General features: G+C 69.1%; 63 protein-coding genes (1 of these 63 running past the window's edge). 31 read left to right on the top strand and 32 right to left on the bottom strand.

Features of this window, described 5'->3' with window-relative positions:
• On the top strand, positions 1-354 hold the final stretch of the coding sequence (locus tag ACTIGJ_RS07840) for a DJ-1/PfpI family protein (protein ID WP_439639738.1). Its footprint begins 486 nt before the window's first position; 354 of the gene's 840 nt are visible here — the last part of the coding sequence; the start codon falls outside the window, past its left edge; it ends in the stop codon at positions 352-354.
• Between the two features lie 32 nt (positions 355-386).
• A complete protein-coding gene (locus ACTIGJ_RS07835; RefSeq protein WP_439639737.1) occupies positions 387-1,013 on the top strand; it encodes a YceI family protein in 627 nt (208 codons plus the stop codon).
• Positions 1,014-1,096: 83 nt separating this feature from the next.
• On the opposite strand, the gene ACTIGJ_RS07830 is transcribed toward ACTIGJ_RS07835, so the two are convergent.
• Positions 1,097-1,591: a hypothetical protein gene (locus ACTIGJ_RS07830; RefSeq protein ID WP_439639736.1), complete on the bottom strand. Its 495-nt coding sequence runs from the start codon at positions 1,589-1,591 to the stop codon at positions 1,097-1,099.
• A 146-nt stretch (positions 1,592-1,737) separates the two neighbouring features.
• On the opposite strand from ACTIGJ_RS07830, the gene ACTIGJ_RS07825 reads away from it, so the two are divergent.
• Genes ACTIGJ_RS07825 through ACTIGJ_RS07815 form a run of 3 tightly spaced genes read left to right on the top strand, consistent with a single transcriptional unit; the run spans position 1,738 to position 2,808 of the window.
• Positions 1,738-2,247, top strand: coding sequence for a hypothetical protein (locus ACTIGJ_RS07825; RefSeq protein WP_439639735.1), 510 nt, complete (start codon positions 1,738-1,740; stop codon positions 2,245-2,247).
• Between the two features lie 40 nt (positions 2,248-2,287).
• Positions 2,288-2,422 (top strand): hypothetical protein, encoded by a 135-nt coding sequence (locus tag ACTIGJ_RS07820; protein WP_439639734.1) that lies wholly within the window; start codon positions 2,288-2,290, stop codon positions 2,420-2,422.
• Positions 2,419-2,808 carry a hypothetical protein gene (locus ACTIGJ_RS07815; RefSeq protein WP_439639733.1) on the top strand — a complete coding sequence of 130 codons (390 nt, stop codon included), beginning with the start codon at positions 2,419-2,421 and terminating at the stop codon, positions 2,806-2,808. The genes ACTIGJ_RS07820 and ACTIGJ_RS07815 overlap by 4 nt, the downstream gene beginning before the upstream one ends.
• On the opposite strand, the gene ACTIGJ_RS07810 is transcribed toward ACTIGJ_RS07815, so the two are convergent.
• Positions 2,742-3,173, bottom strand: coding sequence for a hypothetical protein (locus ACTIGJ_RS07810; protein WP_439639732.1), 432 nt, complete (start codon positions 3,171-3,173; stop codon positions 2,742-2,744). The genes ACTIGJ_RS07815 and ACTIGJ_RS07810 overlap by 67 nt on opposite strands.
• A 93-nt stretch (positions 3,174-3,266) precedes the next feature.
• On the opposite strand from ACTIGJ_RS07810, the gene ACTIGJ_RS07805 reads away from it, so the two are divergent.
• Positions 3,267-4,343, top strand: coding sequence for a CobW family GTP-binding protein (locus ACTIGJ_RS07805; RefSeq protein WP_439639731.1), 1,077 nt, complete (start codon positions 3,267-3,269; stop codon positions 4,341-4,343).
• A 75-nt stretch (positions 4,344-4,418) separates the two neighbouring features.
• The gene (locus tag ACTIGJ_RS07800) at positions 4,419-4,928 is read left to right on the top strand and encodes a copper chaperone PCu(A)C (RefSeq protein WP_439639730.1); all 510 of its coding nucleotides are present in this window, start codon (positions 4,419-4,421) and stop codon (positions 4,926-4,928) included.
• Positions 4,929-4,962: 34 nt separating this feature from the next.
• On the opposite strand, the gene ACTIGJ_RS07795 is transcribed toward ACTIGJ_RS07800, so the two are convergent.
• From ACTIGJ_RS07795 to ACTIGJ_RS07770, 6 genes are all read right to left on the bottom strand, one after another.
• The gene (locus tag ACTIGJ_RS07795; protein WP_439639729.1) at positions 4,963-6,693 is read right to left on the bottom strand and encodes a hypothetical protein; all 1,731 of its coding nucleotides are present in this window, start codon (positions 6,691-6,693) and stop codon (positions 4,963-4,965) included.
• A gap of 40 nt (positions 6,694-6,733) precedes the next feature.
• Positions 6,734-7,573: an FAD:protein FMN transferase gene (locus ACTIGJ_RS07790; RefSeq protein WP_439639728.1), complete on the bottom strand. Its 840-nt coding sequence runs from the start codon at positions 7,571-7,573 to the stop codon at positions 6,734-6,736.
• Complete coding sequence (locus tag ACTIGJ_RS07785; RefSeq protein WP_439639727.1) at positions 7,570-8,136, bottom strand: DUF4405 domain-containing protein; 567 nt, start codon at positions 8,134-8,136, stop codon at positions 7,570-7,572. Before ACTIGJ_RS07785 ends, ACTIGJ_RS07790 begins: the two co-directional genes overlap by 4 nt.
• Positions 8,137-8,143: 7 nt before the next feature.
• The gene (locus ACTIGJ_RS07780) at positions 8,144-8,677 is read right to left on the bottom strand and encodes an FMN-binding protein (protein WP_439639726.1); all 534 of its coding nucleotides are present in this window, start codon (positions 8,675-8,677) and stop codon (positions 8,144-8,146) included.
• A gap of 10 nt (positions 8,678-8,687) precedes the next feature.
• Complete coding sequence (locus tag ACTIGJ_RS07775; RefSeq protein WP_439639725.1) at positions 8,688-10,046, bottom strand: porin; 1,359 nt, start codon at positions 10,044-10,046, stop codon at positions 8,688-8,690.
• 163 nt (positions 10,047-10,209) lie between these two features.
• The gene (locus ACTIGJ_RS07770) at positions 10,210-10,617 is read right to left on the bottom strand and encodes a GFA family protein (RefSeq protein WP_439639724.1); all 408 of its coding nucleotides are present in this window, start codon (positions 10,615-10,617) and stop codon (positions 10,210-10,212) included.
• 116 nt (positions 10,618-10,733) lie between these two features.
• Here ACTIGJ_RS07770 and dapF point away from each other — a divergent pair, with 116 nt between their 5' ends.
• The 3 genes from dapF (at position 10,734) to ACTIGJ_RS07755 (ending at position 13,424) form a co-directional block, all read left to right on the top strand.
• Positions 10,734-11,576, top strand: a complete 843-nt coding sequence (dapF, locus tag ACTIGJ_RS07765) for a diaminopimelate epimerase (RefSeq protein ID WP_439639723.1) — start codon at positions 10,734-10,736, stop codon at positions 11,574-11,576.
• A complete protein-coding gene (locus ACTIGJ_RS07760) occupies positions 11,564-12,289 on the top strand; it encodes a DUF484 family protein (RefSeq protein ID WP_439639722.1) in 726 nt (241 codons plus the stop codon). The genes dapF and ACTIGJ_RS07760 overlap by 13 nt, the downstream gene beginning before the upstream one ends.
• 97 nt (positions 12,290-12,386) lie before the next feature.
• Entirely contained in the window at positions 12,387-13,424 is a 1,038-nt protein-coding gene (locus tag ACTIGJ_RS07755) for an isocitrate/isopropylmalate dehydrogenase family protein (protein WP_439639721.1), read from the top strand.
• A gap of 13 nt (positions 13,425-13,437) precedes the next feature.
• Here the strand turns inward: ACTIGJ_RS07755 and ACTIGJ_RS07750 are convergent, their stop codons facing one another.
• Positions 13,438-14,280 (bottom strand): oxidoreductase, encoded by an 843-nt coding sequence (locus ACTIGJ_RS07750; protein WP_439639720.1) that lies wholly within the window; start codon positions 14,278-14,280, stop codon positions 13,438-13,440.
• A gap of 118 nt (positions 14,281-14,398) precedes the next feature.
• Between ACTIGJ_RS07750 and ACTIGJ_RS07745 the strand changes: the two genes are divergently transcribed.
• Positions 14,399-15,307 (top strand): LysR family transcriptional regulator, encoded by a 909-nt coding sequence (locus tag ACTIGJ_RS07745; protein ID WP_439639719.1) that lies wholly within the window; start codon positions 14,399-14,401, stop codon positions 15,305-15,307.
• A gap of 266 nt (positions 15,308-15,573) precedes the next feature.
• Here ACTIGJ_RS07745 and ACTIGJ_RS07740 read toward each other — a convergent pair whose 3' ends face one another.
• A complete protein-coding gene (locus tag ACTIGJ_RS07740; protein ID WP_439639718.1) occupies positions 15,574-16,950 on the bottom strand; it encodes an OmpP1/FadL family transporter in 1,377 nt (458 codons plus the stop codon).
• 292 nt (positions 16,951-17,242) lie between these two features.
• On the opposite strand from ACTIGJ_RS07740, the gene ACTIGJ_RS07735 reads away from it, so the two are divergent.
• Entirely contained in the window at positions 17,243-17,827 is a 585-nt protein-coding gene (locus tag ACTIGJ_RS07735) for a DUF3228 family protein (protein ID WP_439639717.1), read from the top strand.
• 102 nt (positions 17,828-17,929) lie between these two features.
• Positions 17,930-18,811, top strand: a complete 882-nt coding sequence (locus ACTIGJ_RS07730; protein WP_439639716.1) for an acyl-CoA thioesterase — start codon at positions 17,930-17,932, stop codon at positions 18,809-18,811.
• Positions 18,812-18,844: 33 nt separating this feature from the next.
• Here the strand turns inward: ACTIGJ_RS07730 and ACTIGJ_RS07725 are convergent, their stop codons facing one another.
• Together ACTIGJ_RS07725 and ACTIGJ_RS07720 are read right to left on the bottom strand one after the other, a co-directional pair.
• On the bottom strand, positions 18,845-20,242 hold the full coding sequence (locus tag ACTIGJ_RS07725; RefSeq protein ID WP_439639715.1) for an SDR family NAD(P)-dependent oxidoreductase: 1,398 nt from the start codon (positions 20,240-20,242) through the stop codon (positions 18,845-18,847).
• Positions 20,243-20,337: 95 nt separating this feature from the next.
• Positions 20,338-22,053, bottom strand: a complete 1,716-nt coding sequence (locus tag ACTIGJ_RS07720) for a sigma 54-interacting transcriptional regulator (RefSeq protein ID WP_439639714.1) — start codon at positions 22,051-22,053, stop codon at positions 20,338-20,340.
• Here ACTIGJ_RS07720 and ACTIGJ_RS07715 point away from each other — a divergent pair.
• The 14 genes from ACTIGJ_RS07715 to ACTIGJ_RS07650 all read left to right on the top strand — a co-directional run bounded on the left by ACTIGJ_RS07715 (position 22,052) and on the right by ACTIGJ_RS07650 (position 33,423).
• Entirely contained in the window at positions 22,052-22,315 is a 264-nt protein-coding gene (locus ACTIGJ_RS07715; RefSeq protein ID WP_439639713.1) for a hypothetical protein, read from the top strand. The genes ACTIGJ_RS07720 and ACTIGJ_RS07715 overlap by 2 nt on opposite strands.
• Positions 22,316-22,361: 46 nt before the next feature.
• Positions 22,362-22,631, top strand: coding sequence for a phenol hydroxylase subunit (locus ACTIGJ_RS07710; protein ID WP_439639712.1), 270 nt, complete (start codon positions 22,362-22,364; stop codon positions 22,629-22,631).
• Positions 22,632-22,655: 24 nt separating this feature from the next.
• Entirely contained in the window at positions 22,656-23,651 is a 996-nt protein-coding gene (locus tag ACTIGJ_RS07705; protein WP_439639711.1) for an aromatic/alkene monooxygenase hydroxylase subunit beta, read from the top strand.
• A gap of 20 nt (positions 23,652-23,671) precedes the next feature.
• On the top strand, positions 23,672-23,959 hold the full coding sequence (locus tag ACTIGJ_RS07700) for an MmoB/DmpM family protein (RefSeq protein ID WP_439639710.1): 288 nt from the start codon (positions 23,672-23,674) through the stop codon (positions 23,957-23,959).
• 91 nt (positions 23,960-24,050) lie between these two features.
• Positions 24,051-25,682, top strand: coding sequence for a YHS domain-containing protein (locus ACTIGJ_RS07695; RefSeq protein WP_439639709.1), 1,632 nt, complete (start codon positions 24,051-24,053; stop codon positions 25,680-25,682).
• Positions 25,683-25,696: 14 nt separating this feature from the next.
• Positions 25,697-26,131, top strand: a complete 435-nt coding sequence (locus ACTIGJ_RS07690; RefSeq protein WP_439639708.1) for a tautomerase family protein — start codon at positions 25,697-25,699, stop codon at positions 26,129-26,131.
• Between the two features lie 25 nt (positions 26,132-26,156).
• A complete protein-coding gene (locus ACTIGJ_RS07685; protein WP_439639707.1) occupies positions 26,157-26,522 on the top strand; it encodes a phenol hydroxylase subunit P4 in 366 nt (121 codons plus the stop codon).
• A gap of 93 nt (positions 26,523-26,615) precedes the next feature.
• Positions 26,616-27,671, top strand: coding sequence for an NADH:ubiquinone reductase (Na(+)-transporting) subunit F (locus ACTIGJ_RS07680; RefSeq protein WP_439639706.1), 1,056 nt, complete (start codon positions 26,616-26,618; stop codon positions 27,669-27,671).
• A gap of 58 nt (positions 27,672-27,729) precedes the next feature.
• A complete protein-coding gene (locus ACTIGJ_RS07675; protein ID WP_439639705.1) occupies positions 27,730-29,409 on the top strand; it encodes a sigma 54-interacting transcriptional regulator in 1,680 nt (559 codons plus the stop codon).
• Positions 29,410-29,624: 215 nt separating this feature from the next.
• A complete protein-coding gene (locus ACTIGJ_RS07670; RefSeq protein WP_439639704.1) occupies positions 29,625-29,876 on the top strand; it encodes a phenol hydroxylase subunit in 252 nt (83 codons plus the stop codon).
• The gene (locus ACTIGJ_RS07665; protein ID WP_439639703.1) at positions 29,866-30,867 is read left to right on the top strand and encodes a phenol hydroxylase; all 1,002 of its coding nucleotides are present in this window, start codon (positions 29,866-29,868) and stop codon (positions 30,865-30,867) included. Before ACTIGJ_RS07670 ends, ACTIGJ_RS07665 begins: the two co-directional genes overlap by 11 nt.
• 70 nt (positions 30,868-30,937) lie before the next feature.
• Positions 30,938-32,464: a YHS domain-containing protein gene (locus ACTIGJ_RS07660; protein WP_439639702.1), complete on the top strand. Its 1,527-nt coding sequence runs from the start codon at positions 30,938-30,940 to the stop codon at positions 32,462-32,464.
• 12 nt (positions 32,465-32,476) lie between these two features.
• On the top strand, positions 32,477-32,839 hold the full coding sequence (locus tag ACTIGJ_RS07655; protein WP_439639701.1) for a phenol hydroxylase subunit P4: 363 nt from the start codon (positions 32,477-32,479) through the stop codon (positions 32,837-32,839).
• Between the two features lie 104 nt (positions 32,840-32,943).
• Complete coding sequence (locus tag ACTIGJ_RS07650; protein ID WP_439639700.1) at positions 32,944-33,423, top strand: nuclear transport factor 2 family protein; 480 nt, start codon at positions 32,944-32,946, stop codon at positions 33,421-33,423.
• On the opposite strand, the gene ACTIGJ_RS07645 is transcribed toward ACTIGJ_RS07650, so the two are convergent.
• Both ACTIGJ_RS07645 and ACTIGJ_RS07640 read right to left on the bottom strand, forming a co-directional pair.
• Positions 33,381-34,031 carry a response regulator gene (locus tag ACTIGJ_RS07645; protein ID WP_439639699.1) on the bottom strand — a complete coding sequence of 217 codons (651 nt, stop codon included), beginning with the start codon at positions 34,029-34,031 and terminating at the stop codon, positions 33,381-33,383. The two genes, ACTIGJ_RS07650 and ACTIGJ_RS07645, sit on opposite strands and share 43 nt — an antisense overlap.
• Complete coding sequence (locus ACTIGJ_RS07640) at positions 34,028-35,428, bottom strand: HAMP domain-containing sensor histidine kinase (RefSeq protein ID WP_439639698.1); 1,401 nt, start codon at positions 35,426-35,428, stop codon at positions 34,028-34,030. The genes ACTIGJ_RS07645 and ACTIGJ_RS07640 overlap by 4 nt, the downstream gene beginning before the upstream one ends.
• 194 nt (positions 35,429-35,622) lie before the next feature.
• Here ACTIGJ_RS07640 and ACTIGJ_RS07635 point away from each other — a divergent pair, with 194 nt between their 5' ends.
• Complete coding sequence (locus ACTIGJ_RS07635; RefSeq protein ID WP_439639697.1) at positions 35,623-36,018, top strand: hypothetical protein; 396 nt, start codon at positions 35,623-35,625, stop codon at positions 36,016-36,018.
• Here ACTIGJ_RS07635 and ACTIGJ_RS07630 read toward each other — a convergent pair.
• From ACTIGJ_RS07630 to ACTIGJ_RS07565, 14 genes are all read right to left on the bottom strand, one after another.
• Entirely contained in the window at positions 36,015-36,443 is a 429-nt protein-coding gene (locus tag ACTIGJ_RS07630) for a tautomerase family protein (RefSeq protein ID WP_439639696.1), read from the bottom strand. The two genes, ACTIGJ_RS07635 and ACTIGJ_RS07630, sit on opposite strands and share 4 nt — an antisense overlap.
• 22 nt (positions 36,444-36,465) lie before the next feature.
• A complete protein-coding gene (locus ACTIGJ_RS07625; protein ID WP_439639695.1) occupies positions 36,466-37,218 on the bottom strand; it encodes an SDR family oxidoreductase in 753 nt (250 codons plus the stop codon).
• A 63-nt stretch (positions 37,219-37,281) separates the two neighbouring features.
• Positions 37,282-37,611, bottom strand: a complete 330-nt coding sequence (locus ACTIGJ_RS07620) for a helix-turn-helix domain-containing protein (protein WP_439639694.1) — start codon at positions 37,609-37,611, stop codon at positions 37,282-37,284.
• Between the two features lie 10 nt (positions 37,612-37,621).
• Positions 37,622-38,554, bottom strand: coding sequence for a catechol 2,3-dioxygenase (locus ACTIGJ_RS07615; RefSeq protein WP_439639693.1), 933 nt, complete (start codon positions 38,552-38,554; stop codon positions 37,622-37,624).
• Positions 38,555-38,626: 72 nt separating this feature from the next.
• Positions 38,627-39,697, bottom strand: coding sequence for a 4-hydroxy-2-oxovalerate aldolase (gene dmpG / locus ACTIGJ_RS07610; protein ID WP_439639692.1), 1,071 nt, complete (start codon positions 39,695-39,697; stop codon positions 38,627-38,629).
• Positions 39,698-39,700: 3 nt separating this feature from the next.
• A complete protein-coding gene (locus tag ACTIGJ_RS07605) occupies positions 39,701-40,618 on the bottom strand; it encodes an acetaldehyde dehydrogenase (acetylating) (RefSeq protein WP_439639691.1) in 918 nt (305 codons plus the stop codon).
• The gene (locus ACTIGJ_RS07600) at positions 40,615-40,863 is read right to left on the bottom strand and encodes a 2-hydroxymuconate tautomerase (RefSeq protein ID WP_439639690.1); all 249 of its coding nucleotides are present in this window, start codon (positions 40,861-40,863) and stop codon (positions 40,615-40,617) included. The genes ACTIGJ_RS07605 and ACTIGJ_RS07600 overlap by 4 nt, the downstream gene beginning before the upstream one ends.
• A gap of 26 nt (positions 40,864-40,889) precedes the next feature.
• Positions 40,890-41,996: a Rieske 2Fe-2S domain-containing protein gene (locus ACTIGJ_RS07595; protein WP_439639689.1), complete on the bottom strand. Its 1,107-nt coding sequence runs from the start codon at positions 41,994-41,996 to the stop codon at positions 40,890-40,892.
• Positions 41,997-42,048: 52 nt separating this feature from the next.
• Positions 42,049-43,161, bottom strand: a complete 1,113-nt coding sequence (locus ACTIGJ_RS07590; protein ID WP_439639688.1) for a Rieske 2Fe-2S domain-containing protein — start codon at positions 43,159-43,161, stop codon at positions 42,049-42,051.
• Between the two features lie 61 nt (positions 43,162-43,222).
• Positions 43,223-44,005 carry a 2-oxo-3-hexenedioate decarboxylase gene (gene dmpH, locus ACTIGJ_RS07585; RefSeq protein ID WP_439639687.1) on the bottom strand — a complete coding sequence of 261 codons (783 nt, stop codon included), beginning with the start codon at positions 44,003-44,005 and terminating at the stop codon, positions 43,223-43,225.
• Positions 44,006-44,033: 28 nt separating this feature from the next.
• Complete coding sequence (gene dmpE, locus ACTIGJ_RS07580; protein ID WP_439639871.1) at positions 44,034-44,837, bottom strand: 2-oxopent-4-enoate hydratase; 804 nt, start codon at positions 44,835-44,837, stop codon at positions 44,034-44,036.
• Between the two features lie 16 nt (positions 44,838-44,853).
• Positions 44,854-46,365 carry a 2-hydroxymuconic semialdehyde dehydrogenase gene (locus ACTIGJ_RS07575; RefSeq protein ID WP_439639686.1) on the bottom strand — a complete coding sequence of 504 codons (1,512 nt, stop codon included), beginning with the start codon at positions 46,363-46,365 and terminating at the stop codon, positions 44,854-44,856.
• A 35-nt stretch (positions 46,366-46,400) separates the two neighbouring features.
• Positions 46,401-46,835: a GlcG/HbpS family heme-binding protein gene (locus ACTIGJ_RS07570; RefSeq protein WP_439639685.1), complete on the bottom strand. Its 435-nt coding sequence runs from the start codon at positions 46,833-46,835 to the stop codon at positions 46,401-46,403.
• 5 nt (positions 46,836-46,840) lie between these two features.
• On the bottom strand, positions 46,841-47,221 hold the full coding sequence (locus ACTIGJ_RS07565; RefSeq protein WP_439639684.1) for a 2Fe-2S iron-sulfur cluster binding domain-containing protein: 381 nt from the start codon (positions 47,219-47,221) through the stop codon (positions 46,841-46,843).
• Positions 47,222-47,381: 160 nt separating this feature from the next.
• On the opposite strand from ACTIGJ_RS07565, the gene ACTIGJ_RS07560 reads away from it, so the two are divergent.
• Entirely contained in the window at positions 47,382-48,302 is a 921-nt protein-coding gene (locus ACTIGJ_RS07560; protein ID WP_439639683.1) for a LysR substrate-binding domain-containing protein, read from the top strand.
• Between the two features lie 21 nt (positions 48,303-48,323).
• On the opposite strand, the gene ACTIGJ_RS07555 is transcribed toward ACTIGJ_RS07560, so the two are convergent.
• A complete protein-coding gene (locus tag ACTIGJ_RS07555; RefSeq protein WP_439639682.1) occupies positions 48,324-49,097 on the bottom strand; it encodes an alpha/beta fold hydrolase in 774 nt (257 codons plus the stop codon).
• Positions 49,094-50,227 carry a M14 family zinc carboxypeptidase gene (locus tag ACTIGJ_RS07550; RefSeq protein ID WP_439639681.1) on the bottom strand — a complete coding sequence of 378 codons (1,134 nt, stop codon included), beginning with the start codon at positions 50,225-50,227 and terminating at the stop codon, positions 49,094-49,096. Before ACTIGJ_RS07550 ends, ACTIGJ_RS07555 begins: the two co-directional genes overlap by 4 nt.
• Before the next feature lie 99 nt (positions 50,228-50,326).
• On the opposite strand from ACTIGJ_RS07550, the gene ACTIGJ_RS07545 reads away from it, so the two are divergent.
• A complete protein-coding gene (locus ACTIGJ_RS07545; protein WP_439639680.1) occupies positions 50,327-50,476 on the top strand; it encodes a hypothetical protein in 150 nt (49 codons plus the stop codon).
• A gap of 69 nt (positions 50,477-50,545) precedes the next feature.
• Positions 50,546-51,697 carry an enoyl-CoA hydratase/isomerase family protein gene (locus ACTIGJ_RS07540; RefSeq protein ID WP_439639679.1) on the top strand — a complete coding sequence of 384 codons (1,152 nt, stop codon included), beginning with the start codon at positions 50,546-50,548 and terminating at the stop codon, positions 51,695-51,697.
• A gap of 73 nt (positions 51,698-51,770) precedes the next feature.
• Here ACTIGJ_RS07540 and ACTIGJ_RS07535 read toward each other — a convergent pair whose 3' ends face one another.
• Positions 51,771-52,121, bottom strand: coding sequence for a hypothetical protein (locus ACTIGJ_RS07535; RefSeq protein WP_439639678.1), 351 nt, complete (start codon positions 52,119-52,121; stop codon positions 51,771-51,773).
• Positions 52,122-52,251: 130 nt separating this feature from the next.
• A complete protein-coding gene (locus ACTIGJ_RS07530) occupies positions 52,252-52,983 on the bottom strand; it encodes a class II aldolase/adducin family protein (protein WP_439639677.1) in 732 nt (243 codons plus the stop codon).
• Between the last annotated feature and the right edge of the window lie 287 nt (positions 52,984-53,270).

The raw sequence follows: 53,270 nt of genomic DNA, 5'->3' as shown, positions 1-53,270 counted from the left end.
CTCGGCGCCGCCGGCCTGCTGAAGGGCCGGCGCGCGACCTCGCACTGGCTGGTGCGCGACGCACTGGCCGGCTTCGGGGCCACGCCGGTCGACGAGCGCGTGGTGGTCGACGGCAACCTGTACACCGGCGCCGGGGTTTCGGCCGGGCTCGACCTCGGCCTGACCCTGCTCGGCCAGCTGCGCGGCGCGGCCTATGCCGAAGCGATGCAGCTGCAGGCCGAGTACGCGCCGAAGCCGCCGTACGACGCCGGCACGCCGGACAAGTCGCGGCCGGAACTGCTTGAAGCGCTGCGCGTGATGTACGACAACTTCGTGCAGGAAACGCGGAGCATTGCCGCGACTTCCGCGGTCTGAGCCGCACCCACCCCGAATCCCAGGAGTTGCCGATGAACCGTTTCCGCCGTTCCCGCCTGATGCTGCTCAGCGCCGGCCTTGCCTCCGCCGTTGCCGTCCACGCCGCCGACCGTGCGCCGAAAGCGGCCACCGGCGGCTGGACGCTGGCCAACGCCGATTCGCGGCTGGCCTTCGTGTCGATCAAGAACGACGCGGTCGGCGAGGTGCATCGCTTCCCGGCGCTGGCCGGCAAGGTCGATGCCGGCGGCAAGCTGGCGCTGGAGATCACGCTGGACGCCGTGGAAACCGGCATCCCGATCCGCAACGAGCGGCTGCGGACGATGCTGTTCGATACCGCTGCGCATCCGACCGCGAAGGTCAGCGCGCAGGTCGACGCGGCGGCGGTGCGGGCCCTGCCGGTCGGCGCCAGCCTGAATGTCAGCACGCCGGTGACGCTGGACCTGCACGGCCTCAGCGGCGAACTGCCAGGCGAGTTCCGGATCACCCATGTCAGCGCCCGTCAGTGGCGGGTCAGCACCGAGGCGCCGCTGATCGTCAACGCAGCGAGCTTCGGCCTTGGTGACGGCGTGGAAGCCCTGCGCAATGTCGCCAAGCTGCAGGCGATCTCGGCGGCGGTGCCGGTCACCGCCTCGCTGCTGTTCGACACCGCGCCGAACTGACGCCGATGCGGCGGCCGGCCGGTCCGTTGACGCTGTCCGCCGCGCGCGCCGCAGGGCCGGCGGCGGCGCGACGGCGGCTGGCTTCAGATGGCCTTGGCGGCGCTGATGGTCTTGCCGCAGGCATCAAAGCAGGCCTTGCAGATCGCGTGGTGCTCGACGTGCGGCTTGCAGGCGGCGGCGCAGGCTTCCATCACTGCGATCGAGGCCTTGGCGAAGCCGGCGGTGAATTCCGAATCCAGCCGCGCCAGCCGGGCCACGGCCACGCAGCTGGTGTCGCAGGCGAGCGCGGTCTTCAGGCATTCGCCGAGGCTCTTGTCGCCGGTGGCGAGCACCGACTGGCAATGGGCGATGCAGTCTTCGGCGGCCGCGGCGCAGTCGCTGAAGGTGGCCGCCAGCGCGGCATAGCGGCCGGACGCCGCCTGATGGGCGCTGTGATCCATGCCGGCATGGGCCGAATGATCGACCGCCGGCTTGGCCTTGTCGGCCTTGGCGACCATGCGAGGGTCGTCGGCGCTGGCCACCAGGCTGCCGAAGGTGGCCAGGCCGATTGCGCCACGGGCGAATTCACGTCGGTTCATCGATGCACTCCAAGGGTTGAGGCCGCAGCGCCGGCAGTGGCGGGCGGCAATTCGTCGGCCGGGCATCACAGCCCGGACGCGCGGCATTGTCCGGGCTCGCGTCGCCAGCAGCCAATACCGATCAGCGTCGCCAAGGCCGGCCCGTCATGCCGTTTCGACGGCGGGCGGCGATCGCGGTGATGAGTCGCCACCGGCCCGTCGCGCGCTGGCAGCGCGCCCTGCTGGCGCTGGCGCTGCTGATGCAGCTGTGCGCGCCGCTGCTGCATGCCCAGGCGCCGTTCCCGTTGCCCGGCCGTGCGGCGGCGGCGTTCTGCGGCGGCAATGCCGCGCCCGCGTCGATTCGGCAGCTGCAGGCGGCGCTGCCGCCGGAGTTGCGTGCCGCATTTGCCCGCCAGCCGGGTGATGCCTCGGCGGCAGCTCGCCATGCGGCGGCTGCCTGCGACCACTGCGTCTGCGCCAGTCCGGCGCCGCTGCCGATGCCGGTGGCCGGCGGCCTGCCGGTGCAGCGGCAGCACGCTGATGCCCCGGCTCCGGCGCCGCCACCGCTGGTGCTGCCGCCGGCCACCCGCCTGCCGCCCGCCACCGGGCCGCCGGCCGTGATCGCGGCACTGCTGCACGACGCGGACGGGTCCGTGCGCGTCGATTCCCACCTGTAAGCGGCCGGCGCGCTGTCGTCGGCCGACGAGGCCGATGACCATGAAAACCTTTCTGCTGCCGGCTGCCTTGCGCGGCCTTGGCGATCACCTGCTGTGGATCGCCGGCTGGATCAACCTGCTGCTCGCTGCGTTGCTGATCGCCGCCATCTCGACGGTACCCGGGGTGCTGCCATGAGCCGCACGCTGTACGAGTTCCAGTTGCCGGCGCTGGTCGATGCCGCCGCGCTGCGCCGCCTGCGTGGCGAACTGGACATGCGTACCGCGCTGTCGATCCGCTTCCACGACCTGCGCCAGCGGATCGTCCGGGTGGCGGCGCGCAGCGGTTGCGAGGAGGCGTTACGCCGGCTGTTCGCCGACCTGGGCTTTCCACCGCTGGCCGACGATCCCGGCCAGGACTGCCAGCACCGGCCGCTGCGCAATCGCCGCCGGCGGGAGCCTTCCGGGCGCGGTCCCGGTCGGCCGCCCAGCCGAAGTGCGGCGGCAGTGACCGGCGTTCAGGCGGCGCGGGTTGCGGCGATGGCCTTGCCGCAGGCGTCGAAGCAGGCCCGGCAGGCCGGATGAGCGGCGCGATGCGGCCGGCAGGCTTCGACGCAGGCGTCGAGGATCGACAGCGATTGCTTGGCCAGCACGGCGGCCCAGGCCGAGCGATTGCGCGCCAGCCGGCCGATCGCCACGGCCACCGCGTCGGCGTCGAGCGCGGTGCGCAGGCAGTCGGCCAGCGCGGCGTCGCCGGTCGCCAGCTGCTGCTGGCAGTGGTGGATGCAGGTTTCCGCCGCCGCCGCGCAGCCGTCGTAGGCCCGCGCCAGGGCCGCCTGCCGCTGTTCGGCCGGCGCGGCGTCGGCGGTGGCCGGATCGACGAACGGCGCGTCGACCGGCGAAGCCGTGCCGGGGGTGTCGGAAGGGGAAGCAGCAGCGGTGGCGTTCATCGGCAGGTCCGTTCGGGCAGCACGGCGATCATGCCTGCCGGCGGCAGCGGCGATAATCCGCAACTGGCCGTTCCCCTGTTCCCGGAGCCTGCGTTGTCCACCGATACCCGCATCCCGATGGTGCTGCTGACCGGCTTTCTCGGCGCCGGCAAGACCACCCTGCTGAACTTCCTGCTGCGCCATCCGTCGATGACCGGCACCGCCGTGGTGATCAACGAGTACGGCGAGGTCGGTCTCGACCATCATCTGGTCGAGCAGGCCGAGCCGGACGACATCGAACTGATCGAAGGCGGCTGCATGTGCTGCACCACGCGCGGCCGGCTCGCGGAATCGCTGATGAGCCTGTTCACCAAGGCGCAGCGCAAGCAGATTCCCAGCCTCAAGCGGATCATCATCGAGACCACCGGCCTGGCCGAACCCGGCCCGATCCTGAATCAGCTGTTCAACGCGCCGCAGCTGCACGAGCGCTTCGTGCTCGATTCGGTGGTGACCCTGGTCGACGCCGTCAACGGCGCGCAGACCGCCGAGCAGATCGACATCGCCCAGAAGCAGATCGCCGGTGCCGATGCGCTGCTGATCACCAAGACCGACCTGGTCGATGCCGAGGCGCTGGACGCGCTCAAGGCCCGGCTGGGGGTGATGAACCCGGACGCCGAGTTGTATCTGCCGAAGAAGGGCGCGGCGCAGCCGGACTGGCTGTTCACCGGCGGCCGTCGCCGGCCCGGCACGCCGAGCTTCGGCCTGAGTCCGCTGATCCTGAAGGCCGACAGCCTGCGGCTGGCGCCGGCCGATCCGAACCTGATGAGCGCCGATGCCGATCCCTGGGGCGCCGGCCCGGCCTGGGACGAGGTGCAGACCTTCAGCCTGATCGTCGACGCCCCGCTGCCGGCCTGGAAGTTCTATGGCTGGCTGGATTTCCTGCGCTCGCTGGCCGGCAACGATCTGCTGCGCTTCAAGGGCATCGTCAACATCGAAGGCCAGGACCGGCCGCGCGTCATCCACGGCGTGCAGACGGTGCTGCACCCGCCGGAGGAACTCGAGCGCTGGCCGGACGAGGACCGCCGCACGCGGATCGTCTTCATCACCCGGGGCTGGGGCCAGGAAACCGTGCGCAACACGCTGGCCTACCTGAAGGACACGCCGGACGAGGCTCCGCTGCTCGAACCCTGAACGCGCCCGGCGGCCTGCTGCAGCGGCCGCCAGCGCTCTTTCCCTTTTCCCATTCACTGCTTACGAGGACAGCCCATGAAGCTGCGTCTTTCATTGCTGGCGGCCACGGCCGCCATCGCCCTGCTGACCGCCTGCAAGCCGTCGGCGACCTCCCCCGCCGCCGCACCCGCGCCGGCTGCCGCGCCACCGGCAGCCGCCGCCGCCGAAACCCGGATCGGCGCGCTGCTGATCGTCGATGCCAGCTCGCGTGAAACGCCGCTGGCCGGCGGCACCGCGCCCGGCTTCCTGACCATCCGCAACAGCGGCAGTGACGATGACCGGCTGCTGGCCGCCAGCAGCCCGGCGGTGGCGACCGTGGAGATTCACGAGATGTCGATGGCCGATGGCCAGATGACGATGCGGGCGCTGCCCGAGGGGCTGGCGATCCCGGCCGGCAGCGAGGTGCAGCTGGCGCCGGGTGGCCTGCACCTGATGCTGATCGGCGTGCGCGAACCGCTGGCCGCCGGCCAGACCCTGCCGGTGGAACTGCGCTTCGAGAAGGCCGGCGCGGTGACCGTGTCGCTGGCCGTGCTGGCGCGCCGCTAGCCCTGCAGCTGCGATTGCGGCGGCGCCACCGGCGTCAGTTGTAGTCCTCGTTCAGCGCGCGCAGGAAGGCCGCCAGATCGGCCTGATCGGCTGCATTGATGACGATGCCGGCGAGCCGCGGGTCGCCGTTGCGCAGCGCTCCGGCGCGGGCCAGCGCGGCACTTTCGGCGTAAAAGGCCATCGTCGTTTCGAGGCTGTCGCGACTGCCGTCGTGCAGGTAGGGCTGGGAATCGCCGAGATCGCGCAGGCCCGGTGTCTTGAAGCTGGCCACGGCGTCGGCCAGCAGCGCGTCGTCGGTGGCGGCGCGGCAATCGCGGGCCGGCAGCGCGATGTTGCACAGCAGGCTGCGCAGCGCTGCCTGCGAGCCGGGGAAATCGTCGTTGGCAAATACGCTCCAGGCGCCGAGGTCGCTGCGGCCGGGTGCATCGGCAGCAGCGATGGCCCGGAACTGGCCACGGCGCGCCGGATGGACGGCCGTGGCCGGCAAGGTCCGATCGGCGATGGCCGGATCGGCGCGTTCGGCAAGGTTCGGAATCGCCAGTGCCGCGAAGGCACCGGCGCCGTGCAGGCCGTCGTATTCCAGCTGGCTGACGCCGGTGTTGTGCAGGCCGAAGTCGCTGAACTGCGGCGGCGCGTGGCAGCTGACGCAGTTGCCGATGCCGCCGGCCGCAAGCTCATCGGCGCTCGGGCCGGCCAGCGGATCGGCCGGTTCGCGCAGGAACACGCGCAGGCCGCGCAGTTCGGCTTCGGTGAAGGCGAAGGCGTGCAGATGGAACTGGAAGCGGCGCAGCACGTTGGCGGCGACGAACTGCGGTGCGGTCAGCGCCTCGACGGCGTCGCGCAGGCGGCGTGCGTAATCGAGATCGCTTTCGCCGAATGCCGGCGTTGCCGGCAGGCCGTTGCGGGCCAGGAACAGGTCATACGGCGCGTTGACCGACACGCCGGCGGCATTGGTGACGAAGCGCAGCTGATCGACATAGACGCCGATCAGCGTCGCCACGCGGTCGACGATCTCGGCATCGCTCGCGGTGTTGACGTCCAGCCGGTAGGCCGCCGGCAGCTTCAGGCTGGCGCTGGTGCCGGACAGCACGGCGCGGTAGCTGCCGCCGGCATCGGCGGCCAGCGCGCCGGTGCCGTCGTCCTCGCGGATCACGCGGGCGATGTGGGCGATGGCCTGTGCTTCTTCGCCGGGCAGCCAGCCGGTATTGCGGCCGGTCAGCGTGGCGCGGGCCAGTTCGGCCACATTCGTGAACTCGCCATCGGCATGCAGGATCAGCGCCGCCGCGCGCGGCACTGTGGCGTTGACCAGCGGCGGCGAGTTGCGAGTGGTCAGCGCCGGGCCGTCGCCGCGTTCGGTGATCACCGAGCGGCGCGCGAAGTCGGCATAGGTGCGCGCGCCGGCACCGGGCGTGGCGATCTGCTCGTCGACCAGATGGCACTGCCGGCAGTTGATCGACTGGCCCGCGAACGGGCCGCCCAGCGCCGGGCCGCCTGCGTTCGGCAGGGTGGCGACCGCCGGATCGCCGCTGGCCAGCGGGGCGTTGACGCTGTCCGGCGAGTGGCTGGCGTAGAACTGGGCGAAGCGGGTTTCCAGGAACAGCCGCTCGCCGAAGGCGACTTCCGGCGGGTCCTCGAACGACGGCGTGGCATTGGCGGCGCTGCCGCCGCCGCAGCCAGACAGCATCAGCATCGACAGCAGCAGCGGGGCCGCGGCGGCGGCGCGCCAGCGGGCGGCGTGCAGCGCGGGGTTCGGGCCTGGTTCCATGAGATACGGGTGCTCCGGGATGTTCGTTCTGGGGTGAAGGTCAGCGGCTGTCGGCGGACAGGATCAGCAGCCGGGCGTCGTGGCGTTCCAGCAGCGCGTCGCGCCGCTCGGTCGTTGCGAACAGCGCGACCTTGGTCAGCGCATCGGCGATCAGGCAGGTCGGCGCGATGACGCTGAGGCTGTCGCCGCCGGCATAGGGCTGGCCGCTGCGCGGTTCGATCAGTGCGCTCGGCAGCCCGGTGGCCGCCGTGTGGTAAGGCGCGCTGGTGGCCAGCGCCTGATCCTGCAGTTCGATGGCATGTGCCAGCCGCGATGGCGCCCGCGGATCGCGCAGCGCGATCCGCTGCGGGGCTGCGCCGAACACCCGCAGGTCGCCGCCGGCATTGACCTGCGCAGCGCTGATCCCGGCTGCCCGCAGCACCGCCACCGCTGCATCGACCGCGTAGCCCTTGGCGATGCCGCCGAGGTCCAGCCGCAGCGGCCGCGCGAACTGCACGCAACCGCGATCGTCGACCTGCAGATCGCGCCAGCTCGCCTCGGGTGCTGCCGCAACGGCCGCTTCGGGCAGCAGGCCGAGCGCGGTCAGGTGTCCGCCGACCATCGGATCGAAAGCGCCGTCGCTGGCTGAGGCGAAATCGAGCGCCGCGCGCAGCACCTGCAGCAGCGGCGCACTGATCGGCAGCGCTTGCCGGTGCGCGCCGGCATTGAGCCGCGACAATTCGCTGTGCGGATCGTGAACGCTCATCGCCGCATGCACGGCAGCAATGGCGGCGAAGGCGGCATCGATCGCGGCCAGCACGGCGGCGCTGTCGAGCGCGGCTTCGGCCTCGATCTCGACCAGCGTGCCGAGCCAGGGCCGGGCGCGGCGCAGGCGGTTCATTCGCCGTGGCTGCTGCGTCTGCGGCGGCGTCGGCCGAGCACGACATGCAGCGCCAGCAGCGCTGCCAGCAGCAGCCCGGGTAGCCAGTGCAGCAGGCTGATCGCGGCGCGCAGGCGATCGCCGCCGACGTAGTACAGGCCATAGCCGCTGAGCGCGAGCGCGCCGTTGAGGATCAGCAGCGCATGGCCGCTGAGCCGGTTGTGGCGCAGCGCCAGGCCGCGCATCACATGCACCGGCAGCAGGCTGCCGAACAGGAACAGGAAGGCCATCGCCGCCGCGCCGTGCACCGCCAGCGCCGGATGCTCCCAGGGGCTGGGCGACGGGCCGAATTCGCCGTCGACGGCGCCGAAGTGATGCAGCAGCAGCCAGCCGCCGCCGCTCAGGAGCAGCGCGGCGACCGCCAGATAGACCGCGCGCCGCTGCCAGTCCAGCATCCGCGCCGAGGCGATCGCCGCCAGCCGTCGCGCGCGCTGCAGGAACGGCGGCAGCGCGGCATCCGGATCGCCTGCCGGCGTCGGCGACGCATGCCGGTGCGGGTGATGATGGGGGCGCGGCGCGGTCATCGCCGGCTCAGCCGAGCGGCTTCAGCACCAGCGCCCAGGCCGCGACCAGGCGGCGGATGCCGTCGGTGACGTGTTCGCAGGACAGCGTCGCGCCGCTGATGCCGTCGATGTCGTCGCCGATGCGCAGCGCGTTGCCGGCGGTCTTGTCGACGAACTGCTTGCGCCAGCCCGGATAGCGGATCTCGCCGCCGTGCGATTCGCGGTATTCGAGCACTTCCACCTGCTTGATCCGGCCTTGCGCATCGAGGCCGAGCGCGTAGGTGATCAGCTCGCTCTTGCCGATCACCGCGTCGAGCAGGAACCAGCCGCCATCGCCCGCCCGCCAGGCGCGCAGCAGGCTGCCGCGCACCGGCACGCCGCTGGCCTGCTCGATGGCCTGCATCTGCGCCGCATCGAGCGTCAGCGGCCGGGCGGTCATCGCCTGATCGCCGAACATCGCCCGCTGCGCGTCCTCGATGCTCAGGTAGACCTTGGCCTGCGCCGGCGCACTCGCCGCCAGCGCGGCGAGCGGCAGCAGGCAGATGCGGCTCGATCGGCTCATCGCGGTCCGCTCAGTAGAACTGCAGGCCGAGGCCGAGATTGAAGCGGTTGTCCTCGCTGGCGCGGCGGTAGTGCTGGTAGTCGGCCTTCAGCACGACGTTCGGCGTCAGGTAGAAGCTGGCGCCCGAGGTCAGCACCGTTTCGGTCAGGCGATCGGCGCTGCCGAAGCCGGCCGGCTGGTTCGCGTAGTCGGCGCCGGTGTTGTAGCGCTCGAAGCGCACGAACGGGGTCAGCGCGTAATCGCCGCTGCGCCAGACCCGATAGGCGCCTTGCGCGTACCAGCCGTAGAAGGCCTTCGGAATCGGCGTCAGTGCACCGGCATTGGCGAGATTCAGCGCGGCGGTGTCGCTGAAGCCGCCGTGCGCGTACAGCGCCTGCAGCTGCAGCGGGCCGCGCGCGTAGCGGGCATGACTTTCCCAGAGCAGGAAACGCGGACTGGCCGACACGCCGACATCCTGGTTCTGGCCGACTTCGCCGGTGAACACGCTGCCGCCGATGTTCAGGCCGGCGACGCCGTCGTAGTTCAGCGACACGTATTGCGCGAGGTCGGCAGCCCGGCTGTTGGTCAGCTCGCCGTGGATCGAGCCGAGCGGCGATTCCGCGCCTTCGGCGCTGCCGAAGTCCCAGTTGGCGAGGTTGAAGCTGGTGGTCAGGCCAAGGTCGTAGCTCAGGCCGCCATCGGTGCGGCCGTACAGCGAGATGCCGCCCTCGCGCTCGGTGGACGGAATGATCCGGGTCTCGATGTTGTTGCGCTCGACGCCGAAGTAGCGGGTCGGCTCGTGGGCGGTGTTCAGGTAGCCGATCGGGATCAGGATCAGGCCGATGCGGCTGGCCGCGTAGTCGTTGTAGCGATGGTCGATGTAGAACTGCTCGACCTCGAACTCGCCGCCGTCATCGGCCGACACCACGGCGTTCTCGGTCTCGAATTCGGAGACGAAGCTCGTGCTGTCGTTGAAGCGGTAGCCGATGCCGAACACGGCGCGGCGCACGGTGGCTTCATCGCGGCTGGAATCGTGGTCGTAGTGGTTGTAGTTGACCTCGCCGTAGCCGGACAGGAAGGCCTCGCGGTGCTCGGCGGCGGCGCGGGCGTCCTGGCGGGTCGGCGCGGTGGAGGGATCGACGTAGGCGGCCGCTGCCGCAGTGGATGCCGGCGCCTGGGCCGACGCTGCGCCACCGGTCGCCGCCTCGGCCTTCAAGGCCCGCAGTTCGGCCTGCAGCGCTTCGAGCTGCTTGGCCAGCGCATCGACCTTCTGCTCCAACTGCTCCTGGCGGCTGTCGGCCGCCGCCGGCAGCGCCGTGGTGAACAGGCTCAGGGCACAGGCGGCAAGGACCCGATGGCGGGACGGGGGCAGCAGCAGGTTCAGCGCCATGGGTGGCGGGGCTCGGGATCGGACAGCGCGGACAGGAAATGAAGCAGTGCGCCGGATTCGTGAAAAATCCGTCAATCACGAGTGAATCTTATGTGATAAGGATTCTTGTTTTCAAACGAGAGCGATTTCTCGTTCTGCGCCGACCCCGCCTGCGCTGCTGCCGCTACTCCGCCGACAGATGCTGCAGCGCTGTCGCGTGCTGCTCCCAGTTCTGGCCGTCGAAGTCCTCGACGGTCAGCGTGCTCACCGTGCCGGGATCGAGGCAGAGCACGTTGATCGACCAGCCATCCGGGTTCGAGCGCGGCCGATAGAACGACTTGACGCCGCAGCGGCTGCAGAACAGATGGCGGGCGACGCCGGTGTTGAAGGTGTATTCGGTCAGCTGCTCCTGGCCGGTCTCCAGCATGAACGCCGAGGCCGGCACGATCAGGTGCAGGAAGCCGGTGCGCGAGCAGATCGAGCAGTTGCAGCGCTGCGCGGTGATCCGCGCTGGTGCGCGCACGGTGAAGCGCACCGCGCCGCAGTGGCAGCCGCCACGGTGCAGCACGGAAGTGGCGGCGGGGTCGGTCATCGGCGGGGCTCGGCTGGCGTCAGGGCTGCGCAGCGTAGCTGATCCGAGGCCCGAAAAGTCTCATGATTTCAAGGCTTGCCATGACATCGCGAGGGGCGAACCGCTACCCTGTATCCATGGATTTCGCCTTCACCAAGATGCACGGCCTCGGCAATGATTTCGTCGTCGTCGACGCCACTCGCACCCCGTTTGAACCCGACGCCGCCCTGCTCAGCCGCCTGACCGACCGCCGCTTCGGCATCGGCTGCGACCAAGTGCTGGTAGTCGATCCGCCGCCGGGCGCGGACGTCGACTTCGGCTACCGCATCTACAACGCCGATGGCTCGCAGGTCGGCCAGTGCGGCAATGGCGCGCGCTGCCTGGCCCGCTACATCGCCGAGCATGGCCTGAGCAGCAAGCCGCGCCTGCGCGTGCGCACCCGCAGCGCGCTGCTCGAACTGCGCCAGCAGCCGGACGGCCAGGTGACGGTCGACATGGGTGCGCCGCGCTTCGAGCCGGCCGCCATTCCGCTGGCCGCGCCGGCCCGCGCCGATCATTACGACGCGCTGCTCGCCGACGGCAGCACGGTGCGCTTCGGCGCCGCCGGCATGGGCAACCCGCATGCGGTGATCCGGGTCGACGACGTCGACCGCGCCGAGGTCGCGCGCATCGGCCCGCTGCTGCAGCAGCACCCGCTGTGGCCGGAATCGGTCAACGTCGGTTTCATCCAGATCATCGACCGCCGCCACGCCCGGCTGCGCGTCTACGAGCGTGGTTCCGGCGAAACCCTGGCCTGTGGCAGCGGCGCCTGCGCGGCGTTCGCGGTGGCCCGCGCCTGGGGGCTGCTCGACGCCCGCGCCGAACTGGCGCTGCCCGGCGGCACGCTGATCCTGGAATGGGATGGCGACGCCCAGCACCCGGTGCTGATGACCGGCCCGGCCACTACCGTTTTTGAAGGGAGATTCGAGTGGGCGAACTGACGACCGACCCCGTCGCGCCAGTGGTGGCCGAACCGCCGCCGGCTGCCGCCGTCAGCGAAGCGCAGGTGGTGGCGTTCCTGAAGGCCGATCCGCTGCTGCTGACCCGTCACCCGGTGTTGCTGGAGCAGCTGGAAGTGGCTCACGCGGCCGGCTCGGCGGTGTCGCTGATCGAACGGCAGGTGGAACTGCTGCGCGGCAAGAACCAGCGTCTCGAAGCGCGGCTGGAGAAGCTGATCGACAGCGCCCGGGCCAACGAGGTGCGCGCCGACAAGACCCTGAAGCTGGCGCTGGCGCTGATCCGTGCGCCGTCGCTGGCGGCGATCGCGGCTGCGCTGCGCACTGCAATGCGCGACGACTTCGGCCTCGACGACGTCTTCATCGGCCTGCATCCGCCGCTGTTCAAGCGCCATGACATCGACGGCATCGTGCCGATTGAAGCCGGCGGTGCGATCGCCCGCGCCTGGGACAACTTCCTGCGCACGCGGCTGATCGACTGCGGCCCGATCGATCCCGAGCGGGCGCGGCTGCTGTTCCCGAAATGCGAGGCCACCATTGCTTCGGCCGCCGTCGTGCCGCTGGAACGCGACAAGCACCTGGGTTTCATCGCGCTCGGCTCCGCCGATGCCGACCGCTTTCAGCCCCGTCAGGGCAAGTTGTTTCTGGAGATGACCGCCGAACTGGTATCGGCGGCGATCCGCACCCGGCTCAACTAACCGAATTGCGCCTCGCGCCGCGATCCGGCGCAAAGCTTGCAGCGCAATTCCGCATTCGCCTTTCGTACCCGCATTCGACCCCCCAAGAGCCTGATCCATGAGCATTGCCCGCATCCCCGCCACCCTGATTCCCGGAGACGGAATCGGCCCCGAGATCGTCGACGCCACGCTGGCGGTGCTCGATGCACTGGAGGCGCCGTTCGAATGGGAAACCTGCGTGGCGGGCCTGGCCGGCGTGACCACCGAAGGTGATCCGCTGCCGAAGGCGACGCTCGACTCGATCCGCCGCACCCGGCTGGCGCTGAAAGGGCCGCTGGAAACCCCGAGCGGCGGCGGCTATCGCTCCTCGAACGTGCGGCTGCGCGAGGAATTCCAGCTGTACGCCAACCTGCGCCCGGCGCAGACGCTGATCCCCGGCAAGCGCTACGAAAAGATCGACCTGGTGGTGGTGCGCGAGAACATCGAAGGCCTGTACATGGGCTACGAGCACTTCATCCCGATCGGCGGCGATCCGCACGCGGTCGGCATGTCCACCGGCATCAACACCCGCCAGGGCTGCCGGCGGATTCTCGAATACGCGTTCGAGTACGCCATCGCCACCGGCCGCAAGAAGGTCACCGTGGTGCACAAGGCCAACATCATGAAGGCGCTGACCGGCATCTTCCTGGAGACCGCCCGCGACCTGTACATCGAGAAGGGCTATCACGGCAAAGTGCAGATGAGCGAGATCATCGTCGACGCCTGCGCGATGAAGCTGGTGCTCGATCCCTGGCAGTTCGACGTGCTGGTGACCACCAACCTGTTCGGCGACATTCTCAGCGATCTGGTCGCCGGCCTGATCGGCGGCCTCGGCATGGCGCCGGGTGCGAACATCGGCACCGATGCCGCGATCTTCGAAGCCGTGCACGGCTCGGCACCCGACATCGCCGGCCAGCAGAAGGCCAACCCGACGGCGCTGCTGCTGGCCAGCGCGATGATGCTCGACCACGTCAACCTCACCGACAAGGCCACGCGCCTGCGCCGGGCGATCCACGACACGCTGAACGTCGACAACATCCGCACCGGTGATCTCGGCGGCAGCGCCAACACCACGGCCTATGCGGCAGCGCTGATCGCCCGGATCAGGAACGGCTGAAAGGGCGCCAGCCTCAGGTGAAATCGGTGGACCGGGACAGCGCTTCCCAGGTCCGGATCTCGCGCTGCAGGGCATCGAGCTTGTCGCCGACCAGACGCAGCGCATCGCTGCCCAGCAGCAGGTGCGCGGGCGGCTGATCGGCGGCGACCAGCTGCAGCAGCGCCTGCGCAGCCTTGGCCGGATCGCCCGGCTGGCGGCCGCTGTTGGCCAGGCGCCGTGCCCGCTGCGGATCGAAGCTGCTGTCGTAGTCGGCAATGGCCCGGCCGGCACGGACCATCGAATTGCCAGACCAGTCGGTGCGGAACGAACCGGGCTCCACCGCCGTCACCTTGATGCCCAGCGGCTGCACTTCCTTGCCCAGCGTTTCGGAAATCGCTTCCAGCGCGAACTTGCTGCCGTGGTAGTAGCCGAGCCCCGGGAAGGTGGTCAGGCCACCCATCGAGGTGATGTTGACGATATGGCCGGCGCGGCGCTGGCGCATGAACGGCAGCACCGCCTGGATCAGCGCCACCGGTCCGTAGACATCGACCTCGAACTGCAGGCGCAGCGCGTCGAGCGTCGATTCCTCGATCAGCCCTTCGTGGCCGTAGCCGGCGTTGTTGACCAGCACGTCGATGGCGCCGATGTCGCGTTCGATGCCGGCCACCAGCGGTGCCGCCGCATCGCTGTCGCGGACATCGAACCGGCGGCCGAACGAGCGGCCGGGCTGCAGCGCATCGAAGGCGATGCGCTGAGCCTCGTCGCGAACCGTGCCGACCACGGTATCGCCGGCCGCCAGCGCGGCGTCGGCGAAGGCGCGGCCGAAGCCGCGGGCGGCGCCGGTGATCAGCCAGGTCTTGCGGGTGGGGGTGTTCATCGCGGCAGTCTCCTTGAGGATGCGGGGCGGGCATCCGGGGCGATGACGATAGGCGGCCGGGATTGCTGCAACAATCCATTGCAGATTTCATTGGCCGATGAATTTCATTCATCAATCCATGACCGCGAAACGCATTGATCCCCACCACCTTTCGGTCTTCCTCGCGATCGCCCGGCATCGCAACTTCCGGTTGGCGGCGATCGAGCTGGGCACCACGCCGTCGGCGGTCAGCCACGCGCTGCGGGTGCTGGAGGCGCGCATCGGCCTGCGGCTGGTCAATCGCACGACGCGCAGCGTGGCGCTGACCGAAGCCGGCGAACACCTGCAGGCGCGGGTGCGGCCGGCCTTCGCCGACATCGGCGAAGCGATCGAGGACCTCAACGATTTCCGCGGCAAGCCGGTCGGCAGCCTGCGCATCAATGCGCAGCTGCAGGCGGCCCGGATGGTGCTGATGCCGATCATCGCCGCCTTTCTGGAGGCCTATCCGGGCGTGCGGATCGAACTGGTCGACGACGACAGCGCCAGTCCCGATCTGGTGTCCGGGGGCTACGACGCCGGCGTGCGGATCGGCGAGCGGCTGGCTGCCGACGTGATCGCCGCGCCGATCGGACCGGCGCGGCTGCGCATGGCGGTGGTCGGTGCGCCGGACTACTTCGCGCGCCACCCGGTGCCGGCCGATCCGCGCGAACTGCGCGGGCTGCCGTGCATCCGTTACCGGCTGCGTGGCCGCGAGTTGTATCACTGGGAATTCGGCCGTGACGGCGTCGCGCTGGCGGTCGAGGTCGACGGCCCGCTGACCCTGGGCAGCCAGGAACTGATGCTCGACGCAGCGCTGGCCGGCGCCGGGCTTGCCTACGTGTTCGAGACGCGCGCAGCCCCGTTCACCGCGTCCGGCCAGCTGCGCCGGGTGCTGGCCGACTGGTGCGAGCCGTTCGCCGGATTCTTCCTGTACTACCCGAACCGCCGGCAGCACTCGGCGGCGTTTCGCGCCTTCCTGGCGTTTGTCCGCGCGCAGCCGGCGGGCTAGGGCCTGTCATCAATTACTTCGCTCGTTGCGGCGGAGGTCGTTTTTGCCCAGTGCAACGAACGAGGAGCGGCCAATGGTTGTTCCATTGGCGCGACGAGAGAGGCAGCAATGGGCAAAAACGGCCCCGCCCCGAAGGGTTGCGGCCAAAAGGCCGCCGGGACTTCGTTGCGAACCTCGGCCATAGAATCGCTATGGCCTGCGGTTCGCGCCTCGCCCGGCGGCCTTTTGACCTGCAACGCAGCGACCAAAACAATTGATGACAGGCCCTAGTAGCGCCGGCTCCAGCCGAGATAGAAGGTGTTGACGTACGGCGTCACCGATTCGTAGCCGCCGAGCGCGGTGGCCGACGGGCCGCCGTAGGTGCCTTTCAGGTAGCGGCCGTAGGCGAACTGCAGGTCGTGGCCGGTGGCGAAGGTCCAGGTGAAGCCGCCGGTGACGTTGCGGACCGGGTTCGGCGTCATCAGGTTGAAGCTCGCCGAATTGACGCTGGCATCGCGCTGCGGCCGTTCGCCGTAGGCGAAGCCGGCGCGCAGGGTCAGCGTCGGCAGCGCGGCATAGGCCAGCGCCAGCCGGTAGTTGGTCTGGTTGCGCCAGTTGAAGCCGCTGCCGGTGCTGCTGCCGAGCGGGTTGGCGGCCGGATCGGTCAGCGAGTTCAGCACGCCGTTGCCCAGCGCCTTGATCTGGCCGAAATGGATGCGTTGCCAGTCAAAGCCCATCGTCAGCTTCGGGATCGGCATCACCGCCAGACCGAGGCTCAGATTCTCCGGGATGTCGAACGAGCCGTTGCCGGCCAGCAGGCCGCGATACGACTCGAAGTTCTGCATGTAGACCCGCGTCGAATAGGCCGCACCCAGGTGCAGCCAGGGCAGCAGCTGCCCGTACCAGCCGATGCGGACGCCGGCGCCGAAGGCACCCTCGTAGCCGTTGTTGGTGACCGCATCCGGATGCGCGGACAGGCCTTCGAAAGCCTGCAGGCCATAGGCCTTGAAGCGCTGGTAGGCCAGCAGCGGCGCGATGCCGATGCTCTGGCCCGGCGCATAGCGCCAGCTCAGCGGGGTGGCCATGATCAGCTGGCTGAGGTCGAAGCCCAGCTGACCGCAGCCGAGGAAGAAGTTGCCCGGCTGGTTGCCGCAGCGCGCCGGCGCTGCATTGCTGCCCGGCACCGGCGATTCGGCGCGGTAATCGGTATTCAGGCCGCCGTTGCCGTACAGGCTGATGCCCCAGGACAGCGCCTCGTTGATGCGCGCGACGTAACCGAACTCCGGCAACAGGAACAGCTTGTTCTTGCTGGTGGAGGTCAGATCGAAGTTCGGGTCCGCCGAGCCCTCGCGCTCGATGCGCCGGTTCGGCGAGAACGCCAACAGGCCGAGATCGCGACGGAGGCCGACCGCTGACAGCTTGGCCGGATTGCTGGCCCCGGCGAAGGCATCGAGGCCGATCGCGGTCGAGGTGCCGGCCGACTGCGCCGCTTCCGGGCCGTAGCCCAGCACGAAATAGCCGCCGCCGGCCTGCGCCGGCAAGACGGCAGCAGCGCCGATGGCCAGCCGCCGCCGGCCCCAGATCCCCAGGCTTGAAGCACGCATGATCTCCCCCTTCGCGATGCGGATCGCGGCGCCGTGCTCGCTGCCGGTGAATGCCGGCATGCCGTCAGCGCATGTTTTCGGATGCCGGTCGGCGGTTGCCAGCCCGGCGGTGCCCGGCAATATGCAGTGCTGCCCGGCATTCCGTTATCAGCCAAACGCATGGGCGATATCAGCGCGACAGCGAATTCCTGCCGCGCTGGGGTTTTCCCGGATGCCGCCGCGCTTGGCGGCGTTAGTTGTAGGCACCCACCGTACGGTATCTGCTGATGGATGGGGGGAGAGGCGTGCACGGACCGGCAGTCGGTACAGTGAGCCGGCGCCGCCGCGCCGCCTGCCTGTCCGACTCGCCACCATGCCCGACACGATCACCCTCACCCCCTTCGCCCGTGCCCGCCTGTTTCCGAAGCAGCGCCGCCTGAACACCATCCAGGACATCAGCCCGGCCGAGTTCGTCGCCTATCTGAATGCCCATGCGCCGGCGCGGGTGATCGACGGCTACGCGCCGTTCTGCAAGCTGCACGTGCACCGCAACTGGACCTCGACGCGCTGCCTGACGGTGGCGATCAGCGACGACAACCGGCACCTGCTGCGCTCCGGCTACGAGGCGCGCAGCAAGGACGAGCTGCCGGTGCTGACACGCTGGTTCGAAGGGCTCACGGCGCCGGTCGCGGACTACCTGGTGGTGATCCTGTACAGCCGCGCGCAGATGGAGAAGGAAGGCGAGCCGATCGACGCCGACTGGGGCATCGTCGGCTGCCTGGCCACCACCGAGCCGGAGGAGATTCCGATGGCGCCGATCACCATGATGCGCAACGCGCTCGGCGTCGCCGAAGGCGGCTCGGACGTGCCGCTGGACCGCGCGGCCTACCAGCGCAGCGTCGCCTACTGGGAGCGCCATGCGAACTGGCGGGTGGTGACGCCGGCCGCCGGTAGCTGACCGGGCTGATCTGGCTGATCAGGCCGACCCGCTGGCCATCGGCCGCCCGGCCACCACGCCACTGCGGGACAATGGCGGCCTGACCACGACGAGGACTTCCGGATGCCGGACCGGCTGGATCGGCTGCTGACGCTGTTGGACATCGAAACGCTGGACGCCAACCTGTTTCGCGGCCAGTCGCGCGATGACGGCTTCAAGCAGCTTTATGGCGGCCAGGTGGTCGCGCAGGCGCTGGTGGCGGCGACCCGCACGGTGCCCAAGGACCGGCCGGCGCAGTCGCTGCATGCCTATTTCCTTCGGCCTGGCGATCTGCACCTGCCGATCATCTACGAGGTGGAGCGCATCCGCGACGGCGGCAGCTTCACGACGCGCCGCGTGCAGGCGATCCAGAACAGCGTGCCGATCTTCTCGATGATGGTGTCGTTCCACGCGCCGGAAGATGGCTGGGACCACCAGCCGGCGATGCCGGAGGTGCCGGCGCCCGAAGGGCTGACATCCGGCACCCGGCTATTCGCCGAATGGCAGGCCGGGCCTCCGGAGGCATCGCCGGGGCTGCTCGGCGTGAAGGTGATCGCCGAACGCGCCGGCATCGAGATCCGTCCGGCGCTGGACCTGCAGTCGAAAGCCGGCGAGACACCGGGCCGCCAGCGGCTGTGGATCCGCTGCACCGGCGACCGGCCGCCGCCGCCGGAATGGCATACGGTGCTGCTGGCCTATGCGTCGGATTTCGATCTGATCGGCACCGCCAAGCTGCCGCACGGCGGCTACTACGGCCAGCCGGACATGATGATGGCGAGCCTCGACCATGCGATCTGGTTCCACCGGCCGGCGAATTTCGATGACTGGCTGCTGTACTGCATCGATGCGCCGACCGCCGCTGCCGGCCGCGCCTTCATCACCGGCCGGCTGTACGACCGCGCCGGTCGCCTGGTGGCCAGCACCACGCAGGAAGGGCTGATGCGGCGGCTGCGCGCCCGCGTCTGAAGGCCGAGGACGAGTGCTGAGGCTGCGCGCGCTTCACCAGCCGCCGCGCAGCCGCACCTCGGCTTCCAGCGACATCGCGGTCGGGGTGTCGACGGCGGTGCCGGGCAGCAGCGCATCCGGCCGCTGGGCGCGATCGAACCAGAAGCCGCTGCTGTCCGCGCTGCCGACGCCGACCGCCGGATGGCTGGCCAGCCAGATCATGGTGTCGGCGCCCTGGCGCGGTGTGCGCAGGAACGGCTGCATGCGGCGATCGAAGTCCGGCAGCGACCGGGCCACGCCCGGCGTCGCCGCCCAGCCGGGATGCATCGCATGCCAGGCGATGCGCGGCTCGTCATCGGCCCACAGCCGGGTCAGCGCCAGCAGGCCGCGCTTGGCCCGGGCGTAGGCCTTGGCGCCGTCGAACGGGCCGCGCTGGTAGTCGAGGTCGTCCAGCACCAGCCCCTGCAGGTACAGGCCGCCGGACACCACGTTGATGACCCGGCCGCGCCGCCGGGCCAGCAGCGGCTCCAGGCGCTTGGTCAGCAGCGCCGGGCTCAGCAGGTTGACCGCCAGCGTGCGCTCGTGGCCCTCGGCGGTGGCGCCGCGTTCGGCGAACAGCGCGCCGGCGTTGTTGATCAGCACGTCGAGCTCCGGCTGCTCGGCCAGCAGCCGCTCGGCCAGCCGCTGGGTGTCGGCCAGCGAGGACAGCTCGGCCTCGTAGGGCAGCAGCTCGCAGGGGCCGGCGAAGTGGCGGATCGTCTGCTGGGCTGCCGCCAGCCGGTCCGCGTCGCGGCCGATCAGGATCAGCCGGGCGCCGAGCCGCGCCAGCTCCTGGGCGGCGGCCAGCCCGAGCCCGGCGGTGACGCCGGTGATCGCCACGGTGTGGCCGTCCAGGCGCCGGCTCAGGCCGCGCGAATGCTGGGTGCGCCAGCCGCGCCGGGTGAAGGCGACCATGCCGGGCACGACCAGCTTCTGCGCCAGCCGTTCGCGCTTCGGCAGCTGTTCCGGGCCATCCTCGACCAGCGCCCGGACCAGGCCGGTCATGGCCTGGTCGCCGAGCCGTTCGGCCCAGGGCTTGAGCAGCGGCGCGACGCGTGCCGGCACTGCGTCCCAGCGCATCACGGCCTGGTAGCGGAGCCGGGTGCGGGCCTGTCCACGGGCCTCGAAATCCAGCGTGTCGACCACGGTGAAGCCGGGGCCTTCGCCGTGCAGCACCAGCCGACGGTTCTCGTCGCGCGCCACCAGCCGGTACTGCGCCGGCACCGAGCGGCCGAGCACGTTCAGCCGCAGCGCAAAGGCGCTGCCCGGCTCTGGCGCGCCCGGCGTGGTCTTGTCGGCTTCGAAGACGCCGGGGTCCCATTGCTCGGTGGTCGAGAAATCGGCCAGGTAGCGGAAGCAGTCGGCCAGCGGGCGGTCGAGCACCAGCTCGCGGGTCAGCGGCAGGGTCAGCATGGGCAGTGGAAGGCGGTTCGCGGTGCGGAGCGGGGATGCCAAGCCTAGTGCAGCGCACGTAATCTGTTGTGCGCGCTGCGCGGACGGCAGGGATGTCAGCCGTCGCGACGGCGCAGCTGCTTCAGGCGATAGGCCAGCTGGGGCCGGGTCAGGCCCAGCGCCCGCGCCGCCGCCGACAGGTTGCCGCCGGCCTGGGCCACGGCGTGCTCGATCATCCGCGCCTGCACGGTTTCGATCGACTGGCCGGTGACGGCCTCGGCGACCGACGCCGATTCCGCTGCCGGGCCCGCGTCGTCATGGTCAGCGCGGGCCCGCAGGCTGCCTGCGCGGTCGAGCATCAGCGAGCCGCTGCCCAGCTGCTCGCCGCCGGAGAACAGGTGCACGACATCGATCGCGCCGCCTTCCGGCGCCAGGATCATGCCGCGCTCGACGATGTTCTCCAGCTCGCGGATGTTGCCGGGCCAGCTGTAGCTGAGCATCGCGTCGATCGCCTGCGCGGTGAAGCCGGTGGCGCTGCGGCCGTTGCGCTGGTTGAACTTGCGCAGGAAGTGATTCATGAAGATCGGGATGTCTTCGCGGCGCTGGCGCAGCGGCGGCACGGTGATCGGGAACACGTTGAGCCGGAAGAACAGGTCTTCGCGGAAGCGCCGGGCACGGACTTCCTCGCGCAGGTCGAGATTGGTGGCGGCCACCAGCCGCACATCGACCTTGTGGGTGCGGGTGCCGCCAACCCGCTCGATCTCGCGCTCCTGCAGCGCGCGCAGCAGCTTGCCTTGTGCGGTCCAGCTGAGGATGCCGATCTCGTCCAGGAACAGCGTGCCGCCGTCGGCGCGTTCGAAGCGGCCGGGCCGGGCGGTGGCGGCGCCGGTGAAGGCGCCGCGTTCGACGCCGAACAGCTCGGATTCGATCAGGTTTTCCGGGATTGCCGCGCAGTTGATCGCCACGAACGGTCCGGCCGCGCGCTTGCTGACCCGGTGCAGGCTGCGCGCCAGCACTTCCTTGCCGACGCCGCTTTCGCCGAGGAACAGCACCGTGGCCTGGGTATCGGCCACCCGGCGCACCATGTGGCAGGCGGCGTTGAAGCCGGCCGAAGCGCCGACCACGTCGGCATCGCCAAGCAGATCCTGGGCCGCGCTGCCGACCGGCGTGGCGGCGGCGGTGGCCAGGCCGGCGGTCAGCGCATCGGCACGCAGGAAGGCGAGATCGCCGCTGGCATCGCCCCAGGCTTCCACCGGCTTGCCGACGATCCGGCAGTGCGGCGCGCCCTGCGCCCGGCATTCCACTTCCCGGAACAGCACCGGCCGGCCCATGAAGCGGCTGATGAAGCCGGCGGCGTAGCCGATCTGCTGCCAGCAGGCCGGTTCGCGGCCGATGCCGTACTGGCGGATGTGCTCCTCGGCCTCCGCCGAGCCGTGCCAGATGAACTCGCCGTCGAAATGGCCCCTTTCCTCGTCGATTTCCATGCGCACCGGCTCGACCCGCGCCGTGCCTTCCAGCATGTGCAGCTGCGGGCCGCCGAACACGGCGGCGTCGGCGCCGCCGGCGTCGCGCAGCTTGCGCGACAGCTCAGCGTCGTGGGAGCCGGAGTTGTAGCCGATGCGGGTCAGCAGGCCGCGGGCGCGATCGGTGCCAAGGCTTTCGATCAGCTCCCGGCGCAGCACGCCGAAGGCCGAGCTGTGCATCAGCAGCATCCGCTGGTCGTCGAGCCAGATCCGGCCTTCCTCCGGCTGGAAGCGCACCCGGGCCAGCAGGTCGCTGAGGTCCGGGTACAGCAGCGGTGCCGGGGCGGCGGCAGGCGGGGGTAGCGGCATGGTTGGAAATCAGCGGCGGGGCTTGATCAACAGGTTAATCAAATTGATCAAATCACGGCCGGCCGGGATCGCCGAATTTGATGAAAAGATCAAATCGGCTTGCCGCAGGATGGCCGAGACGGGCCGCACCGGGATCGCCGATTTTCCATCAATACTCGTCTATTCAAATACTTGTGCTGCATTTATGGCGCCGGCACAAGCGCTGCGGCCGGCTGGCACGCTCGGTGCAGACCTTCTGACAAGACATCAGGCCAAGACCTGATCACCGGCGGGCACCAGCCTGCCGTGCGGTGCGAACGGAGAACGAGATGACGGTGGTGTCCCTGCATCCCGAGCGGAACCCGCTCGGGGCTCAACAGCGCTATGTGCGCCTGCGCGAACAGCGCGACGACGGCTTCGTGATTTTCGATTTCGCGATCGGCGATCCCCAGCTCGCCTGCGAACTGATCATGCCGCAGGCCGCCTACCGGGAATTCTGCGTGGCCAACCACGTCGTCCATCTCAGCGAACACCAGGCCGAGCAGATCGACCGCGAAGCGCTGAAGTGGCGCTACGGCCAGCCCGGCATCAGCGAATAAACCAGAACCCGATCAGGAGGAATCATGACCGTCGAGATCCGCACCAAGGGCGTCAAGCCGCTGGCCAGCAGCTTCGGGCATCTGCAGCGCCGCTTCGGCGACAAGCCGGCGACCCGCTACCAGGAAGCGACGTTCGACATCCAGTCGACCGCCAACTTCCACTACAAGCCGCTGTGGGACCCGGAGCGCGAGATGTTCGACGCGCGCCGCACCGCGATCGTCATGAAGGACTGGTACGCGTTGAAGGACCCGCGCCAGTTCTACTACGGCAACTACACGATGACGCGCGCCAAGCAGCAGGACGCCATCGACCGCACGCTGGATTTCGTCGAGAAGCGCGACCTGCTGCGCGGCCTGTCGCAGGACACCCGCGCGCTGATCGTCCACGCCATCGTGCCGCTGCGGCATTACGAATGGGGTGCGAACACCAACAGCGCCCACGTCGCCGCCTACGGCTTCGGCACGGCCATCACCTCGCCGGCCATGATGAATACCGCCGACCGGCTCGGCATGGCCCAGCACATCTCGCGCATCGGCCTGCTGATCGACGGCAACAGCGGCGATTCGCTGCTCGCCGCCCAGGCGCTGTGGACCGATCACGCCGACTGGCAGCCGCTGCGCCGCGAAGTGGAGCGGATGTTCGTGACCCGCGACTGGTTCGAGGTGTTCGTCGCCCAGCTGCTGGTGGCCGACGCGCTGGTCTACCCGCTGTTCTTCCAGCAGATCGATGCCGCGATCGCCGGCGACAGCGGCTCCGCGCTGTCCTCGCTCAGCGATGCGCTGATGCGCTGGTTTGAAGAAACCGCCAAGTGGATCGACGCGGTGATCAAGACCGCCGCTGCCGAAAGCGCCGACAACAAGGCCCTGCTGTCGGGCTGGGTGCAGACCTGGCGAGACCGGCTGCTGCCGACGCTGACCCCGATTGCGCAGCGTGCGCTCGGCAACAAGGCCGACGACGCGCTGGCCGCGACGACGGCTGCCCTCAATGCCCGCGCTGTCAAGCTCGGCCTCGCTGTCTGAACCTGGACTCCACTTCCCTCATGGCCACCACCAGCACCCAGCCGGTCTTCATCGCGCTGCAAGCCAACAACGACACGCTGCCGATCATCGAAGCCATCCGGCAGGACAACCCGAACGCCGTCGTCCACGACTATCCGGCGATGGTCAAGATCGACTGCCCGGGACGGCTGGTGATCCGCCGCGAGACGGTGGAGGAACACCTGGGACGCGAATTCGACCTGCGCGAGATCCAGGTCAACATGATTTCCATCGCCGGCAACGTCGACGAATCCGAGGATGAATTCGTCCTGGAGTGGAAGTCGGCCTGACCCGCTTCGGCCGCCGCTGCGGATCACACGCCGCACCCGGCCCCGCTTTCCTGATTCAGATCCTTCCTTGCATCGATACGGAGACATCACCATGGCCGCAGAAGGCAACAGCAAGCCCGCGAAGAAGCTCAGCCTGAAGGAAAACTACGCGCTGCTGACGCGTGGACTGGGCTGGGAACCGAGCTACGAGAAGAAGGAAGACATCTTCCGCTTCATCAACTTCGAAGGCGTGAAGATCCACGACTGGGACAAGTGGGAAGACCCGTTCCGGCTGACCATGGACGCCTACTGGAAGTACCAGGGCGAGAAGGAACGCAAGCTCTACGCGATCGTCGACGCCTTCCAGCAGCATAACGGCCAGTTCAATGTCACCGACGCCCGCTACGTGCAGGCGCTCAAGCTGTTCATCAACGGCATCACCGAACTGGAGTACGACAGCCACCGCGGCTTCAACATCCTGGCGCGTGAATTCCCCGGCGTCGGCCCGCGCATCGCAGCCCAGATGCAGTCGCTCGACGAGCTGCGCCACGCGACCACGCAGATCCACACCATCAGCCAGTACGCGAAGTACTTCACCGGGATGAACGAGTTCCCGTACCAGTTCGACCGCGTCTGGTACCTGTCGATCCCGAAGTCGTTCTTCGAGGACGCCGTGACCTCGGGTCCGTTCGAATTCATCGTCGCGATCAGCTTCGCCTTCGAGTACGTGCTGACCAACCTCGCGTTCATGCCGTGGATGTCGGGCGCGGCGTTCAACGGCGACATGGCCACCGTCAGCTTCGGCTTCTCGGCGCAGTCCGACGAAGCGCGGCACATGACGCTTGGCATCGAAGTGATCAAGTTCCTGCTCGAGCAGGACCCGGGCAACGTGCCGCTGGTCCAGAAGTGGATCGACAAGTGGTTCTGGCGCGGCTACCGCCTGCTGTCGCTCCTGGCGACGATGATGGATTACATGCTGCCGAAGCGGGTCATGGCCTGGAACGAGGCCTGGGAGATCTACTACGAACAGAACGGCGGCGCGCTGTTCGCCGATCTTGCCCGCTACGGCATCAAGCCGCCGAAGCGCGCGCCGGAAACGATTGCCGAGAAGGGCCACGTTGCCCACCAGATGTGGAGCGTGTTCTACACCAACCGCGACGCCGTCGGCTTCCAGATGTGGCTGCCGTCGGAAGAGGAAATGGCCTGGATGTCCGAGAAGTATCCGGACACCTTCGACCAGTACTACCGGCCGCGCTACGAATACTGGAAGTCGCTGGAAGCGGCCGGCACGCCGTTCAAGAACACCACGCTGCCGCAGCTCTGCCAGGTCTGTCAGTGGCCGTGCCTGTTCACCGAAAGCGGTGACCCGACCAGCTTGAGCCTGCGCGAGAGCGAATATCAGGGCCAGACCTTCCACACCTGCTCGGACGGCTGCAAGGACATCTTCGACGACACGCCGGAAAAGTACGTGCACGCCTGGCTGCCGGTGCACCAGATCTACCAGGGCAACTGCTTCCTGCCCGGCGTCGATCCGACCGCGCCGGACTTCAACCCGATGTACGAGGCGCTGCGCTACATGGGCATCAAGCCGGGCATTGATGGCGGCGACTACAAGGGCAGTGCCGACGCCACCAACTGGGAGAACTGGACCTCGCGTCCGGCCAACATCCACGAAGGCGCGTACACCGACGCGGTGCGCGACACCGCGAATCCGGCCGACGCCAGCGCTCGCAAGGCCGGCTGAACAGGAGCAACGCCATGCCCGCCTGCAATGTCATCGTCCTGAAAGGGCACCCGCTGGTCACGCTCAAGCAGCTGGTCGTGGAGTGCTCGGAAACCCTGGCCGGGATCATCGGCGCCCCGAAGGATCGACTCGAAGTCTGGGTCACCGAAGTGGAGCCGGCGCTCTGGGGCCTGTCCGGCCAGCCCGGCGACGAGGTGCTGCAAGCGGCCAGTCGTGCCGAGGTCGAAATGCCGTTCATCCGGATGGTGCTGCTGCAGGGCCGGCCGGTCGAGCAGCACCACCAGCTGATCGCCGAGATGTCCGCCGTCGTCGCCCGCGTGCTCGGCGCCAACATCGAACGGATCCGGCTGCAGATCGACGAAGTACATCCGGATCGCTGGGGCATCGGCGGCGTGCCCGCCAGCGTGCGCCGGGCGGCGGAAATTGCGGCGCGTGCAGCGACTGCCTGAACTACAGAACCTGAGGAGAACAATCATGCCCATCAAGGCCATTACCCCGGATTACCACGGCGATTTCAAGGATGGCGTGGAGAAGTTCCACGGCAACCAGATCGTCAACATCCACTGGGAAAAGCACCTGATGTTCGCCTGGCCGATGTGCGTGCCGCTGCCGCCGGCCATGCCGTTCGGCGCGCTGATCGAAGGCGTGCTGCCCGGCATCTTCGGCAAGCACCCGGACTTCGCGAAGATCGACTGGAGCCGTGTCGAGTGGAGTACCTCGAAAGGGGCGTTCACGCCCGACCCGGCGAAGTCGCTGACCGACAACGGCATCGGCCACAAGACCACCATCCGCTTCCGCACACCGGGCCTCAACGGCGTCAACGGCAACGCGGTCTGCTGAACCCCGCCGTCCGCCCACTCCACTCCTCGACCAGGCCCGGTCCGCGCAGGCAAGCCCTGCGCGGACCGGCGCTGCAGAACGCCACTGACTCGAATGACCTACGAACTCACCATTGAACCGCTCGGCCAGACCATCACGGTCGAAGACGAGCAGACCATCCTCGACGCCTGCCTGCGGGCCGGCATCTGGTTGCCGCATGCCTGCTGCCATGGCCTGTGCGCGACCTGCAAGGTGCAGGTGGTCGACGGCGACATCGAGCATGGCGAGGCGTCACCGTTCGCGTTGATGGACTTCGAGCGCGACGAGCGCAAGACGCTGGCCTGCTGCGCCACCTTGCAGTCCAACGTCACCATCGAGGCGGACATCGACGAGGAGCCGGATGCCGAAGTCATCCCGGTGCGCGACTTCGAAGGCACGGTCAGCCGCATCGAGGACCTGACGCCCACCATCAAGGGCATCTGGATCAAGCTCGACGAGACGATGCATTTCCAGGCCGGGCAGTACGTCAACATCACCATCGGCGATCTGGGCTTCTCGCGGCCGTTCTCGCTGGCCAACGCGCCGTCGACCGACAACGAGATCGAGCTGAACGTCCGCATCATCGCCGGCGGCGTCGGCACCACCTGGCTGCACAACGACCTGAAGGTCGGCGACCGCGCCAGGATCGCCGGCCCGTACGGCCGCTTCTTCGTCCGCAAGTCGGCACAGAGCGCCAGCCTGTTCATGGCTGGCGGCTCCGGCCTGTCGAGCCCGCGCAGCATGATTCTCGACCTGCTCGAAAGTGGCAGCACGCTGCCGATCACCCTGGTCTACGGCCAGCGCGTGCGCGCCGAGCTGTACTACCACGACGAGTTCGTCGCGCTCAGCCAGCAGTACCCGAACTTCACCTATGTGCCGGCGCTGTCCAGCGAGCCGGAGGGCAGCGACTGGACCGGCTTCCGCGGCTTCGTGCACGACGCGGCCAAGGCCCACTTCAACAACGATTTCCGTGGCAACAAGGCCTACCTGTGCGGCCCGCCGATGATGATCGACGCCTGCATCACCACGCTGATGCAGGGCCGGCTGTTCGAGCGCGACATCTACCAGGAGAAGTTCCTGTCCGCAGCTGATGCGCAGCAGGTCCGCAGCCCGCTGTTCCGCAAGATCTGAGGTCTGCACCGCACGGGGTGCCTGCGTATAGTCGCTGCGGGCACCCCGGATCGAGGCCATGGCCGAGCAGCGACTGACCGAGCAGTTCCAGCTTCGCTCGCGGCTGCGTTTCGATCTCGACTCGGGCCGCATCTGGCTCGACGACAACCGCATGCTGCTGCTGCATGCCAAGGCGCTCGGCGCGCTGCGCCGCGAGTTGTTCGAGACGCTCGGCACCCACCGCGCCCAGGGGCTGCTGCTGCGCATGGGCTTCGTCTCCGGCCAGCACGACGCCGATCTCGCGCTGAAGCTCGAAGGCCGCGGCGATCCCTATGACGTGTTCCGCATCGGCCCCGAGCTGCACGGCTTCGAGGGGCTGGTGAAGGCGGTGGTCACCCGCGCGCAGATCGACTGGCAGGAAGGCCGCTTCGAAGGCGAGGTCGAGTGGCGCCATTCCTGGGAAGCGGAGTCACACCTTCAGCACTACGGCATCGGCGAGGAGCCGGCCTGCTGGAACCTGATCGGCTATGCCTCCGGCTTCGTCAGCCGCTTCTTCAAGCGCTTCATCGTCTTCCGCGAAACCCAGTGCGTCCGTCAGGGCCATGACTGCTGCCGGATCGAAGGCCGGCCGGCCGACGCCTGGGGCGATCAGGACGGCTACGTCGACTACTTCCGCAGCGTCGGCGGGCCGGACGAGTTCCGGGTCGTCGAGGACGAGCTGCGCAGCCTGCGCGGCCGGCCGCGCAGCCCGGACGATCGCGGCGCGCTGGTTGGCGCCTCGCCGGCCTTCACCCAGGCCTTCGAGCTGCTGCGCGAAGCGGCGCCGGCGCCGATCACCGTGCTGCTGCTCGGCGAGACCGGCGTCGGCAAGGAGATGTTCGCCCGCTGGCTGCACGGCCACGGTCCGCGCGCGGCCAAGCCGTTCATCGCGGTCAACTGCGCGGCGATCCCGAATGACCTGATCGAGGCCGAGCTGTTCGGTGTCCGCAAGGGTGCCTACACCGGCGCCCAGGATTCCCGGCCCGGCCGCTTCGAGCGCGCCGACGGCGGCACGCTGTTCCTCGACGAGATCGGCGACCTGTCGCCGGGTGCGCAGGCCAAGCTGCTGCGCGTGCTGCAGAGCGGCGAGATCGAGCGGCTCGGCGACGACCACAGCCGCCGGGTCAGCGTGCGGCTGGTCGCGGCGACCCACGTCGACCTGCCGGCCGCAGTCGCCGCCGGTCGCTTCCGGGCCGATCTCTACTACCGGATCGCCACCTACCCGGTCCTGATCCCGCCGCTGCGCGAACGGCGCGGCGACATCCCGCTGCTGGCGGCGGCGCTGATCGAGAAGTACCAGGGCCAGTACGGCAAGCGCGGCCTGGGCCTGTCGGAACGCGCCGCCCAGGCGCTGCAGGCGCATGCCTGGCCGGGCAACGTCCGCGAGCTGGAGAACGGCATCGAGCGCGCCGTGCTGCTGGCACCGTCGGGCGGCGAGATCGAGGTCCGCCACCTGTTTCCGGCCGGGGCACCGGCACTGGCCGAAGGCGTGGAACTGGCGCGCTCCGGCTGCATCGCCGACCCGGAGCAGGCCGAGCGCGAGCGCCGGCTCGATGCACTGCTGCAGCCGGGTTTTGAACTGGAGCGGCACGAGGCCGAACTGATCACGCGGGCCGTCGAGCAGGCCGGCGGCAACCTGACGCAGGCGGCGCGGCTGCTCGGCCTGACCCGCCGCCAGCTCGGCTACCGGCTGAAGCGGGACCGCGCCACCGAGGCCTGAACGACCCGCTGTACGTTTTCGTACAGCGCCACGGTCAAGCGCACGCTTTGGTCAGGCCGGGCCTTGCCTGCCGCGCCGGTTGGAATCGATAAATCAAGCACGATCAGTGACTTGTGGCGCTGGCACGACCAGTGCTCCAGAGCGGTGTACCGGGGTCGCGACGAGACCGTTTGCGAACCAACCGGAACACCGACACATCCGCTCTGGAGGAGACCATGGCGAACCCCGCAACCGGCGCGCCCGCGCCGGCCCCCGACGTCTTCGACGTCAGCCGCCGCTATGTCCGCGTGCTTGGCGAGCGGCGCGGCCTGATCGAGTTCGCGTTCGCCATTGGCGAGCCCGACACCGCGATCGAACTGCTGCTGCCGCCCGACGATTTCCGCGCCTTCTGCCGCGCCCAGAACGCCTGCGTGCTCGACGCCGCCGGCCAACCCCTTTCCCCCGCCGAGTCATGCCATGACCGTTGATCTCAAGACCGTCAGCCTGGAACCGCTGCGCCACGCCTACGACCACCTCGAACGGCGCTTCGGGCCGAAGCCCGCGACCCGCTACCAGGAGGGCAGCTACGACATCCAGGCGGTCGAGAACCTGCACTACCGGCCGACCTGGGACCCGGACCAGACGCTCTACGACCCGACGCTGTCGCGGGTCCGCATGGCCGACTGGTACACGATCAAGGACCCGCGTCAGTACTACTACACGACCTACACGCTGGCCCGGTCGCGGCAGCAGGACACTGCCGAGGCGAACTTCACGTTCGTCGAGACGCGGGGCTTGTCCGAGATGCTCGCCGACGACCTGCGCGCGCAGGCGCTGGCGATGCTGGTGCCGCTGCGCCATGCCGCCTGGGGCGCCAACCAGAACAACACGCTGATCTGCGCCTACGGCTACGGCGCCACCTTCACCCAGCCGTGCATCTTCCAGGCGATGGACAACCTCGGCATTGCCCAGTACCTGTCGCGGCTGGGCCTGCTGCTCGGCGATGTCGAGGCGCTGGAGGACGGCAAGCGCGCCTGGCAGGACGGCGCGCGCTGGCAGGGCTTGCGCCGCTACGTCGAGGACACGATGGCGCTGCGAGATCCGGTGGAAGTGTTCGTCGCCCAGAACCTGGTGCTCGACGGCCTGCTCTACCCGCTGGTCTACGAACGCCTTGTTGACGACGTGATGTCGGCGCGCGGCGGTGCCTGCGTGGCGATGCTGACCCAGTTCATGAGCGACTGGGCCGTGGAGACCCGCAAGTGGGTCGACGCCACGATCAAGACCTTGGCCGCCGAGCCGGCCAGCGCCGAAGCCGACAACGCCGCCGTGCTGCGCGAATGGATCGACTGCTGGCTGCCGCGCGCGGCCGAGGCCCTGCAGCCGGTGGTCGCCATCGTGCTCGACGAGCAGGCGGCCGAGGCCGTCGACGAGCAGCGCAGCGCGCTGCTGGCGCGCCTCGCCAAGGCCGGGCTGCGCTGAAGCCTCCCCCCATCAAACCCGCCATTCAGGCCCGCCCGCCGGGCCTCCCCGAACGACAAGGAGCGACACCGTGGACATGAAAGTGCAGAAGGCCAAGCTGGGCTTGAAGGAACGCTATCGGCTGATGACCCGCGACCTCGGCTGGACGCCGAGCTACCAGCCGCAGGAAGCGCTGTTCCCGTATGCCAACTACGAGGGCATCGTCATCCACGACTGGGAGAAATGGGAGGACCCGTTCCGGCTGACGATGGACGCCTACTGGAAGTACCAGGCCGAGAAGGACCGCAAGTTCTACGCGATCATCGATGCCCAAGCGCAGAACAACGGCCATCTCAACATCACCGACGCGCGCTATCTCTCCGCGCTGAAGATCTTCCTGCAGGCGATCAGCCCCGGCGAGTACGCCGCCCACAAGGGCTTCGCCCGCGTCGGCCGCGAGTTCCCGGGCGTCGGCACCCAGGTCGCCTGCCAGATGCAGGCGATCGACGAGCTGCGCCACGCGCAGACGCAGATCCACGCGCTGTCCAACTACAACCGCTACTACAACGGCTTCCACGCCTTCATCCAGCAGCGCGACCGCATCTGGTACAACTCGGTGCCGCGCTCGTTCTTCGATGACGCGATGTCCGGCGGGCCGTTCGAATTCATCATCGCGATCGGCTTCAGCTTCGAGTACGTGCTGACCAATCTGCTGTTCGTGCCGTTCATGTCAGGTGCGGCCTACAACGGCGACATGGCCACGGTGACCTTCGGCTTCTCGGCGCAGAGCGACGAGGCCCGGCACATGACGCTCGGCCTGGAGTGCATCAAGTTCGTGCTCGAGCAGGACCCGCGCAACGTGCCGATCGTCCAGCGCTGGCTCGACAAGTGGTTCTGGCGCGGCCTGCGCCTGCTGTCGCTGGTCGGCACGATGATGGATTACATGCTGCCGAAGCGGGTCATGAGCTGGGCCGAGGCCTGGGACATCTACGGCGAGGACAACGGCGGCGCGCTGTTCCGCGACCTGGCCCGCTACGGCATCCGGCCGCCGACCGGCTGGGAAGATGCCGGCAAGGCCCGCGACCACATCTCGCACCAGTTCATGCTGGCGCTGTACCAGTGGAGCTTCGGCACCGCCTTCCACGGCTGGATCCCGTCCGACGACGACATGGATTGGCTGTCGGCCAAGTATCCGGACACCTTCGATCGCTACTACCGGCCGCGCTGGATGCACTTCCGCCAGCTTGCCGAGGCCGGCACGCCGTTCCGCAACGTCGGTCTCGCCAAGCTCTGCCAGACCTGCCAGTTCCCCTGCGTATTCACCGAAGCCGACGACCCGACCCTGCTGTGCCATCGCGAACTCGAACACGAAGGCCAGCGCTACCACTTCTGCTCCGACCACTGCCAGACCATCTTCGAACACGAGCCGGAGAAGTACGTGCAGGCCTGGCTGCCGATGAACCAGCTGTTCCAGGGCACTTCCGGCGGCGGCGGCATCGAGAACTGGATGAAGTGGGTCAACCTCGTCGACGGCCAGGACAACGGCGATTTCGAAGGCTCGCAGGACCAGCGCAACTTCGCGGCCTGGAAGGGCCAGTCGACCACCAACGCCCGCTGAAGGAGCCCGACCATGGCCATCAACGCCCGCAAGCCCTATCCATCGCAGCCGGTCGACGGCATCGATCGCTACCACGGCAACCAGCTCGTCTATCTGAGCTGGGACCGCCACCTGATGTTCGCCGCGCCGTTCATCACCTGCGTGCCGCCCGGTCTGCGTTTCGGCGAATTCGTCGACACCGTGCTGGCGCCGCTGATCGCGGCCGATCCGGATGCCGCCGTGATCGACTGGACGAAGGCGCAGTGGCTCAAGGCCAACCAGCCGTTCGCGCCGGACTTCGCGAAGTCGCTGGCCGACAACGGCATCGGCCACAAGGATCAGCTGCGCCTGCAGACGCCGGGGCTGAACACGCTCTGCGGCAGCATGGCCGGCTGAGCGGAGCCGTGGTGATGGCGGCGGCGGACGGCCGGGGGTTCGACCGACGTCCGCTGCGCGCGACAACGCGGCACACTGCGGCCGACCCGCAGGAGACTTGTCCGATGACCCCGATTCCCGCCGAGCTGACCGCCGCCGGCATCGAAGCCCATATCCGCGCCTACTTCGATGCCTGCAACAGCGGCGACGCCGAACGCGTCGCCGCCTATTTCGAACCGGACGGCGTCCACTACTTTCCGCCCGGCATGTACGAAGGGCCGTTCCAGGGTGCGCTGACCATCGGCCGCCGCTGGGCACAGGCGGTGGCGACACTCGGCTCGTACTGGACCGTCGACCATGTGATCGTCGATCCGGCGACGCGCCGCGCGGCGATCGAGTGGTCGCATTTCAAGCGCCGCAGCGGCGTGCTGTTGCGCGGTGACGAGTGGTACCGCTACAGCGAGCGCGGCCTGATCCGCGACATCCGCGCCTACTACGCCAGCCCGCAGGACGCTTCGCTGGCGCGGCTGGAACTTGGCGGCTGGGACTATGCCGGGCTCGGCTATCCGATGAGCGCGCCGCCGGAAGGATCGCCGCCGGGCTGATCGACCCAGCCTCGCTGCCAGGCGAGGCGGGCCAGCTCGAAATCGCTGGCGGTGCCGAGCTTGGCCTTGATCTGGTAGTGCAGGTTGTGGACCGTCTTCACGCTCAGGTGCAGCGTCTTGGCGATCCGCGCCACCGGATGGCCGGCCAGCAGCTGGCGCAACACCTCGAACTCGCGCGGCGTCAGCTCATGGGCGGGATCGTCGCGATCGGCATGGCCGGCCAGATCCGGTGACAGCACCCGCCGGCCGCGATGGACATCGCGCACGGCGGCCACCAGCACGGCCGGCGCGCTGCGCTTGGTGACATAGCCGAGCGCCCCGGCTTTCAGCGCCTGCGCCACCCAGACGTCATCGCCGTGCATGCTGAACACCAGGCAGCGCACCCGTGGCTCGCGCGCCCGGAGCCGCTGAATCAGCTCGATACCGCCGATGCCCGGCAACGACAGGTCGACGACGATGACGGCCGGCTGCCACTGCTTCCACAGCAGCAGGGCGTCCTCGGCGGTCGCCGCCTCGGCGACGACGCGAATGTCGTCCTGCAGCTCCAGCAGCCGGCGGTAGCCCTCGCGGACCACGGCGTGATCGTCGACCAGCAGCACCTCGATCATGGCGACGGCGCGCCGTGCAGCGGCAGTTCCACCGACAGCCGCAGGCCGCCGCCGGGCGCTGGCCCGATGCTAAGGCGGCCGCCGAGCGCACGTACCCGCTCGTGCATGCCGAGCAGGCCGTGGCCGGGCACCGGCGCGCCGCCGCCGAGCCCCTGGCCATCGTCTTCGACGAGGATGCGCAGCACCTCGCCCGGGCATGTCAGGTTGACCCGCGCGTGACGGGCATCGCCATGGCGGCTGGCATTGGTCAGCGCTTCCTGCACCACCCGGTAGACGTGCACGGCCAGCGCCGGCGGCAGCGATTGCAGCGCGCCATCCGCAGCGATCAGCTGGCAGTCGAGCCGCTCGCCGTCGCTGCGCCGGCGCGGCATCGCCACCAGCGCCCGCAGCGCCGGCAGCAGGCCGAAGCGGTCGAGCGCCGGCGGGCGCAGGTCGTCGAGCACGGCCTGCAGGCCGTCCAGCAGCTGCGCGCTGAGCTGGCCGATGCGCTCGCCAGCGGCGGCGTCGGGCCGGGCCTGCAGCACCGCAGCCTCGGCGCGCAGCGCGCTCAGGCTCTGGCCCATCTCGTCGTGCAGTTCACGGGCCAGCCGCCGCCGCTCCTCCTCGCGGACGTGCAGCAGCCGGGCGCTGAACTGCTGCTGGTCGGCCAGCAGGCGCTGCCAGCTTTCGGCCAGCCGGTTGAAGCGGGCAGCGACATCGCGCAGTTCACGCAGCTGCGGCAGCGGCAGGCGCACGTCCAGATCGCCGGCTTCGAGCCGGTTCAGCGCCGCCAGGATCGCCTGCGCCGGGCGCAGCGCGCGGCCGGCCAGCCGGGTCACGGCGAGCACGATGAGGCCGAGTCCCAGGCCCAGCACCAGCCAGATGCGGATGCGCTGCCACCAGGCATCGCCGAGCGCCGTCCAGTGCACGCGCAGCTCGACGCTGGCAGCCTTGATGCCGCCGGGCAGCAGCAGCGCGGCCTCGGCCAGTACCGGTGGCTGCGGCTGGCGCGACTGCAGCCAGCGACCGAGCCAGCGGCCGGCCGCGCCGGCTTCGGGCCAGTCGTCGCAGCGGGTGGCGATCGAGCGGCCGTGCAGGTCGCGCACGTCGAGACACAGCGGCAGCCGGCGGGCCAGCCCGTCGAGCGCGGCCAGCCGGATCGGCAGCCGCGCGCGGTCGAAGGAATCCGAACGGCGGGCCAGGTCCTCGTTGAGCAGCTGGGCGACCAGCGCGGCGGTGTCCGGCAGGTCGGCGATCGCGGCCTGCCGCTGGGCGTGGCCTTCCCAGACGATCGCCAGCGCCAGCAGCAACAGCGCCAGGCAGCCGCTGCGCAGCAGCAGGCTGCGCTGCAGGTCGAGCGCGGGCTGCAGCGGGATCGGCAGCGCTGGCGGCCGGGCGGAGGGCGGGGCTTCGGTCATCGCAGGCGCAGGCCGTGGCGTGCGCGCATCTTGCCGCAGCTGGCGGCGGGCAAGTTGCCCGGAACGCGGGCGGCCGGGCAATTTGCCGTGGCGTCGGCGGTCGGCCGTTGCCGACACTGGCAACCCGTCCACTCAGAAGGAGACCCTGCCATGACCACGATGCACGAGCCCCGTCCGCTGTCGGAGCGCAGCCGATGATCGGCCTCTGGAGCGCCCACAGCCAGACCTTCCTGCTGGCGATGGCCAGCGTCACCACGCTGGCATTCGCCCTGCCGATCACCTTCGCGCCGCTGGCCTGGTCGCGGCTGATGCAGTGGAAGGTGCCGGCCGATACCGATCTGGTGATCTACTTCGCCCGCTGCCTCGGCGTGTTCATCCTGATCGTCGAAGCGCTGGCCTTCCGCGCCGGGCTCACCGGCGTGGCCATCGAGTTCACCTTCCAGGTGCTGCTGGCGGTGTTCGGCCTGATGGTGGTGCTGCACGCGGTCGGCATGGTCCAGCGCATCCAGCCGTGGACCGAGAACGCCGAGATCCTGATGTACAGCGGGCTCGCCGTGCTGGCGCTGCTGTTCTGGCCGGTAGCCGGCTAGGACGACGGCGCTGCCGCCGCCGCCCGGGCGGCCACCTCGGCTGCCCGGGCGACACTGGCCGGCGTGCCGCCGATGGCCCAGTCCTCGGCGGCGATCGGCCAGCAGCCGCCACGCACGCGGCCGCGCTCGACGCCGAGACATTCCACCAGCAGGTCGGTGAAGCCAGCCAGCAGCGCATGGCGTTCGTTCAGCGGCCGGCCTTCCAGCACCAGGAAATGGAAGTAAGGCGCATCCGCCGCGCCGTCGGCGACCCGCCTGCCGCCGACCATCAGATGACCCGGTGCATACGGCTGGATATAGACCCGCACGCGTTCGACCGGGCTGTTCAGCACCTGGCTGTAGAGCGCGGTGGCGCGCGTCATCAGCGAGGTCTGCTGCTGCTCGCTGTAGGTCTGGTCGGCGAGATGGAAATGGATGATCGGCATGACGAAGAAGCTCCGGTAAGACTCAGGGCAGGCCTTTGCGGCGGCCGGCATCCATGAACAGCGTGCCGCCGGCCAGCGCATCGGCCTCCGGTGCCAGCAGCATCTCGATCGCCCAGGCGATCTGCTCGACCGTGGTGAACGCACCGATCGCGGACTCGCGGCGCATCTCGTCGTACACCGCATCGGCGCTGATGCCGTCCCGCTCGGCGCGGGCGGTCGCCACCCGGCGCAGGCGATCGGTGTCGGCCGGACCGGGCGCCACCAGGTGCGCCGTGATGCCGCGTTCGCCCAGCGCCCAGGAATACTGGCGAACCAGATTGGCCAGCGCCGCATTGGCGACGCCGGCGGTCGCCGCGTAGGCGGTCGGCTCGAAGCCGTAGTGGCCGCCAATGGCGACGATCCGGCTGCCGCGCGCCAGCTGCCCGTCGGCAGCCCGCACCAGCCGCATCAGGCCGCCGCACTTGATGTTGACGGCATCGACCACGGCGGCCGTCGGCGCGCTGACGACGCCACCGGCGGTGGCGACCCCGGGGCCGTGCACCAGCATCCGCACCGGGCCGTCGATCGCAGCGGCAATGGCCGCGATCGAGGTATCGGCTGCGATGTCGGCCACGCAGGCGACGAGGTTCGGCGTGTCCGCCGCCAGCGCCGCCACGGCCTCGTGGCTGCGTGCCACGGCGATCACCTTGAGGCCGCGCCCGGCCAGCCGCCGGGCAATGACCTGACCCATCGCGCCGGTGGCGCCGACGACGATGGCGATGTCCTGCTGATTCATTGAACCTCTCCTGGACGCGGACGACGGCAGCGCCGCCGCCCGCCATGACATGCAGCCACCGGCTCAGGCCGCGTGCGAAGGCGCGCGGGGCCGGCAGGCGTGGGGTGCCCGATCGTTCGGCGCGCGGGCCTGCATCCACGCCGGCCAGACCAGCTGCAGGTAGACGGCCAGTGCCACCGCCTGGGTACGGCGGCGCACGCCGAGCTTTCCGAACACGTTGGCGACGTGGTACTTGACGGTCGGCAGGCCGATGCCGAGCCGTTCGCAGATCTCCAGATTCGACCAGCCATCGCAGACCAGGGCGAGGATTTCCAGTTCCCGCCCGGTCAGCGGTTCGATGAGCCCCGGCGGCGTCGCAGGCCGGTCCGCTGCCGGGACGTCGGCGGGGCGCATCGCCGATTCCTCAGGTCAGCACGGTCAGGAAACTTTCGCGCGGCGTGTTGTCCTGCGCGAACTGCGCTGGACCGGCCTGGGTCGTGTCCCAGGTCAGCAGCGGCGTGTCCGGATAGTGGATGTAGCCCTCGGCGAACACTTCGTTGCGGTTGCCGCTCGGATCGAAGAAGTAGATCGTCGCGCCGCGCGTGATGCCGTGGCGGTTCGGGCCGACGTCGATCGGCACCCGGTACTTGCCGAAGCGATCGGCGGCCTTGACCACGTCATGCGCCGATTCCAGCGCGAACGAGGCGTGGTGGAAGCGGTTCGGTTCAGGCTGCAGCAGGAAGGCGATGTCGTGCGGCTTGATCGAGCAGGTCAGGAACACCGCCAGCGAGATGCCGGCCTCGTGATGGACCAGCTTTTCCGACAGGTCGAAGTCGAACACTTCGGTGAACAGCTTCACGCACTCGTCGAGATTGACGCCGCCGAGCAGCATGTGGTCGAGACGGCAGATGTTGGCACCGCGCACGACGCCGTCATCGGGCACCACGCCTGGGTTCTGATGCGGCAGGGTGTTGCCGATCTGCTCCTTGTAGGCATACAGGTGCATCGTGTGGCCGCTCGGAATCACGAACGACAGGCGTCGGCCGCTCTTCGGATAGACGCCGGCGGCGATGTGTTCGACCGGGATGCCGAAGGCGATCAGCTTCTTTTCCAGCACGTCGAGCGTGGCGTCGTCGTAGACCTTGAACGCGAAGTGGTCCATGCCGGCACGGTCCGACGGCGCCAGCACCACCGAGTGGTGATCGTGCTCGTCCCAGGCCTTGAAGTAGACCCGGCCCTGCGCGTCTTCCATCACTTCATGCAGACCCAGGATGTGGTCGTAGTGATGACGGGCCTTCTTCATGTCCATGACCCGGATCTGGACTTCGCCGGGCCGCAGTACGCCGCGCATTGCCATGGTGTTCTCTCCTCAGTTGTCGTGATCGGCCGTTGCCGGCCTGCGTGATGCTGTTGGGGGTGATGCAGCCGTTCAGGCGGCCTTGTCGGTGAACAGGCCGCGCGCCTTGGCCATGGTCAGCGCGGTGTCCTCGATCATGTCCTCCTGACCACCGATCATCTTGCGCCGGCCAAGCTCCACGAGGATGTCGCGTGCGGGAATTCCGTACTTCACGCCAAGCCGCTTGGCATGGAGCAGGAAAGTGGAGTAGACGCCGGCAAAGCCGAGCGTCAGCGAAGCGCGGTCGATGCGCACCATCTGGTCCATCATCGGCACGATGACGTCCTCGGCCATGTCCATCAGCTTGAACAGGTCGCAGCCGGTATCGATGCCCATGCGATCGCAGACCGCGACGAACACCTCCAGCGGCGTGTTGCCGGCACCGGCGCCGAGACCGGCGACCGAGGCATCGATGCGGCTGGCGCCTTCCTCGATCGCGGCGATCGAGTTGGCGATGCCCATGCCGAGGTTGTGGTGGCCGTGGAAACCGATCTGGGTCTCCGGCTTGAGCACCTCACGCAACGCGCGGACCCGGCGCTTGACGTCCTCCGGCAGCATGTAGCCGGCGGAGTCGGTGATGTAGACGCACTCCGCGCCGTAGCTCTCCATCATCTTGCCCTGCACCGCCAGGCCTTCCGGCGTGTTCAGGTGGGCCATCATCAGGAAGCCGACGGTATCCATGCCGAGCTTGCGGGCGTAGGCGATGTGCTGCGGGCTGGTGTCGGCCTCGGTGCAGTGGGTGGCCACCGTCACGCTCCGCACGCCGTGGTCGTAGGCGCTCTGCAGTTCCTTCATCGTGCCCATGCCGGGAATCAGCAGCACCGACACCTTGGCGCGCTTGACGTGCGGCATCACCGCATCCCAGTACTCCTCGTTGGAATGCAGCGCGAAACCGTGCTGCAGGCTGTTGCCGCCGAGCCCGCCGCCGTGCGCGACCTGGATCAGCGGCACGCCGGCGGCGTCGAGCGCCGCGGCGACCTTGACCATCTGCTCGGTGGAAATCTGCTCGCGCTTGGCATGCATGCCGTCGCGCAGGCACATGTCGTGGACCAGGACCTTGCGGCCCTTGAGATCGATGAAACCGTCGTTGCTTGCAGTGCTCATGTCTTACGCCGCCTTGAGTTCGATGCGTCCCGCGAGAATGCCTTCGGCGAACATCTCGGCCGTGCGGGTCGCCGCTGCGGTCATGATGTCGAGGTTGCCGGCGTAGGTCGGCAGGTAGTCGCCGAGCCCCTTCACTTCCATGAACACGGCGACCTTGTTGCCGTCGAACACCGGGCCGTTGACCAGGCGATAGCCGGGCACGTACTTCTGCACCTCGGTGATCATCTGCATCACCGATTCGGTGATCCGCGCTTCGTCCGGCGCGTCGTCGGTCAGGCAGTAGATGGTGTTGCGCATCAGCATCGGCGGCTCGGCCGGATTGACGATGACCAGCGCCTTGCCGCGCCGCGCGCCGCCGACCACTTCGATGGCGTTCGAGGTCGTGTAGGTGAATTCGTCGAGATTGGCGCGGGTGCCGGGGCCGATCGATTTCGAGGCGACGCTGGCGATGATCTCGGCGTACTTCACGCCCTGCACGCGCGACACCGCGCGCACGATCGGGATCGTCGCCTGGCCGGCGCAGGAGATCATGTTCAGGTTCATCGCGCCGCGCGTGGCGTGCTCGACCAGGTTCACCGGCGGCACGCACAGCGGGCCGATGGCTGCCGGCGTGAGGTCGATCATCATCACGCCGAGTGCCGTCAGCTTGTCCGAGTTGGCCTTGTGGACATAGGCGCTGGTGGCATCGAAGGCGATCTGGATGTTGTCGGCCAGCACATGCGGCAGCAGGCCGTCGACACCTTCGTGGGTCGTCTTCAGGCCCATGTCGCGCGCCTTGGCCAGCCCTTCGGAGGCGGCGTCGATGCCGACCATCCACGCCGGTTCCAGCAGCGGCGAGCGCTGGATCTTGTAGATCAGGTCGGTGCCGATGTTGCCGGAGCCGATCAGCGCACAGCGGATCTTGCGTTGCGGGGTGCTCATGCGTGGGCTCCGTTGGCGCCTGCCTTGACGGCCGGCGTCGCCGCGGCAGCCGGCAGCTTGCCGTTCTCCGCCGCGCAGACGCCCGCCACCGAGAAGTCGTAGCCGCCCATCTCGTGGATCAGGATGCGGACGTTCTCGGGCTTGACGCCGAGGACATCGACGACGGTCTCGGTGACGCGCCTGGCGAGCGCGCGCTTCTGCTCGACGGTGCGGCCTTCGAGCAGGTTGAACTGGATGATCGGCATGGTTATCTCTTGCAGTGGTACGGCGTTCAGACTTTCCCGGGGGTCGGCGCCGCAGGCGCGTACTGGCGTCGGCCGCCGGTGGTGGGGGTGGTGGCGGCCTGCTGCTGTTCGGCGTCGACCATCCGGCGCAGCAGCCGGCGGACCTTGACCGGGCCAGTGTCGTTGCAGATCAGCACCGGGTGCAGGCCGAAGAAATCGTCGCTGCCCATCTCGGCGTGCACGGCCTCGATCACCGGACCGTCCTCGTTCTCGAAGGCGCCGTGCATCGCCTGGATCTTGGCGAGGTTGTAGTCGGCGTCTTCGACCAGGTGGTTGCGGCGGGTGGCGAAGAAGTAGTGCGTGGTGTCGAGCGTTTCCGGCGTGCAGGTATGCAGGTCGTACTGGCCGGTGCTGTCGACGAGATCAAGCCGGGCGTTCGGGTCCTGCGTGGCGCCGACGGACAGCTGGATGTTGGCCGGCGCGGTCCAGGTGATCTCGAAGAAGTGCCGGGCGCTGGCCTTCGGATCGGGCAGGAACGGCGCGAAGATCATCAGCGCCGGCTGCTGGCTCCACTCCGAGCGCGACGCGACCGTGGTCGGCGTCTCGGTGAGCTTCGGCGTCAGCGGCGACAGCTGGCCGCGCGTGGTGATGATCTCGCCATGGACATAGTCGATGTGGCTCAGGTCCATCACGTTGTCGATGATCAGCTCGTAGTTCGCCTTCAGGTGCATGTAGGTCGCGGCGAAGGCGTTCGGATGGCCGTCGTCCAGCGGGCTGAAATCGGGCAGCTTCGCCGGATCGGCCGGCGCATCGCCCATCCAGATCCAGATGAAGCCGTGGCGTTCCAGCAGCGGGAAGCTGCGCACCCGCGCGTTGGCCGGCGTGGCGCCGCCGCCGTGCGGATTCAGCGTGCACTGGCCGGCGCAGTCGAAGCGCAGGCCGTGATAGACGCAGGTCACCTCGTCGCCGACGCGCTTGCCCAGATGCAGCGGCGCGAATCGGTGCGGGCAGCGGTCGTGCATGGCTACCGGGGTGCCGTCGGCCTTGCGGTAGATCAGCACCGAGGTGTTGAGGATCTTGCGGTGGAACAGCGCGGTCGGGTCGACTTCGGTCGACATCGCGGCGACATACCAGGCGTTGCGGAGAAAGTTCATCGGGCGGGCTCCTGTATCGGGATCAGCTTCGGGATCGGCAACGGCGCGGCCTTTAGGCCGTTTCGGTCTCGGCGACCGTCAACGGGCGTGTCGCCGCCGTTGCCTCCGCCGCCAGCAGGGCATCGAGGATGCGCAGCATCCGCGAGGGCCCGTTGTCGTGAATGATCGAGATGGTCTGGAAATCCGGCTTCTCGCGAACGCGGACGTGCTGGGCTTCGAGCACGTGGCGATCCTCGGTGAAGGCGTCGTCGAGGTTGTCGCGCAGCAGTTCCGACAGGCCCGGGAACTCGCAGTGCTTCGCTGCGCCCCAGGAGTAGTAGTAGTCGACCGTGTCGGCATCGTTCGGCGTCACCGCCTGCGAGGTCCAGGTGTCGGCCACCAGCGGGCCGGTCGGCTGGCCTTCGGCCTTGCCGTCGGCGATGAACACGCGGAAGTGCAGCACCCAGGTGCAGGGCACCGTGTGGGTGATGTCGAACCACAGGTCGAAGCGCGTTTCCGGCGGGAACAGATGGGCCAGGAAGCGGCTGATCGGCACGTTGCGCACGAAGTACTCGGTGCGCAGCGAATGCGATGTCGCGGTGAACGTCGGCTTGATGCGCGTGTACTTGGCGCGCGTCTCGGCATCGTCGGAGCCGAGCGTGCCCTGATGCACCCAGGCCAGATGGGTAAGGTCGGCGAGGTTGGCGATCTCCAGCCGGTAGTCGGCGGCGACCTGCATCTGCGAGGTCTTGACGTTCCAGTCCGGATGGCTCGGCCCGACCGCATGCGGAATCAGCGCCTCATCGGCCTTCGCCGGATCGCCCATCCAGACCCAGACCCAGTTGTCGCGCTCCACCACCGGGAAGCTGCGCACGCAGGCTTTCGGCGGAATGTGATCCTGGCCGGGAATCTCGTTGCACTTGCCGTCCGGACCGAAGCGCAGGCCGTGATACATGCAGCGGATGTTGTCGCCTTCCTTGACGCCCAGCGACAGTGCCGCCTGCCGGTGCACGCAGCGATCTTCCAGCGCCACGATCTGGCCGGTCGGCCGGCGATACAGCACCACCCGTTCGCCGGCGATCTTGCGGGCCACCAGCGCGCCCTTGCCCTGCTTCAGACCGTTCTGCTGGCTCTGGGTGAAGTGGTAATCCCAGCCGGCGTTGTACCAAGCATTCTTCACAAACATCGCATCCTCCTCCTCAAGAGTGCCGGCGGCTCTGTGGCCGCTCGGCGGTGATCGATGTGAATCAGATGAAACGGAAGCTGACACTCCCCATGTCCTGGAAGCGGGCGGTGATGCTGTCGCCAGCGGTCACCGGAATCGCTTCGGTAATGCCGCCGGTCATCACATAGCTGCCCGCCGGCAGCAGTTCGCCGCGATCGGCGAGATGCTTCACCAGCATCACGATGGCCTTGGCCGGATGGTTCAGCACGGCGGCGCTGGCGCCGAGCGCCATGATCTCGCCGTTCTTCTCGATGACCACGCCGATCGTGCGCAGGTCCATCTCGCGGGGATCGCGCGGCCGGCCGCCGGCGACGAAGCGGGCCGACGAGCCGTTGTCGGCAATGACGCTGGCCAGATCGAATTTGAACTTCTCGTAGCGGGAGTCGATGACCTCGACCGCCGGGATGATGTAGTCGGTGGCGGCGATCACCTGCTCGATGGTGACCTCGCCTTTCAGTTCGTCCTTCATCACGAAGGCGATCTCGGCCTCGACTCGCGGATGTACCAGCTCCCGGGTGTCGATGGCGCTGTTCTCGGGCCGCGCGAAGCTCGCCATCAGGATGCCGAAGCTCGGCACGTCCACACCCATCTGCAGCATCTTGGCCTTCGAGGTCAGGCCGGCCTTGAGTCCCACGCAGCGGTCGCCACGGGCGATCCAGCGGCGGCGAAGTTCGTCCTGCACGGCGTAGCCGTCGGCGATGCTCATCGACGGGTATTCGTCGGTGAGCTTGGTCATCGTGGTGGCGCTGTCCTGGGCGTGCAGCACGCGGTCGGTCAGCTTCTGGATGATGGAAGTGTCGAGCATGGTCATTCGATCGTTCAGATGAAGCGGTCTAGACGAAATTGATCGTGCAGGCGCCGAGGCCGCCCACGGTGCAGCGCAGCTGCTCGCCGGGCACGACCGGAATCAGCGTCGACTGCGAGCCGGACAGAATCACTTCACCGGCCTTGAACGGAATGCCCAGTGCGCCGAGCGTGTTGGCCAGCCACACGACCGCATTGACCGGCCCGCCCTGCACGGCGGCGCCGGCGGCGGTGGAGAACAGCTCGCCGTTGCGCTCCAGCACCATGCCGGCCAGATTCAGATCGAGGTCGGTGACCTTCTTCTTCGCGTGGCCGAGCAGGTAGACGCCGCAGGAGGCGTTGTCGGCGACGGTGTCCTGGATGCGGATCTTCCAGTCGGTGATCCGGCTGTCGACGATCTCGAAGCAGGGCACCACGTAATCGGTGGCGCGGATCACGTCGGTGGCGGTGATGCCGGGGCCGTTCAGATCGCGCTTCAGCACGAAGGCGACCTCGGCCTCGGCCTTCGGCTGGATCAGCCCGGCCAGCGGCACGTCCTGGCCTTCATCAAAGGCCATGCCCGAGGTCAGCTGGCCGAAGTCCGGGCGATCGACGCCGATCAGCTCCTGCACGGCCCTGGAGGTGACGCCGATCTTCTTGCCGACGATGCGCTCACCGGCCGCCACTCGCCGGGCGATGAAGCGTTCCTGGATGCGGTAGGCATCGTCGATGGTGATCAGCGGCTCGCGCGCCAGCAGCGGTGCCACGGTGGTCCGCGTGCGCCAGGCGTTGTAAAGCTCGTCGCCGTAGTGCTCGATCTGGGCTGCGGTGAAGCCGGTCTTGCCGTCCATCATCGTCGTCATCCCCGGTTCAGAGCTTCACGCAGATGTTGCGCAGCTCGGTGTAGAACTCCAGCGAATGCACGCCGCCTTCGCGGCCGATGCCGCTCTGCTTGCTGCCGCCGAACGGTGTGCGCAGATCGCGCAGGAACCAGCTGTTGACCCAGGTGATGCCGACCTCGATCTTGGCGGCGACCCGGTGGGCGCGCTGCAGGTCGCGGGTCCAGATCGCGGTCGACAGGCCGTACTTCGTGTCATTGGCCTTGGCGATCACTTCGGCCTCGCTATCGAACGGGCTGATGTGGCAGCAGGGCCCGAAGATTTCCTCGCGGACCACGCTGGCGGTTTCCGGCAGATCGGTCCAGATCGTCGGCTGCACCCAGGAACCCTGGCTCAGCGCGCCCGGCATCTCCGGCACGCCGCCACCGGTGACGATGGTCGCGCCCTCGGCCTTGGCCTTCGCGTAGTAGCTCAGCACCTTGGCCTGATGCTCCTTGGAGATCAGCGGCCCGAAGTTGACGCCCGGCGCGTCCGACGGCCCCGGCTTCAGTGCTTCGGCCTTGGCCTTCAAGGTGGCGACGAACTTCTCGTAGAGCGGCCGCTCGACATAGACGCGTTCGGTGCCGAGACAGACCTGGCCGCAGTTCAGGAACACCGAGCGCATCGTGCCTTCGATGGCGGCATCGAGATCGCAGTCGGCGAACACCACGGCGGCGTTCTTGCCGCCCAGTTCGAACGACACATCGCGGATGCCGTCGGCAGCGGCTTTCTGGATCGCGGCACCGGTGCGCGTTTCACCGGTGAAGGTGATCGCGGCCACGCCATCGTGCTTGGTGAGGAACTCGCCGGCCGAATTCGGGCCGAGACCGTGCACGACGTTGTAGACGCCGGGCGGCACGCCGACCGCGTTCATCACCTCGCCAAGCAGGGTGGCGGTGCCCGGGGTTTCCTCGGACGGCTTGACGATCACCGTGTTGCCGCAGGCCAGCGCTGGGCCGACCTTCCAGGTCATCAGCAGCAGCGGCGCATTCCACGGGCAGATCACGCCGATCACGCCCTTCGGCACCCGGATCGCGTAGTTCAGCGCACCGGCGCCGTCCGGCGTCGGCGTCATGAACGATTCGGTGGCGACGTTCTTGACCACGTCGGCAAAGATCTTGAAGTTGGCCGCGCCGCGCGGAATGAAGGCGTGCTCCATCATCGATTTCGGCTGGCCGGTGTCGGCCATCTCGGCGGCCACGAAATCGCCGAAGCGGCGAGTGATCTCGTCGGCGACCTTGTGCAGCAGCGCGGCGCGCTCGTCGATGCTCATCCGGCCCCAGGGGCCTTCCATCGCGGCGCGGCCGGCGGCGACGGCGGCATCGATCTCGGCCTGGCCGCCCTCGTGGACGACGCCGATCAGGTGGTTGTCGGCCGGCGAACGCTTGTCGAAGGTCTTGCCGCTCTGGCTGCCGACGAACTGGCCGTTGATGAAGTGCTTGAATTCCTTGGCGGCGGTGGCGGCGGCCGGCACGGGGCCGGCGGCGGAGGGATCGTTGGCCATGAGTGGATTCGCAGTCGGGTGAGGAATGGGGAGGGTCAGCGGGCAAGCGCGGCGACGGCCGCTTCGGCGCACAGCACGTCCTGCGCCTCGGCGCCGCCGGACACGCCGACCGCGCCGATCAGCACCTCGCCGTCTCGCAGCGGCAGCGCGCCGCGGATCAGCGTGAAGCCGGGCAGCTTGAGCAGGCCTTCGCGCACCCAGGGGCCTTCGCCGGTCAGCGCGCCTTCCAGCACATCGGCCGGCAGGCCGGCGGTGGACGCCACGCTGGCGGCCTTGGCGACGCTGACGGTGTCGGAGATCAGGAAGGCGTTCGGCATCCGCAGATAGGCCACCAGCCGGGCATTGCTGTCGACCACGGCGACGCAGACCTGGATGCCGAGCGCTTCGGCTTTCGCCACGGCAGCGGCGGCAGCCCGCAGGGCGGCGTCGTGATGGATCACGGCGCGGGCAACGGAAACGGGGGCAGTCACGGTGTTCAGGCTCCAGGGGCAGCGGGCCGATCGGTGCAGCGGGCCAGCCGGGTCAGGCTGCTCAGCAGATCGGCGATGTCGGAAGGGGGTGTGCAGCCGCCGCGCGGGCGCCGGCCCAGCGGGCGCAGGTGCAGATCGCTGCCGGGATACAGCCGGCAGGCCAGCGCGATGCCGGCCGCCCGGCATTCCGGGCTGATCTGCTCGGCGCTCATGTCGCCGCAGTGGTAGTCGCCGTGCAGCACCTCGACGCGGCAGACGCCACAGCCGCCGCTGCGGCAGCCGACCTCCAGCGCCGATGGCCGGCCGACCATGGCATCCAGCGCCGACTGGCCGGCCTGGCTGCTGAACGCCTGCGCGCTGCCTTCGATGGTGATGCGATGCGGCATCGGCTGGTCTCGCTCCTGGCCCATTTGGCGCGGCTCTCTGCGGAGTCCGTCGGAAGGCAAAGGTAGGCGCGCCTACCCACAGGGTCCATTACTTTTGAATTGCGGCTGCGATACCGGATCAGTATCGTCAAGCGGGTAATTCATGCATGGGAGAACAGCTTTGACCAGCCGTCTGGGCGCCATCGAGTTCCGCCACCTGCGCTACTTCACGGCGGTGGCCGAGGCGCGCAGCTTCCGCGCGGCCGCGCAGCAGCTGCATGTCTCGCAGCCGCCGCTGACCCGCCAGGTGCAGCAGCTGGAAGAACTGCTCGGGCTGGTGCTGCTGGAACGGCAGCCGCGCGGCGTAGAGCTGACCGCCGCCGGCGTCGTCTTCCTCGAAGAGGCGCGCAACCTGCTGGCGCTGGCCGATCTGGCGATCGATCGCACCCAGATGGCGGCGCAGGGGCAGCTGGGCCGGCTTGATGTCGGCGTCTACGGCTCGGCCGTGTTCGATGCCATTCCGCGCGTCATCCAGGCATTTCGCAGCGCCTATCCGAAGGTCGAGGTGGTGCTGCACAACCTCGACCGGGCCGGGCAGATCAAGGCGCTGCGCGAGCGGCGGCTGACGGTGGGCTTCAACCGCTTCTTCGTCGAGGAACCGGATCTGGTCTGGGACGTGGTGCTGGCCGAAGCGCTGAACGTGGCGCTGCCGGCCGGCCATCGTCTGGTCTCGCGCGCGCAGCTGACCATCGCCGACCTGTCCGGCGAGCCGCTGGTGGTCTACCCGCGCACGCCCCGGCCGAGCTTCATCGACCAGGTGCTGGGCCTGTTCCACCGCCGCCACCTGACGGCGCAGGTGGTGCAGGAAGTCGACGACGTGGTCACCGCGATCGCGCTGGTGTCGTCCGGCTTCGGGCTGACCATGGTCAGCGACTCGGCGCTGAACCTGCGCCTGCCGGGCATCGTCTACCGGCCGCTGGAGCGCAACGAGGCGCTGATCGACCTGTGCATGATCCGCCGCGCCGAGGACGATTCGGCCCTGCTCCGGGCGTTCATCGACGTGGTGCGTAAGGTGCTGCCGCAGCGCCCCGGCAACGGCTGAGCCGGCCGGCTCAGCGACGGGTCAGCGGCCGATCAGCCAGTCGCGGACGGTATCGGCCAGCCAGTCGCCGGCGTCCAGCGGCAGGTCGTGGCCAGCGTCCGGATGCACCGCGAGCGGCCGCTGCCAGGCCGCCGCCAGCCGCGCCGAGCAGCGTGGATCGACCAGTTCGTCGGCCGCGCCGTTGACGATCAGCAGCGGCACCGGCGGGGCCTGCTTCGGCGCCCGGTAGCGGGCGGCGGCGGCCAGCTGGCGCAGCGCGTTCGCGGCCGTCACCGGATGGCGCTGCCGCCAGGCGGTCCAGTCGTCGAGCACCGCTTCCGGCGCGCGGCGGCTGGTCAGCTGCAGGATGCGCCGCTCGATCTCGCGATCCGCCGGTGGCCGCAGCAGCATCCTGAGCAGTGCCGGCCACACTGCCGGCCGCAGCCGCCAGTGCGGCGGGCTGAAGGGCCGCAGGCTGGTGTTGATCAGCACGGCGGCGGCGATGTCCTGTGGATGCCGCTCGGCCCAGGCGGTGGCGGCCATCGCGCCGAGCGACATCGCCAGCAGGCCGTACGGCGGCGGGCGGCCGCGGCGCTGCAGCTCGCGGCGCGCGTGCTCGGCCATCGACGGCACGCTGGCTGGGCTTTCGTCGTCATGCAGCAGGCCGTTGCCCGGAAAGTCGACCGTTTCGATGCGGGCATCCGGGAAGCGCGCCTGGAACTGCTGCGGGAATCCGCCCCAGTGACGGCTGTCGCGCATCAGGCCGCGCAGCAGCACCCAGGTGCCGGGCAGCGGCGTCGGGGCCGGCGCGCTCATGCCGGCAGATGCCGGTACCAGCGCGACAGCGCAGTGCGCCGGTGCTGCTCGCGGGCGGCGGCGCTGGCGGGCAGCCAGCGCGTGCAGCCGCTGGCGGCGCGGGTCAGGAAATCGAGCAGCGCGATGTGCCGGCGCATCACCCGGTTGACCCGGTGATGGATCAGCGGATTGAAGATGCCCAGCCGCGAGAACAGCTGCTTCGGGTTCTTCTTGATCCAGATCCACGAGCCCATTTCCAGGGTCAGCGGCAGGAACACCCGGTCGCCCGGCTGGCCGCGCGCGCGCAGGTACAGGTGATCCCAGATGTCGCCGTGGGTCAGGTACTGCACGCTCTGCGGCTCGAACACGTAAGGATGATGGGCGTGGCTCTGCTCGAAGATCGCATGCAGCGCGTGGATCTCCGGCAGATGGTGGATCGGCCGCGTGGTGTGGGCGTATGGAAACCAGATGCGGTCGTCGGTGCCGAAGCCGGAATGGCAGTCGACCGCGATGCTGAAGCGCCGGCCCAGCAGTTCGTCCTCGACGAAGCGGCACAGCGCCTGCGCTTCGGCTTCCATCGGCGTGCCTTCGGCGCCGCGATACCAGGGCATGCCCCGGGAGATGCGCTGGCCACCGATCAGGAACGGCACCTTCTCGCGCGCCTCGACCGGCGCGTTGCGCATCAGGTCGACGCCGTTCGGGTTGGCCCGGGTGCCGAGCCAGAAGCCGCCGGGGTTGACCAGCGGCATGAACACCAGCCGCACCTGGCGCAGCTGCTCGTGCAGGCTGTCATCCCAGGCCAGCCGCTTGACCAGATGGCGCAGCCAGGCCAGCACCACTTCGGCGCCGACCCGCTCCAGCCCGTGCACGCCGCCGAAGAAGCCCACCGCCGGTACCTCCGGCGACGGATTGCCGAGCGTCAGCGCGTGGACCGGGAAGCGATGCGGCCCGGCCTGCACGTCGCAGAGCACGCGGGACTGGAGATGGGGCGCGCCTTCGTCGACCAGTTCGAGCAAGGCAGTGAGCTGCGGCAGCACGGTGGCGGTAAGCGGATCGATCGACGGGGAGGTGTCGACGATACGGCGGCCATGTGTCGGTCTGATGAGCGTGTCCGGCGCGGTGACGGTGGCGTTGCAGGGCGTGGTCATCATTTGGCAACACCATTGTCATCCACCGGGAATAGTCTTCCGGCCGATACAAGTTCCGCGCCCGTTTCGCTCCGGCGGACGGCCGCGCCAGGAGGATCGCCCATGGATCGCATCGCAAGAAGGCTGGCTCATCACCCGGGTGTCGTGCTCGGCGGCATGGTGATGCTCGGCGTGCTCGAATTCGTGGCGTTGCAGCGTGCCCAGCGCGCGCATCGCCGGCGCCGCCCGGAACCGGAGCGCAAGGCGGCCTGAGCGCTGCGCGGCGGGTGACGGGTCGGCGACAATGCGCGCCCGCCCGATCCTTGCCGAGCCTGTCCTTCGATGGCCGATTCCGCTGCTGAGCTTGCCGCTGCCGATCCCGTCCTGTTCCGCGTCGTCGAGGCTGCCAACGGCCGGCGGATCGGCATCGCCACGCTGAACAGCGAAAAGACGCTGCATGCGATCGGCCTGCCGATCATCCGCCTGCTCGATGCCCGCCTGCGCGACTGGGCCGCCGATCCGGCGATCGCCTGCGTGGTGCTGCACGGCGCCGGCGACAAGGCGTTCAGCGCCGGCGGTGACGTCAAGACACTGGCGCGCGCCGTGGCCGCTGACGCCGGCGTGTTCCCGAGCCCGGCGGCGCTGGCCTTCTTCACCGAGGAATACCGCCTCGATCACCGCATCCACCGCTACCCGAAGCCGCTGCTGTGCTGGGGTGGCGGCATCGTCATGGGCGGCGGCATGGGCCTGTTCGTCGGCGCCAGCCACCGGGTGGTGACCGACACCACGCGCGCGGCGATGCCGGAAATCACCATCGGCCTGTTCCCGGATGTCGGCGGCAGCTGGTTCCTGCCGAAGCTCGGTGATCGTGCCGGGCTGTTCGCGGCGCTGACCGGCGCCTTGCTGAACGGTGCCGACCTGCTGGCCGCCGGCCTCGCCGATCACGGCCTGCGGCAGGCGGATCGCGACGCGGTGTTCGCCCGCCTGGCGGCGATCGACTGGTCCGGCGATGCCGTTGCCGACCGCGCGGCGCTGAGCGCGGCGCTGGCGGGTTTCGAAGCGGCCGCCGCCGGCCTGCTGCCGCCGTCGAAGCTGGCCAACCATGCCGCGACCATCGAGGCGCTGTGCGCCGGCGATTCGTTGGCCGAGGTGGTGGCGGCGATTACCGGCCATCGCAGCGACGATCCCTGGCTGCAGAAGGCCGCCGCGAGCCTGCGCGCCGGCTCGCCGACCACGGCGGCGCTGGTCTGGGCCGTGCGCCAGCGCGCCGCCGGCCTGTCGCTGGCCGAGGTGTTCCGGCTGGAGCTGTGCATCGCCCTGCACTGCTGCGCCAACCCGGATTTCCCGGAAGGCGTGCGCGCGTTGCTGGTCGACAAGGACCATGCGCCGGCCTGGTCGCCAGCCACCTTGGCGGCGATCGATGCGGCCGCGATCACCGCCTATTTCGAGGCGCCGGACTGGGCGGCGCACCCGCTGGCCGATCTGGCCGACTAGGCAGACGCGGCCGATTGGGCCGACTTGGCCGACTTGGCCGACTGAAGCCGGGCGACCGCGCCCGGCTGCGGTTTCAGAGGCCGGTCACCGGGTACAGCAGGTACAGGCCCAGCGCCGCCACACTGCCGTGGCCGGCGATCAGCAGCAGCGGCGTGGCGCCCTTGAACAGCACGCGGAACAGCAGCAGGCCGCCGGCCAGGCCGCTGGTGAACACGACCAGCGCCCACCAGGCAGCCTCCGGCGTGGCGTCGCCGCCCTGCAGGTTGGCCACGAACAGCGTGGCGCAGGCGGCGAGCCCGCCGAGCCCGTGACCGACGCCCATGAACGCCGGCGGCGATTTGCCGAAGGTGATGATCGCGGCCATGGTCAGGCCACCGGCGGCAATGGCGGCGAACAGCAGGAAGGCAATCTGGGTCAGCGTCATGGTGTGTGTCCTTTCCCGTAAGGCGGTGGCGAGCCCGTTCTGTACGCATCCGCGGGCACTGGTAGCAGCGTGACCACTGTCATCAAGGCCCGCCCCGGCAACAAGTCTGGGGCGAACCCGCAGGCGGCCGTCATACCGGGTCCAGCGGTTCCGGATCGGCGAACGTCAAGTGTTCCCACATGCGCTCGTAGACGCGTCCGGCCACCACCTGGCGGGCCACGGTCTCTTCGGCGCTGAGCCGCGTGTGGTCGCCGTCCTGGCCGAGCGCCATCAGCCCGGTCTCGACTCTCGCCGCCTCTTCCAGGAACCACGACAGCGACACCGCCTCGATCAGGCTGGCGCCGACCACCACCGCGCCGTTGGCGCGCATCACCAGGGCATTGCCGGCGCCGAGCGTTTCCGCCAGCCGGGCGGCGGCGGCATCGTCACGCAGCAGCCGGGGATCGTCCCAGAGCACCGGGCCGCTGCCATCCGGTTTCGCGAAGTAGGCGCCGAAGCCGTGGCGCGCTAGTGGCGTGCGCTTCAGCAGCGCCAGCAGACCGGTCTGCGGCGGCATGATCCGGCAGATCGCGCCGACGTCCTGCCGCCGCGCATAGACCTGCTGGTGGATGCGCACCTCGCCGAGCACGCCGTCCGGCAACGGCCCGGTGGTGCGCACCACGGTGCCGGCGTCGCTCGGCAGCAGGGTGCCCATCGGCTTCGCGGCGCAGACCAAGAAATGCGCGTCATCCAGCCGCAGGCTGCAGTGGCCGTAGGCGTGCACCAGGCCGCTGCGGGCCAGTGCGCGGGCGGCCTGGCGCAGCTGGCGCTGCTGGCTTTCGCTGGCTTTCGGCGGGCAGGCCGCCGTGTCGGGAACATTCATTCTTTGACCGATCAAGAGGTTGGTTTTGCAACTTACAAGCCGTTCAGCCGGAATGTTGAAAGTGTGCGAACGAGATAGTACGGTACCTTCCCATTCAACACGAGCCCCGCCTGCAACGCGGTGTCGACAGTGCCGCCGCGCCAAGCGCCGCCGTCACTGCCAGCCGTTGGCGCGGCGCTTCCGGAACCCCTGCACGACATGAGCAACAAGATCCGCTGCGCGATCATCGGCCCCGGGAACATCGGGACGGACCTGTTGTACAAGCTGCGGCGCTCGCCGGTGCTGGA

This window comes from Nevskia sp. (assembly GCF_051860985.1).
Classification (GTDB): domain Bacteria; phylum Pseudomonadota; class Gammaproteobacteria; order Nevskiales; family Nevskiaceae; genus Nevskia.
This window is presented reverse-complemented; position numbering and strand designations above follow the sequence as displayed.

Coding starts and splice junctions, on each gene's coding strand:
- ACTIGJ_RS07835 (WP_439639737.1), top strand. CDS start 387: ATGAACCGTTTCCGCCGTTCCCGCCTGATGCTGCTCAGCGCCGGCCTT.
- ACTIGJ_RS07830 (WP_439639736.1), bottom strand. CDS start 1,591: ATGAACCGACGTGAATTCGCCCGTGGCGCAATCGGCCTGGCCACCTTC.
- ACTIGJ_RS07825 (WP_439639735.1), top strand. CDS start 1,738: ATGCCGTTTCGACGGCGGGCGGCGATCGCGGTGATGAGTCGCCACCGG.
- ACTIGJ_RS07820 (WP_439639734.1), top strand. CDS start 2,288: ATGAAAACCTTTCTGCTGCCGGCTGCCTTGCGCGGCCTTGGCGATCAC.
- ACTIGJ_RS07815 (WP_439639733.1), top strand. CDS start 2,419: ATGAGCCGCACGCTGTACGAGTTCCAGTTGCCGGCGCTGGTCGATGCC.
- ACTIGJ_RS07810 (WP_439639732.1), bottom strand. CDS start 3,173: ATGAACGCCACCGCTGCTGCTTCCCCTTCCGACACCCCCGGCACGGCT.
- ACTIGJ_RS07800 (WP_439639730.1), top strand. CDS start 4,419: ATGAAGCTGCGTCTTTCATTGCTGGCGGCCACGGCCGCCATCGCCCTG.
- ACTIGJ_RS07795 (WP_439639729.1), bottom strand. CDS start 6,693: ATGGAACCAGGCCCGAACCCCGCGCTGCACGCCGCCCGCTGGCGCGCC.
- ACTIGJ_RS07790 (WP_439639728.1), bottom strand. CDS start 7,573: ATGAACCGCCTGCGCCGCGCCCGGCCCTGGCTCGGCACGCTGGTCGAG.
- ACTIGJ_RS07785 (WP_439639727.1), bottom strand. CDS start 8,136: ATGACCGCGCCGCGCCCCCATCATCACCCGCACCGGCATGCGTCGCCG.
- ACTIGJ_RS07780 (WP_439639726.1), bottom strand. CDS start 8,677: ATGAGCCGATCGAGCCGCATCTGCCTGCTGCCGCTCGCCGCGCTGGCG.
- ACTIGJ_RS07775 (WP_439639725.1), bottom strand. CDS start 10,046: ATGGCGCTGAACCTGCTGCTGCCCCCGTCCCGCCATCGGGTCCTTGCC.
- ACTIGJ_RS07770 (WP_439639724.1), bottom strand. CDS start 10,617: ATGACCGACCCCGCCGCCACTTCCGTGCTGCACCGTGGCGGCTGCCAC.
- dapF (WP_439639723.1), top strand. CDS start 10,734: ATGGATTTCGCCTTCACCAAGATGCACGGCCTCGGCAATGATTTCGTC.
- ACTIGJ_RS07755 (WP_439639721.1), top strand. CDS start 12,387: ATGAGCATTGCCCGCATCCCCGCCACCCTGATTCCCGGAGACGGAATC.
- ACTIGJ_RS07750 (WP_439639720.1), bottom strand. CDS start 14,280: ATGAACACCCCCACCCGCAAGACCTGGCTGATCACCGGCGCCGCCCGC.
- ACTIGJ_RS07745 (WP_439639719.1), top strand. CDS start 14,399: ATGACCGCGAAACGCATTGATCCCCACCACCTTTCGGTCTTCCTCGCG.
- ACTIGJ_RS07740 (WP_439639718.1), bottom strand. CDS start 16,950: ATGCCGGCATTCACCGGCAGCGAGCACGGCGCCGCGATCCGCATCGCG.
- ACTIGJ_RS07735 (WP_439639717.1), top strand. CDS start 17,243: ATGCCCGACACGATCACCCTCACCCCCTTCGCCCGTGCCCGCCTGTTT.
- ACTIGJ_RS07730 (WP_439639716.1), top strand. CDS start 17,930: ATGCCGGACCGGCTGGATCGGCTGCTGACGCTGTTGGACATCGAAACG.
- ACTIGJ_RS07725 (WP_439639715.1), bottom strand. CDS start 20,242: ATGCTGACCCTGCCGCTGACCCGCGAGCTGGTGCTCGACCGCCCGCTG.
- ACTIGJ_RS07715 (WP_439639713.1), top strand. CDS start 22,052: ATGGTTGGAAATCAGCGGCGGGGCTTGATCAACAGGTTAATCAAATTG.
- ACTIGJ_RS07720 (WP_439639714.1), bottom strand. CDS start 22,053: ATGCCGCTACCCCCGCCTGCCGCCGCCCCGGCACCGCTGCTGTACCCG.
- ACTIGJ_RS07710 (WP_439639712.1), top strand. CDS start 22,362: ATGACGGTGGTGTCCCTGCATCCCGAGCGGAACCCGCTCGGGGCTCAA.
- ACTIGJ_RS07705 (WP_439639711.1), top strand. CDS start 22,656: ATGACCGTCGAGATCCGCACCAAGGGCGTCAAGCCGCTGGCCAGCAGC.
- ACTIGJ_RS07700 (WP_439639710.1), top strand. CDS start 23,672: ATGGCCACCACCAGCACCCAGCCGGTCTTCATCGCGCTGCAAGCCAAC.
- ACTIGJ_RS07695 (WP_439639709.1), top strand. CDS start 24,051: ATGGCCGCAGAAGGCAACAGCAAGCCCGCGAAGAAGCTCAGCCTGAAG.
- ACTIGJ_RS07690 (WP_439639708.1), top strand. CDS start 25,697: ATGCCCGCCTGCAATGTCATCGTCCTGAAAGGGCACCCGCTGGTCACG.
- ACTIGJ_RS07685 (WP_439639707.1), top strand. CDS start 26,157: ATGCCCATCAAGGCCATTACCCCGGATTACCACGGCGATTTCAAGGAT.
- ACTIGJ_RS07680 (WP_439639706.1), top strand. CDS start 26,616: ATGACCTACGAACTCACCATTGAACCGCTCGGCCAGACCATCACGGTC.
- ACTIGJ_RS07675 (WP_439639705.1), top strand. CDS start 27,730: ATGGCCGAGCAGCGACTGACCGAGCAGTTCCAGCTTCGCTCGCGGCTG.
- ACTIGJ_RS07670 (WP_439639704.1), top strand. CDS start 29,625: ATGGCGAACCCCGCAACCGGCGCGCCCGCGCCGGCCCCCGACGTCTTC.
- ACTIGJ_RS07665 (WP_439639703.1), top strand. CDS start 29,866: ATGACCGTTGATCTCAAGACCGTCAGCCTGGAACCGCTGCGCCACGCC.
- ACTIGJ_RS07655 (WP_439639701.1), top strand. CDS start 32,477: ATGGCCATCAACGCCCGCAAGCCCTATCCATCGCAGCCGGTCGACGGC.
- ACTIGJ_RS07650 (WP_439639700.1), top strand. CDS start 32,944: ATGACCCCGATTCCCGCCGAGCTGACCGCCGCCGGCATCGAAGCCCAT.
- ACTIGJ_RS07645 (WP_439639699.1), bottom strand. CDS start 34,031: ATGATCGAGGTGCTGCTGGTCGACGATCACGCCGTGGTCCGCGAGGGC.
- ACTIGJ_RS07640 (WP_439639698.1), bottom strand. CDS start 35,428: ATGACCGAAGCCCCGCCCTCCGCCCGGCCGCCAGCGCTGCCGATCCCG.
- ACTIGJ_RS07635 (WP_439639697.1), top strand. CDS start 35,623: ATGATCGGCCTCTGGAGCGCCCACAGCCAGACCTTCCTGCTGGCGATG.
- ACTIGJ_RS07630 (WP_439639696.1), bottom strand. CDS start 36,443: ATGCCGATCATCCATTTCCATCTCGCCGACCAGACCTACAGCGAGCAG.
- ACTIGJ_RS07625 (WP_439639695.1), bottom strand. CDS start 37,218: ATGAATCAGCAGGACATCGCCATCGTCGTCGGCGCCACCGGCGCGATG.
- ACTIGJ_RS07620 (WP_439639694.1), bottom strand. CDS start 37,611: ATGCGCCCCGCCGACGTCCCGGCAGCGGACCGGCCTGCGACGCCGCCG.
- ACTIGJ_RS07615 (WP_439639693.1), bottom strand. CDS start 38,554: ATGGCAATGCGCGGCGTACTGCGGCCCGGCGAAGTCCAGATCCGGGTC.
- dmpG (WP_439639692.1), bottom strand. CDS start 39,697: ATGAGCACTGCAAGCAACGACGGTTTCATCGATCTCAAGGGCCGCAAG.
- ACTIGJ_RS07605 (WP_439639691.1), bottom strand. CDS start 40,618: ATGAGCACCCCGCAACGCAAGATCCGCTGTGCGCTGATCGGCTCCGGC.
- ACTIGJ_RS07600 (WP_439639690.1), bottom strand. CDS start 40,863: ATGCCGATCATCCAGTTCAACCTGCTCGAAGGCCGCACCGTCGAGCAG.
- ACTIGJ_RS07595 (WP_439639689.1), bottom strand. CDS start 41,996: ATGAACTTTCTCCGCAACGCCTGGTATGTCGCCGCGATGTCGACCGAA.
- ACTIGJ_RS07590 (WP_439639688.1), bottom strand. CDS start 43,161: ATGTTTGTGAAGAATGCTTGGTACAACGCCGGCTGGGATTACCACTTC.
- dmpH (WP_439639687.1), bottom strand. CDS start 44,005: ATGCTCGACACTTCCATCATCCAGAAGCTGACCGACCGCGTGCTGCAC.
- dmpE (WP_439639871.1), bottom strand. CDS start 44,837: ATGATGGACGGCAAGACCGGCTTCACCGCAGCCCAGATCGAGCACTAC.
- ACTIGJ_RS07575 (WP_439639686.1), bottom strand. CDS start 46,365: ATGGCCAACGATCCCTCCGCCGCCGGCCCCGTGCCGGCCGCCGCCACC.
- ACTIGJ_RS07565 (WP_439639684.1), bottom strand. CDS start 47,221: ATGCCGCATCGCATCACCATCGAAGGCAGCGCGCAGGCGTTCAGCAGC.
- ACTIGJ_RS07555 (WP_439639682.1), bottom strand. CDS start 49,097: ATGAGCGCGCCGGCCCCGACGCCGCTGCCCGGCACCTGGGTGCTGCTG.
- ACTIGJ_RS07550 (WP_439639681.1), bottom strand. CDS start 50,227: ATGATGACCACGCCCTGCAACGCCACCGTCACCGCGCCGGACACGCTC.
- ACTIGJ_RS07545 (WP_439639680.1), top strand. CDS start 50,327: ATGGATCGCATCGCAAGAAGGCTGGCTCATCACCCGGGTGTCGTGCTC.
- ACTIGJ_RS07540 (WP_439639679.1), top strand. CDS start 50,546: ATGGCCGATTCCGCTGCTGAGCTTGCCGCTGCCGATCCCGTCCTGTTC.
- ACTIGJ_RS07535 (WP_439639678.1), bottom strand. CDS start 52,121: ATGACGCTGACCCAGATTGCCTTCCTGCTGTTCGCCGCCATTGCCGCC.
- ACTIGJ_RS07530 (WP_439639677.1), bottom strand. CDS start 52,983: ATGAATGTTCCCGACACGGCGGCCTGCCCGCCGAAAGCCAGCGAAAGC.